Annotated in this window: 47 protein-coding genes and 3 pseudogenes (2 of these 50 running past the window's edge); 28 read left to right on the plus strand and 22 right to left on the minus strand. The window is 73.2% G+C overall.

The features are described 5' to 3' along the window. The 4 genes in view from ACIRO3_RS18825 to asnB are tightly spaced (each overlapping or abutting the next) and all read right to left on the minus strand, a layout consistent with a single transcriptional unit that may run on beyond the window. Positions 1-4,142, minus strand: partial view of an amino acid adenylation domain-containing protein gene (locus ACIRO3_RS18825; protein WP_404137904.1) — the 5' portion only. Its footprint begins 2,365 nt before the window's first position; 4,142 of the gene's 6,507 nt are visible here — the first part of the coding sequence; its start codon is at positions 4,140-4,142; its stop codon lies off the left edge, out of view. Beyond that, entirely contained in the window at positions 4,139-5,917 is a 1,779-nt protein-coding gene (locus tag ACIRO3_RS18830; RefSeq protein ID WP_404137907.1) for an AMP-binding protein, read from the minus strand. Before ACIRO3_RS18830 ends, ACIRO3_RS18825 begins: the two co-directional genes overlap by 4 nt. Next, positions 5,914-6,672, minus strand: coding sequence for an aspartate/glutamate racemase family protein (locus ACIRO3_RS18835; RefSeq protein ID WP_404137909.1), 759 nt, complete (start codon positions 6,670-6,672; stop codon positions 5,914-5,916). The genes ACIRO3_RS18830 and ACIRO3_RS18835 overlap by 4 nt, the downstream gene beginning before the upstream one ends. Beyond that, positions 6,669-8,552, minus strand: coding sequence for an asparagine synthase (glutamine-hydrolyzing) (gene asnB, locus ACIRO3_RS18840; protein WP_404137912.1), 1,884 nt, complete (start codon positions 8,550-8,552; stop codon positions 6,669-6,671). The genes ACIRO3_RS18835 and asnB overlap by 4 nt, the downstream gene beginning before the upstream one ends. Before the next feature lie 273 nt (positions 8,553-8,825). On the opposite strand from asnB, the gene ACIRO3_RS18845 reads away from it, so the two are divergent. Next, positions 8,826-9,632 (plus strand): thioesterase II family protein, encoded by an 807-nt coding sequence (locus ACIRO3_RS18845; RefSeq protein WP_404137915.1) that lies wholly within the window; start codon positions 8,826-8,828, stop codon positions 9,630-9,632. A 143-nt stretch (positions 9,633-9,775) separates the two neighbouring features. Here the strand turns inward: ACIRO3_RS18845 and ACIRO3_RS18850 are convergent, their stop codons facing one another. The 3 genes from ACIRO3_RS18850 to ACIRO3_RS18860 all read right to left on the minus strand — a co-directional run bounded on the left by ACIRO3_RS18850 (position 9,776) and on the right by ACIRO3_RS18860 (position 19,835). Continuing rightward, positions 9,776-17,140 carry an amino acid adenylation domain-containing protein gene (locus ACIRO3_RS18850; RefSeq protein ID WP_404137918.1) on the minus strand — a complete coding sequence of 2,455 codons (7,365 nt, stop codon included), beginning with the start codon at positions 17,138-17,140 and terminating at the stop codon, positions 9,776-9,778. Between the two features lie 72 nt (positions 17,141-17,212). Continuing rightward, positions 17,213-17,707, minus strand: a complete 495-nt coding sequence (locus tag ACIRO3_RS18855; RefSeq protein WP_366001416.1) for a GNAT family N-acetyltransferase — start codon at positions 17,705-17,707, stop codon at positions 17,213-17,215. Positions 17,708-17,762: 55 nt separating this feature from the next. Continuing rightward, entirely contained in the window at positions 17,763-19,835 is a 2,073-nt protein-coding gene (locus ACIRO3_RS18860; protein WP_404137921.1) for a M20/M25/M40 family metallo-hydrolase, read from the minus strand. 432 nt (positions 19,836-20,267) lie between these two features. Between ACIRO3_RS18860 and ACIRO3_RS18865 the strand changes: the two genes are divergently transcribed. The 3 genes from ACIRO3_RS18865 (at position 20,268) to ACIRO3_RS18875 (ending at position 22,311) form a co-directional block, all read left to right on the plus strand. Beyond that, the gene (locus ACIRO3_RS18865) at positions 20,268-21,179 is read left to right on the plus strand and encodes an ABC transporter ATP-binding protein (RefSeq protein ID WP_404137924.1); all 912 of its coding nucleotides are present in this window, start codon (positions 20,268-20,270) and stop codon (positions 21,177-21,179) included. Between the two features lie 48 nt (positions 21,180-21,227). After that, positions 21,228-22,061, plus strand: a complete 834-nt coding sequence (locus tag ACIRO3_RS18870; RefSeq protein ID WP_404137927.1) for an ABC transporter permease — start codon at positions 21,228-21,230, stop codon at positions 22,059-22,061. A gap of 79 nt (positions 22,062-22,140) precedes the next feature. Beyond that, the gene (locus ACIRO3_RS18875; protein WP_361780901.1) at positions 22,141-22,311 is read left to right on the plus strand and encodes an MbtH family protein; all 171 of its coding nucleotides are present in this window, start codon (positions 22,141-22,143) and stop codon (positions 22,309-22,311) included. Between the two features lie 110 nt (positions 22,312-22,421). Here ACIRO3_RS18875 and ACIRO3_RS18880 read toward each other — a convergent pair whose 3' ends face one another. Then, on the minus strand, positions 22,422-23,993 hold the full coding sequence (locus ACIRO3_RS18880; protein ID WP_404137930.1) for an amidohydrolase: 1,572 nt from the start codon (positions 23,991-23,993) through the stop codon (positions 22,422-22,424). A gap of 89 nt (positions 23,994-24,082) precedes the next feature. Then, positions 24,083-25,016: pseudogene (locus tag ACIRO3_RS18885) on the minus strand (SidA/IucD/PvdA family monooxygenase). A gap of 235 nt (positions 25,017-25,251) precedes the next feature. Between ACIRO3_RS18885 and ACIRO3_RS18890 the strand changes: the two are divergent. The 3 genes and pseudogenes from ACIRO3_RS18890 to ACIRO3_RS18900 form a co-directional block, all read left to right on the plus strand. Then, positions 25,252-25,395, plus strand: a pseudogene (locus tag ACIRO3_RS18890) (methionyl-tRNA formyltransferase); the annotation flags it as partial. 172 nt (positions 25,396-25,567) lie between these two features. Then, positions 25,568-26,680, plus strand: coding sequence for a MarR family transcriptional regulator (locus ACIRO3_RS18895; protein WP_404137933.1), 1,113 nt, complete (start codon positions 25,568-25,570; stop codon positions 26,678-26,680). Positions 26,681-26,838: 158 nt separating this feature from the next. Next, on the plus strand, positions 26,839-27,543 hold the full coding sequence (locus tag ACIRO3_RS18900; RefSeq protein WP_404137936.1) for a M24 family metallopeptidase: 705 nt from the start codon (positions 26,839-26,841) through the stop codon (positions 27,541-27,543). 80 nt (positions 27,544-27,623) lie between these two features. Here ACIRO3_RS18900 and ACIRO3_RS18905 read toward each other — a convergent pair whose 3' ends face one another. Both ACIRO3_RS18905 and ACIRO3_RS18910 read right to left on the minus strand, forming a co-directional pair. Further along, the gene (locus ACIRO3_RS18905; protein WP_404137938.1) at positions 27,624-27,950 is read right to left on the minus strand and encodes a putative quinol monooxygenase; all 327 of its coding nucleotides are present in this window, start codon (positions 27,948-27,950) and stop codon (positions 27,624-27,626) included. A 161-nt stretch (positions 27,951-28,111) separates the two neighbouring features. After that, the gene (locus ACIRO3_RS18910) at positions 28,112-28,852 is read right to left on the minus strand and encodes an IclR family transcriptional regulator (protein ID WP_404137941.1); all 741 of its coding nucleotides are present in this window, start codon (positions 28,850-28,852) and stop codon (positions 28,112-28,114) included. 230 nt (positions 28,853-29,082) lie between these two features. Here ACIRO3_RS18910 and ACIRO3_RS18915 point away from each other — a divergent pair, with 230 nt between their 5' ends. Continuing rightward, the gene (locus ACIRO3_RS18915; protein ID WP_404137944.1) at positions 29,083-31,185 is read left to right on the plus strand and encodes a SpoIIE family protein phosphatase; all 2,103 of its coding nucleotides are present in this window, start codon (positions 29,083-29,085) and stop codon (positions 31,183-31,185) included. A gap of 99 nt (positions 31,186-31,284) precedes the next feature. Further along, positions 31,285-31,644, plus strand: a complete 360-nt coding sequence (locus tag ACIRO3_RS18920; RefSeq protein WP_404137947.1) for a PRC-barrel domain-containing protein — start codon at positions 31,285-31,287, stop codon at positions 31,642-31,644. A 27-nt stretch (positions 31,645-31,671) separates the two neighbouring features. Here ACIRO3_RS18920 and ACIRO3_RS18925 read toward each other — a convergent pair whose 3' ends face one another. Together ACIRO3_RS18925 and ACIRO3_RS18930 are read right to left on the minus strand one after the other, a co-directional pair. Continuing rightward, positions 31,672-31,902: a DUF6296 family protein gene (locus ACIRO3_RS18925; protein ID WP_361780878.1), complete on the minus strand. Its 231-nt coding sequence runs from the start codon at positions 31,900-31,902 to the stop codon at positions 31,672-31,674. A gap of 172 nt (positions 31,903-32,074) precedes the next feature. After that, positions 32,075-32,479, minus strand: coding sequence for a DUF5997 family protein (locus ACIRO3_RS18930; protein ID WP_361780876.1), 405 nt, complete (start codon positions 32,477-32,479; stop codon positions 32,075-32,077). A 58-nt stretch (positions 32,480-32,537) separates the two neighbouring features. Between ACIRO3_RS18930 and ACIRO3_RS18935 the strand changes: the two genes are divergently transcribed. The 3 genes from ACIRO3_RS18935 to ACIRO3_RS18945 all read left to right on the plus strand — a co-directional run bounded on the left by ACIRO3_RS18935 (position 32,538) and on the right by ACIRO3_RS18945 (position 34,450). Next, positions 32,538-33,329: a LysR family substrate-binding domain-containing protein gene (locus ACIRO3_RS18935; RefSeq protein ID WP_404137952.1), complete on the plus strand. Its 792-nt coding sequence runs from the start codon at positions 32,538-32,540 to the stop codon at positions 33,327-33,329. A gap of 96 nt (positions 33,330-33,425) precedes the next feature. Beyond that, positions 33,426-33,641, plus strand: a complete 216-nt coding sequence (locus ACIRO3_RS18940) for a DUF6243 family protein (protein WP_361780872.1) — start codon at positions 33,426-33,428, stop codon at positions 33,639-33,641. 182 nt (positions 33,642-33,823) lie between these two features. Then, a complete protein-coding gene (locus ACIRO3_RS18945) occupies positions 33,824-34,450 on the plus strand; it encodes an alpha-ketoglutarate-dependent dioxygenase AlkB (protein WP_404137956.1) in 627 nt (208 codons plus the stop codon). A 48-nt stretch (positions 34,451-34,498) separates the two neighbouring features. Here the strand turns inward: ACIRO3_RS18945 and ACIRO3_RS18950 are convergent, their stop codons facing one another. Beyond that, positions 34,499-35,176, minus strand: coding sequence for a hypothetical protein (locus ACIRO3_RS18950; RefSeq protein WP_404137958.1), 678 nt, complete (start codon positions 35,174-35,176; stop codon positions 34,499-34,501). Positions 35,177-35,343: 167 nt separating this feature from the next. On the opposite strand from ACIRO3_RS18950, the gene ACIRO3_RS18955 reads away from it, so the two are divergent. Continuing rightward, on the plus strand, positions 35,344-36,303 hold the full coding sequence (locus ACIRO3_RS18955; protein WP_404137961.1) for a tellurite resistance/C4-dicarboxylate transporter family protein: 960 nt from the start codon (positions 35,344-35,346) through the stop codon (positions 36,301-36,303). Between the two features lie 64 nt (positions 36,304-36,367). Here ACIRO3_RS18955 and ACIRO3_RS18960 read toward each other — a convergent pair whose 3' ends face one another. After that, on the minus strand, positions 36,368-37,114 hold the full coding sequence (locus tag ACIRO3_RS18960) for a YoaK family protein (protein WP_404137964.1): 747 nt from the start codon (positions 37,112-37,114) through the stop codon (positions 36,368-36,370). Positions 37,115-37,268: 154 nt separating this feature from the next. On the opposite strand from ACIRO3_RS18960, the gene ACIRO3_RS18965 reads away from it, so the two are divergent. The 3 genes from ACIRO3_RS18965 (at position 37,269) to ACIRO3_RS18975 (ending at position 40,544) form a co-directional block, all read left to right on the plus strand. After that, positions 37,269-37,700, plus strand: a complete 432-nt coding sequence (locus tag ACIRO3_RS18965; protein WP_361780857.1) for a VOC family protein — start codon at positions 37,269-37,271, stop codon at positions 37,698-37,700. A gap of 120 nt (positions 37,701-37,820) precedes the next feature. Then, positions 37,821-40,139, plus strand: coding sequence for an AAA family ATPase (locus ACIRO3_RS18970; protein WP_404137967.1), 2,319 nt, complete (start codon positions 37,821-37,823; stop codon positions 40,137-40,139). Between the two features lie 42 nt (positions 40,140-40,181). Further along, positions 40,182-40,544: an NTP pyrophosphohydrolase gene (locus ACIRO3_RS18975; RefSeq protein ID WP_404138495.1), complete on the plus strand. Its 363-nt coding sequence runs from the start codon at positions 40,182-40,184 to the stop codon at positions 40,542-40,544. An 85-nt stretch (positions 40,545-40,629) separates the two neighbouring features. On the opposite strand, the gene ACIRO3_RS18980 is transcribed toward ACIRO3_RS18975, so the two are convergent. Further along, a complete protein-coding gene (locus ACIRO3_RS18980) occupies positions 40,630-41,142 on the minus strand; it encodes a hypothetical protein (RefSeq protein WP_404137970.1) in 513 nt (170 codons plus the stop codon). A 280-nt stretch (positions 41,143-41,422) separates the two neighbouring features. Between ACIRO3_RS18980 and ACIRO3_RS18985 the strand changes: the two genes are divergently transcribed. Then, positions 41,423-41,794 (plus strand): YbjQ family protein, encoded by a 372-nt coding sequence (locus ACIRO3_RS18985; RefSeq protein ID WP_267826701.1) that lies wholly within the window; start codon positions 41,423-41,425, stop codon positions 41,792-41,794. Between the two features lie 118 nt (positions 41,795-41,912). On the opposite strand, the pseudogene ACIRO3_RS18990 reads toward ACIRO3_RS18985, so the two are convergent. Next, positions 41,913-42,539, minus strand: a pseudogene (locus tag ACIRO3_RS18990) (AraC family ligand binding domain-containing protein); the annotation flags it as partial. Between the two features lie 497 nt (positions 42,540-43,036). Here ACIRO3_RS18990 and ACIRO3_RS18995 point away from each other — a divergent pair. From ACIRO3_RS18995 to ACIRO3_RS19010, 4 genes are all read left to right on the plus strand, one after another. Beyond that, positions 43,037-43,951, plus strand: coding sequence for a nitroreductase/quinone reductase family protein (locus tag ACIRO3_RS18995; RefSeq protein ID WP_404137974.1), 915 nt, complete (start codon positions 43,037-43,039; stop codon positions 43,949-43,951). A gap of 157 nt (positions 43,952-44,108) precedes the next feature. Then, entirely contained in the window at positions 44,109-44,606 is a 498-nt protein-coding gene (locus ACIRO3_RS19000; RefSeq protein WP_404137977.1) for an LAETG motif-containing sortase-dependent surface protein, read from the plus strand. A gap of 8 nt (positions 44,607-44,614) precedes the next feature. After that, positions 44,615-45,271 carry an RNA polymerase sigma factor gene (locus ACIRO3_RS19005; RefSeq protein WP_404137980.1) on the plus strand — a complete coding sequence of 219 codons (657 nt, stop codon included), beginning with the start codon at positions 44,615-44,617 and terminating at the stop codon, positions 45,269-45,271. After that, positions 45,268-45,834, plus strand: coding sequence for a hypothetical protein (locus ACIRO3_RS19010; protein ID WP_404137983.1), 567 nt, complete (start codon positions 45,268-45,270; stop codon positions 45,832-45,834). Before ACIRO3_RS19005 ends, ACIRO3_RS19010 begins: the two co-directional genes overlap by 4 nt. A gap of 107 nt (positions 45,835-45,941) precedes the next feature. On the opposite strand, the gene ACIRO3_RS19015 is transcribed toward ACIRO3_RS19010, so the two are convergent. Then, a complete protein-coding gene (locus ACIRO3_RS19015; protein ID WP_404137985.1) occupies positions 45,942-46,403 on the minus strand; it encodes a MarR family winged helix-turn-helix transcriptional regulator in 462 nt (153 codons plus the stop codon). Positions 46,404-46,563: 160 nt separating this feature from the next. Here ACIRO3_RS19015 and ACIRO3_RS19020 point away from each other — a divergent pair, with 160 nt between their 5' ends. The 4 genes from ACIRO3_RS19020 to ACIRO3_RS19035 all read left to right on the plus strand — a co-directional run bounded on the left by ACIRO3_RS19020 (position 46,564) and on the right by ACIRO3_RS19035 (position 50,538). Then, positions 46,564-47,778, plus strand: coding sequence for an MFS transporter (locus ACIRO3_RS19020; protein ID WP_404137988.1), 1,215 nt, complete (start codon positions 46,564-46,566; stop codon positions 47,776-47,778). 52 nt (positions 47,779-47,830) lie between these two features. Then, on the plus strand, positions 47,831-48,277 hold the full coding sequence (locus ACIRO3_RS19025) for a heme-binding protein (RefSeq protein ID WP_404137991.1): 447 nt from the start codon (positions 47,831-47,833) through the stop codon (positions 48,275-48,277). Positions 48,278-48,373: 96 nt separating this feature from the next. Continuing rightward, positions 48,374-50,008, plus strand: coding sequence for a glycoside hydrolase family 20 protein (locus tag ACIRO3_RS19030; protein WP_404137993.1), 1,635 nt, complete (start codon positions 48,374-48,376; stop codon positions 50,006-50,008). A gap of 110 nt (positions 50,009-50,118) precedes the next feature. After that, positions 50,119-50,538, plus strand: coding sequence for a GNAT family N-acetyltransferase (locus tag ACIRO3_RS19035; RefSeq protein ID WP_361775979.1), 420 nt, complete (start codon positions 50,119-50,121; stop codon positions 50,536-50,538). 16 nt (positions 50,539-50,554) lie between these two features. Here ACIRO3_RS19035 and ACIRO3_RS19040 read toward each other — a convergent pair whose 3' ends face one another. After that, complete coding sequence (locus ACIRO3_RS19040) at positions 50,555-50,899, minus strand: DUF3040 domain-containing protein (RefSeq protein WP_361775662.1); 345 nt, start codon at positions 50,897-50,899, stop codon at positions 50,555-50,557. 115 nt (positions 50,900-51,014) lie between these two features. Beyond that, complete coding sequence (locus tag ACIRO3_RS19045; protein ID WP_404137996.1) at positions 51,015-51,890, minus strand: endonuclease I family protein; 876 nt, start codon at positions 51,888-51,890, stop codon at positions 51,015-51,017. 205 nt (positions 51,891-52,095) lie between these two features. Here ACIRO3_RS19045 and ACIRO3_RS19050 point away from each other — a divergent pair, with 205 nt between their 5' ends. Continuing rightward, entirely contained in the window at positions 52,096-52,662 is a 567-nt protein-coding gene (locus tag ACIRO3_RS19050) for a DJ-1/PfpI family protein (RefSeq protein ID WP_361775668.1), read from the plus strand. Between the two features lie 109 nt (positions 52,663-52,771). On the opposite strand, the gene ACIRO3_RS19055 is transcribed toward ACIRO3_RS19050, so the two are convergent. Beyond that, positions 52,772-53,584 (minus strand): glutamate ABC transporter substrate-binding protein, encoded by an 813-nt coding sequence (locus ACIRO3_RS19055; protein WP_361775671.1) that lies wholly within the window; start codon positions 53,582-53,584, stop codon positions 52,772-52,774. A gap of 273 nt (positions 53,585-53,857) precedes the next feature. On the opposite strand from ACIRO3_RS19055, the gene ACIRO3_RS19060 reads away from it, so the two are divergent. Next, a complete protein-coding gene (locus ACIRO3_RS19060; RefSeq protein ID WP_404138001.1) occupies positions 53,858-54,928 on the plus strand; it encodes a hypothetical protein in 1,071 nt (356 codons plus the stop codon). Positions 54,929-55,085: 157 nt separating this feature from the next. After that, positions 55,086-55,628 (plus strand): TerD family protein, encoded by a 543-nt coding sequence (locus tag ACIRO3_RS19065; RefSeq protein ID WP_361775676.1) that lies wholly within the window; start codon positions 55,086-55,088, stop codon positions 55,626-55,628. Between the two features lie 150 nt (positions 55,629-55,778). On the opposite strand, the gene ACIRO3_RS19070 is transcribed toward ACIRO3_RS19065, so the two are convergent. After that, positions 55,779-56,085 carry the 3' portion of a TetR/AcrR family transcriptional regulator gene (locus tag ACIRO3_RS19070; protein WP_404138005.1) on the minus strand. Its footprint extends 326 nt past the window's final position, so only the last 307 of its 633 coding nucleotides appear in the window; the start codon falls outside the window, past its right edge; it ends in the stop codon at positions 55,779-55,781.

The raw sequence follows: 56,085 nt of genomic DNA on the forward strand, positions 1-56,085 counted from the left end.
TTGCCGACCAGACCCTCCAGCCCGGGCGCCTCGCGGTTGGCGACCGGCACGGCGACGACGACGTCGTCGGTCGCCGCGTAACGGCCCAGGAGATGGCCGAACACGGTGAGCAACACGGTGAACGGCGTGACCCGGAGCCGGGTGGCCGTCCGGCGCAGCCGCGCGGTGACCTCGGGGGACAGGACCACCGGCACGGTGCGCCCGGCCCCGGGGACGTCGGCGCGGGCCTGCGGATCGGTGGGCAGGGCGAGCACCCCGGAGTGGCCGGCGAGGCGTTCCCGCCAGTACGCCAGGTGTCCGGCGCGCACGGCGCGGCCCTCGGGTGCGGCGGCCGCGCCGGCGTGGCCGATGAACTCGGCGCTCGGCCGCGGCAGTCGCACGGCCCCGGCGGCGTGCACGCCGTACAGCGCGCCGAGTTCGCGGACGGCGACGGACACGGACCAGCCGTCGACCGCGATGTGGTGGGCGGTGCAGAGCAGTTCCGTGCGCCCGCCGCCCCGTACCAGGGTGACGCGCAGCAGCGGTCCCACCGCCAGGTCGAAGGGGCGGGCCGCCTCCGCGGCGGCGATCGCCTCCCACACGTCCTCGGCGTCGGCGCCGGGGGAGCCCGGCAGGTCGACGACGGCGAGCGCCACCGACTCGGCGGGCAGCCGGACCAGGACGGGGCCCTCGTCCTCCCATCCGACGCGCGCCGCGAGCACTTGATGGCGGGTCACCAGATCGCGCAAAGCGGCCGCCAGGGCGGCGGCGTCGACGTCGCCGTCCAGACGGACCGCGCCCGCCAGGTTGTAGGCCGCCGAGTCGGGCGCGAGCCGTTGGGCCAGCCACAGCTGCCGCTGCTGGTCCGTGAGGGGCACCGGATCGGCGGGTCCGAGCCCGGCGGCGGCGGCGAGGGCGGCGGGCACCGGATCGGCGTCCCGTCCGGTGGGCGCGGCGACGGCCGAGCGGGCCAGGGTGGCCGGGGTCGGGTCCGCGTAGAAGGCGGCCAGCGACGGGGCCCGACCGAACTCCGCGCGCACCAGGCCGATCAGCCGTCCGGCCGCGATCGAGTTGCCGCCCGCCGCGAGGAAGTCGTCGCCGGTGCCGACCGCGTCCGGGGCGAGCCCCAGCACCGCGGCCCAGTGCCGCACGACGGCGCGTTCGACGGCGGTGACCGGGGCGGTACGCCCCGGGCCGGACCGCAGGGTGCGCGCCGAGCGGGTCAGCGCGGGCCGGTCGATCTTGCCGCTGGTGTTCAACGGGAGTTCGGCGACCTCCTCGAAAACGGCCGGGACGGCGGCCGCGGGCAGTCGCTCGCGCAGCTGTCCGCGCAAGGACTCGGTGGACACCCCGCCGGCGCCCGCCGGAACCACGAACGCGACCAGGCGCGGGCCCGAGGCCCCCGTGCGGTCGATGACCACAGCGACCTGCCGTACGTCCGCGTGGGCGCCCAACAGGGCCTCGATCTCGCCGAGTTCGACGCGATGACCGAGGATCTTGACCTGCTGGTCCACCCGGCCCAGTACGACCAGGCGGCCGTCCGGCAGGTACCGGGCCAGGTCGCCGGTGCGATAGACGGTGCCGCCGGTCGCGGTGACCGGGTCCGGCACGAAGACGGTCGCGGTCAGCTCCGGCCGGTTCCAGTAGCCGGCCGTCACGCCCGCGCCGCCGATGACCAGTTCGCCGACGGCGCCGACCGGCACGGTGCGACCGGCTCCGTCCAGGACGTGGCAGACGGTGCGGGCGACCGGACGGCCCACGGTCACCGGCTCGCCGGGCAGGACGCGCCCGACGGTGGACCAGATCGTCGTCTCGGTGGGCCCGTACAGGTTCCACACCTGGGAGCAGCGCTCCAGGAGCCGCCCGGCCAGGGTCTCGTCGAGGGCCTCGCCGCCGCTGAGCGCCCGAAGGCCGCGCAGCCCCGGCCAGCCACCGTCCAACAGGCCCCGCCACAGCGACGGCGTGGCCTGCATCAGCGTGGCACCGGACTTCTCCAACAGCGTGCCCAGGGCCTCGGCGTCGCGGACCGTCTCACGCGGCGCGATCACCACCCGGGCGCCGGCGACCAGCGGGGCGAACAGTTCCAGGACGCTGATGTCGAAGGTGAGCGAGGTGACGGCGACGAGCACGTCACTCTCCTCGATGCCCGGCTCCCGCACGACGCTGTGCAGGAGGTTCGCCACGCAGCCGTGCGGCACCGCGACGCCCTTGGGCGTCCCGGTGGAACCGGAGGTGTACATCAGGTAGGCGAGGGCCTCGGGCGCCGGACCGTCGGGGAACGGCACCTCGCCGGCGGCGGGCGCGGGGCCGTCCAGCAGCTCCCGCGGGTCGAGACGGGGCGTCCCCTCGCCCGCGGCGCCCGAAAGCGCCGCGCCGAGCGGTTCGTCGGTGACCAACAGCCGCGCGCCGCTGTCCTTCAGCACGTGCGCCGCGCGCTCGTCCGGCATCGCCGCGTCGAGCGGCACCAGCACGGCGCCGGCCCGCCACAACCCCACGACGAGCGGTATGAGTTCGGCGCCGCGCCGGACCCGCAGGGCCACCCGGTCGCCCGGCCGCACCCCACACCGGCCGGCGAGCGCGGCGGCGACCCGGTCGGCCGCGCCGGCCACGTCGGCCCGGGTGAGGATCCCGTCGGCGGAGCCGACGGCGGGGGCGTCCCCGTCGCGCAGGGCGAGGACGCGCAGCGCCCCGGGGACGGCGCCCCAGGCAGGCGCCGCCGGGTCGCTGGTGTCGAAGTCCCGCACAATCCTGCGGGTCTCCCGCGGCGTCATGAGCGGCAGCTCGGCGATGGGCCGGCCCGGGTCGTCCGCGGCGGCGGCCAGCAGGCACGACAGCGCGTCGGCGAAGCCGGCGACGGTCTCCGGGGCGAGCAGTGCCGTGCGGAACTCCAGCGAGGCGTCCAGGTCGCCCGACGGCCGGGGCCGCAGGAACAACGACAGGTCGTACTTGGCGGTGCCGCTGTGCGAGGGCGCCGGAGTGGTCTCCACACCCGGCAGCCGCAGCGTCGTGGTGGGGCCGCTGTGGAAGGCGTACATCAACTGGAACAGCGGTGTACGACCCTGGCCGGACCCGGGGCCGAGATCCTCGACCACCAGGTCGAAGGGGGTGTCGCGGTGCCTGAGGTCCGCCTTGAGCGCCTGCCGGGTGCGGTGCAACGCCTCCCGGAAGGTGGGCGTCCCGCTCAGGTCCACCCGGTGCGCCATCACGTTGAGCAGTGGGCCGATCATGGCGCCGAGCGCGGGACGGTTGCGGGTGGCCACCGGCATGCCGACGACGAGGTCGTCCTGCCCCGCGTACCGCTGGAGGACGACGCAGTACGCCGTGAGCACGACGGCCGAGACGCTGGTGAGTTCGGCGCGGCCGAGAGCCGAGAGCCGTGCGACCAGTTCCGCGGGGACGGTGAACCCGTGCAGCGCGCCCGCCACCCGCGCGGCGGCCGGTGCCTCGGCGTCGGCGGCGACGCGCCGCCCGTCCGACGGCAGCCGCACCGGCTCGGGATCGCTGCCGAGCCGCTCGCGCCAGTGGTCCAGGCCGCGACCCGCGTCCGGGTCCGTGCGCTGCCAGGTCGCGTAGTCGCCGAAGTCGACGGCGGGCCGGGCGAGTTCATTGTCAAGGGAGTCCCGAGAGGCGTCCTGGCCGCCCGTCTCCACCACGTACCGGGCCGCCAGTTCCTCCAGGAAGACCCCGAACGCCCAGGCGTCCACCACGATGTGGTGGGCGGTGAACAGCAACAGGTGCTCCCGCTCGGCCAACCGGAAGAGGTGCGTGCGCATCAACGGCGGACGCCCGGACAGGTCGAACGGGACGGCTGCCGCGTGGGCGACGAGTTCGACCAGACGCCGCTCGCGGTCACCGCGCGGGTGCCCGGTCAGGTCCACGCGCCGCACGGTCGGACGCGCGAGGTCCTCGAAGCGCTGTACCGGCTCGCCGTCCTCGTCGGCGACGACGGCGCAGCGCATCACCTCGTGGCGGGCGGCGAGTTCGGCGAGGGCGCGTTCCAGCGCGTCGGCGTCCACCGGCCCGGTCAGCCGGAACGCCGCCGTCTCGTTGTGCAGGGCGGTACCCGGCAGCACCTGTTCGGCCCGCCAGATGGCCCGCTGGGCGTACGAGAGCGGCGCCGTGCGCCGGTCCGGGCGCGAGGGCAGGGGCGCGACGGGGCTCATCGGGTGCTCCTCGCCGTGTCGGAGTGTCCGTCGCGGGCGGTGGTGATCACGGCGGCGAGCCCGGCGACGGTGGGTCGCCTCACGAACGCGCCGACGGGGACGTCCACGGCGAAGCGGCTGCGCAGTCGGTCCAGCAGCCGGGCGATGGCCAGCGAATCGCCTCCGAGGAGGGTGAAGTCGTCGTGACGACCGATCCCGGGCAGGTGCAGCAACTCGCTCCAGACGGCCGCGATCTCGCTCTCCAGCCCGTCCAGGGGAGCCTGCCCGGCGTCCGCGGCGTAGGCGGCGGAAGGCAGCGGCAGGGCCCGGCGGTCGGTCTTGCCGTTGAGGGTGCGCGGCACCGAGGTGAGTCGTATGTACACGGAGGGCCGGCTTCCGGGGGCCAGACCGGCGGCGGTGTGGGCCCGCAGTTCCTCGTCCGTCACCCCGTCGGCGACGACGTACGCGCAGAGCACGGCCTCGGCACCCGGCTCCTCCACGGCGGCCGCGCAGGCGTCCCGCACCCGCGGGTGGCGCCGGAGCACGTCCTCGATCTCGCCGAGTTCGATGCGCACGCCGTTGACCTTCACCTGCTGGTCACGCCGGCCGAGCACCTCCAGGACGCCGTCCTCGCGCAGCCGACCCAGGTCGCCGGTGCGGAAGCGGTCGCCCTCGCGGAACCCGCCGGCGGAACCGTCGAGGTACCCGCCGAGCGGGAAGGGGGTACGCAGTTCCACCTCGCCGATGGCGCCCGTGACGGGCTTCCCGCCGAGCAGGACTCGGACCTCCACGCCGGGCATGGGACGGCCCACCGGTACGGTCTCGGCGACGGCGTCCTCGGCGGTCAGCCGGTGGAACACCTTGGTCATGGTGGTCTCGGACGGCCCGTACAGGTTGACGAGTTCCTTGGCGTCGCCGAACAGCCCGCGCCACCAGGCGACGTCCGCGGCCCGCACCGGCTCCCCGGCCAGCAGCACGGCCCGCAGCCCGGGCAGGGAACCCGCGGTGAGCCCGGCGGATCGCAGCGTGCGAAATACCGTCGGCACGCAGTGCAACACCTCCACGCCGCGCTCCTCCAACCACGCGGCGAGCGCGGATCCGACCGGCACCCCGCCGGATCCGGCCACCTCGACGCTCCCGCCCGCGCACAGCGGGAGCAGCGCGTCGCGCAGGAACGCGTCGAAGCCGGGCGAGGTGAGCAGGGAGATGCGGGTGCCGGGGCCGATCCGCAGCTCCTCGGCCTCCCAGTCCAGGAAGTGGGCGACGGCGGCCAGGCTGCCCCGGATGCCCTTGGGGCGCCCGGTGGTGCCCGAGGTGAAGTAGACGTACCCACCGTCGGGGACGTCGAGGGCGCGCCAGTCCTCGGCGCGCCACGCCGCCGCGGACCGCGCCCCGACGCGGACCTCCTCGGCGTCGATCCGCACGGCGTCGCCCGTGCCGCAGCCTTCGAGCGCGGCGCGCCCGGCGGCGTCGCACACGACGTGGTCCGGATCCAGGTCCTCCAGGATCGCCGTCCAGCGGGCGGCCGGCTGGCGCACGTCCACGGGGGCGAACGCCCTGCCGGCGGCGGCGCAGGCAAGGATGGTCGCCATCACGGCCACGGGGTCGGCGCAGGCCACCAGCACCGGCCCGCGGCGCGCCGGCTCGTCGCCGTCCGCGAGGGCGGCCCGCAGACCGGTCGCGAACTCGGCGAGCTCCCGACGGCTCCAGACGCGGTCGGGGGTGGTGACCGCCGGGGCCCGGCCGTCGTCCTCCACCTGTCCGGCCCAGCGGTCCAGGATCTTCGTGTGGCTCACAGCTCTCCGTTCGTGATCCGTCGCGCCACGACCGACAGGGGGTCGATGGCAGGGAATTCGTCCGCTCGACCCGACTCCTCGATCGCCCGGGTGACCAGGTGGAGTTCGGTGCACGCCGCGACGTACGCGTGCACGCCGTAGCGCGACAGGGTGGCGCGCAGGAAGTCCACCGACGCGGCCGGGTCGTCGCCGCGCTTGATCCGGTACACCTCCCGGTGGAGGGCCTCCTGGTCGGCCGGATCCAGCAGCACCAGTCGGTGCGCCGACTCGGCCGCGCGCGGGCCGGAGGTGAGGATGCCCGCCTGGGCGGTCCCTCGGGTGCAGAGCAGCAGGTGCGGCTGGTCCGTGCGGGCCAGTTCCTCGTGGATGACCTCGACCAACGAGATGCACCGCTTGGCCAGTTCGGGCGGCAGGTGGTCCAGTACGTGATGGGCGGTCACACAGGCGATGACCACGCGCTCGGCCCCGGCGGAGACCAGTGCGCGCACCGCCGTCTCCACGGAGCGCAGCAGCGTTCCCAGTTCACCCCGACCGATCGCCTCGGTGCGGTCGACCACCGCCGGGTCCGACCAGAGCAGGATGCGGGGCGTGTCCTGTTCGGCCTGCCCGGCGCAGGACCGGTAGACGGTCCGCAGCAGTTCCGTGGAGGCCAGCGGCCCCATGCCGCCGACCACGCCGACGAGGGGGTGGGCGGGGCCGTTCGCAGCGGGGGAGGGCGGACAGCCACCCTCGTCGTCGGAGGTGGAGCGGGTCATCCGAGACACGGCAGATCGAACTCCTCGACGAAAAGCGCGAACGTCGCGATGAGCATCAGGTAGTCGGTGTCGAGGTGCGCGTGGACCTGACCGCCCTGGTCGCGCTGTCGGCGTACGAGCGCGGCGACCGTGTCCGGGTTGAAGTACCCCTGCTTGCGGACGACCGCCGGCGACAGCAGCTCCTCGAACCAGTCGGCCTCGCCGCCGAGCAGGTGGCTGCTGGTCTGGCCGCGGAAGCCGAACTTGGGGCGCGCCAGGACCTCGTCGGGAACGCGTCCCTCGGCCACCCGGCGCAGTACGGCCTTCTCCCGACCGCGGGCGACCAGCAACTCGGGAGGCAGCGCGGTGGCCTGGTCGACCACGGCGCGACCCAGGAACGGGAAGCGCAGCTCCACGCTGTTCGCGAGGGACATCCGGTCACCGTGGTCGCCCAGCAGGTGATCGGCGAGCCGCAGGTGGAAGTCCAGGTACGACCGCTGGTGCAGGGGGTGGCGCCCTCTCAACTTTTCCGGCTCGACCAGGCGTTGCGTCGTGACGGAGAAGCCGTCGAAGGCGTCGGCGAGATCGTCGGCGTACAGGTCACGGCGGAACTCGTGGGCGGGCAGCTGGTCCTGCTCGTACCCGATGTCGAGTCCCCACATCCGATGTCGGATCTCCCGCTCCAACTCGGCGTCCAGGCCGCTGAGGCGACTGCCGCCCAGACCCGCCGCGTCGAAGCGGTATCCGGGGTAGCCGCCGAAGAGTTCGTCGGCGCCCTCGCCGGTCAGGACGGCGACGGTGCCGTCGTCCCGCACGGCCGCCGAGAGCAGCATGGAACTGACGTTGTACGACTCGCGGACCGGTGTCTCGCTGTGCCGGACCATGTCGGTGAACCGCCGGGCCAGGTCCGTGTGTCGGATCGGCACCTCGTGGTGATCGGTGCCCAGGCGGGCGGCGACGAGCCGCTGGTGGGGGCTCTCGTCGAAGTCGTGGTCGGGGAAGACCGCGGAGTAGCTCGGCCACCGGTGCCCGGGCCGCGCGGCGGCCGCGAAGGCGCCGATGAGGCTGGAGTCCAGGCCGCCGCTCAGGTACAGCCCGACCGGGACGTCGGCCGCGAGCCGGGTTCCGACGGACTCCGTCAGGAGCGCTTCCAGGTTCCGGGCGCAGTCGTCCAGTCGCCGGTCGAGGGCGTCGGTCGGGACGGGCTCCAGATCGGCGGCCTGCGGGAAGTCCAGGTCCCAGTAGCGCTCCACGGTCACGCCGGAGGAATCGGCGACGAGCCGCTCACCGGGGCGCAGGGCGTGGACGCCCTCGAACATCGTCCGCGGGCTCACCAGGCCGGGCAGGGTCATGACCTGGTCCAGGCCGCGCAGATCCACCTCGGGACGCACGGCGGGATGGCGCAGAATCGCCTTGATTTCCGAGCCGAAGACGAGAAGGCCGTCCACGACCGTGTAGAAGAGCGGCACGATGCCGGCGTGGTCGCGCGCCAACAACAGCCGTCCGGCGTCCGCGTCGTGGAGCGCGAAGGCGAACTGCCCGTCGAGGTGCGCGGTCAGGTCGTCCCCGTACTCGCGGTACAGGTGGACCAGGACCTCGGTGTCGCACTCGGAGCGGAAGCGGTGCCCGCGGGCGTGCAGCGAAGAGCGCAGAGCGCGGTGATTGTAGATTTCGCCATTGCAGACGGAAACGATTCTCCCGTCCTCCGATGAATGTGGCTGATTCCCCCGTTCGAGGTCGTTCAGCGCCAGCCTGCGAAAGCCGAGAGCAATTCCGTCACGGACATGAAATCCGGAATCATCCGGACCGCGGTGGGTCAGGCACGCGGCCATGTCGCCAACGATTTGCCCGCTGGCCGCTTTCGCCCGATCCAGGCAAAATATACCCGCGATTCCACACACTTCGATAGTCCCCGTTCACACCTGCCCGGTCGACAAAACGGCAGGTCAAGCTGTTTCGCAAGATGAGCGTGGTTCATGAATGAAAGTTCACGAAACCTTATTCCCCGACCCGCACGCTACCAGGGTGACACCGTCCTTCCGCAAGACCATCAGGCATCTTCTTCGTGCATTGTGAGAACGCACTCACTGGCCCGCCCACCCATCCGGCAATAAGCTCGCAAGGCGGGCTGCCAAGCCTGTTGACATCACCCCGAACATGAAGGACGGTGCGCCGTGATCGGCCATCTGAACGCCCCCAGGTCCGAGCGGAGCCGATGGACGCCATGGGATTCCGCGCCAGAGCCGGACGCCGCCGCCGGGCCGGTCCGGGTCTACTGCCTGCCGCACGCGGGAGGCTCGGCCGGCTCCTACCTGCCCTGGGCGCGTGGTCGACACCAGCCGGGCCTGAGGTTCGTTCCGGTGGAACTTCCCGGCCGCGGCACCCGACTCGCCGAAGAGCCGTTGCGCTCCATGGAACGGGTGGTCGAAGGACTCCTCGACGTCCTCGCCCACCGGCCGGCGGACGAGCGGTTCATGCTCTTCGGCCACAGCATGGGTTCGCAGATCGCCTACGAGACGGCCCGCCGGCTCGCCGCCGAGGAACTGCCCATGCCGGTGTCCGTGATCGTCTCCGGCGGCAGGCCCCCGGGCGCGCCGGCCGTGGCGACGCTCCACGACCTGACCGACGACCGGCTGATGAAGGGAATCGTCGAACTCGGCGGCACACCGGCCGAGGTGCTGGAACATCAGGACCTGGTGGACCTGCTGCTGCCGGTGATCCGCGCCGATCTGACGCTGCTCGCCGACTACACGGCGCGGGTGCGCCCCACCGTTCTGCCCTGCCCGGTCGTCGCGCTGGGCGGGGCGCAGGACAAGCTGGCCGGCCCGGAGTGGATCAGTGGCTGGCGTTCGACGACGGCCGCGCGCTTCCGTCAGCGGATCCTCCCCGGGGACCACTTCTTCCTGCACACGCACCGCGCCGAGGTGATGGCCGAACTGGCCGCCGAGGCGGTCGACGAGGGGGCACCCGGCCAGGGCTGACCGTCGGCCACCGGTCGCATTCCGGCCACCGGCCGTCCGGGCCCGTCCGAGGGGCCCGGACGGCCGGCCCGCGACGCGGCGGCCCTCGCGGACCGCCGCGCACGGCGCGTGCCCCGCGAGGAACGCCCCGCCCGACGTCGCGCTCATCGGTCCGCCCGCCGCTCCAGCGCGGCGGCGAGCACCCGCCCGATCTCGTCGATCGGTCCGGGATCGGCCAACTCCAGGTGCCGGGCGTCGATCGGATGGTCCTCGATGCGTCCCACGACGTGGTTCACCCAACTCTGCGGACCGGACACGGGCCGCCCCGCTCCCGCCCCGGGACCGTCGTACGCGAACTCGGCGGTGGCGGTGAAGGTCAACAGACCGCCGTCGAGCACCCGCGGGAACCAGCGGGCCATCAGCTCGCCGTGGTAGCGGCACGTGTCCAGCATCACCGCCAACTGGGCCGCGTCGCGCGGCGCCGACGCGCCCAACGCGGGCGCCAGCAGCCGCAGCAGCTCCTCCGCGTCCGGTGTCCAGCTCCCGTCGGCCGCCGCCTCCATGCGCTCCCGGGGGGCGCGCACCGCGTCGAGGAGCCGGAGCAGGACCTCGCCCTCGGTGACCGTTCCCTGCCGGACGTCGGCCGCCGTGGGGGCCGTACTGTCCATCAGCGCGACCAGGTCGACCGTCTCGCCGCTCTCCTTCAGCTGTACCGCGATCTCGTGCGCGAGCACCCCGCCGAACGACCACCCCAGGAGCCGGTACGGGCCGTGCGGCCGCACCTCGCGGATGCGCCGCGCGTACTCCGCCGCGAGCGCGCCCATGTCGGCCGGACGTTCCCGCCCGCCCGCCGGGCCGATGCCCTGCAACGCGTACACGGGCTGCTCGGGACCGAGAGCGCGCAGCAGCCCCGCGTACCCGAACCCGTCGCCGACCACCGGGTGCACGCAGAACAGCGGGGGCCGCGATCCCTGCGCCCGCAGTGCCAGCAGCGGCTCCCACGCGGGGAGCGCCACCTGCGGATCGGCCGGCGGCGGGCCGGCCGGCGCCGTCCCCGGGTCGATCGCGGACGCGGTGGGCGCCGGGCCGGAGGCGACGCCGGTCGTCCCCGACAGCCTCTCGGCGATCAACCGGGGGGTGGGGCAGTCGAACAGGGCCCGGATCGGCAGGTCCACGCCCAGCTCCGCCCGGATCCCCTCGGCCAGCCGGACCATCAGCAGCGAGTGACCGCCCAACAGGAAGAAGTCGTCTTCCGGCCGGACCACGGGCACGTCCAGCAGATCCGCGAAGAGCGTGGTGAGGGTCTTCTCCAGGGGTGTCCGCGGCTCCTGGGCGGCCGAGTCCCCGACGGCCGCCGCCGGATCGGGCAGCGCCGCCCGGTCCAGCTTGCCGTTGGCCGTCACCGGGATCGCGTCGAGCGCCACGTATGCCGTCGCCACCATGTGCTCGGGCAGCCGGCCCCGCAGGTGCGCGCGCAACTCCTCCGCCCCGGGCGCCGCGCCGCCGGCGGCGGGCACCAGGTAGGCGACGATGCGGGACGCGGCGCGCGGGTCCTCGCGTACGACCACGGCGCAGGAGCCGACCGCCGGGTGCTCGCGGAGCACGGCCTCGATCTCCCCCAACTCGATGCGGAAGCCCCGGACCTTGACCTGTCCGTCGACCCGGCCCAGGTACTCGATGACACCGTCGGCCCGCAGCCGGGCGAGGTCGCCGGTGCGGTACATCCGGGTGCCGGGGGCCCCGTGGGGGTCCGCGACGAAGCGCTCGGCGGTCAACGCCGGCCGGTCCAGGTAGCCGCGGGCCAGTTGGACGCCCGCCAGGTAGAGGTCGCCCGTGACCCCGGGCGGCACCGGTTGGAGTTCGGCGTCCAGGACGTAGACGCGGGTGTTCCACACCGGCCGTCCGATCGGCACCGGCCTGGTCGGATCGTCGTCCGGGCCGCAGGCCCACGCGGTCACCTCGATGGACGCCTCGGTCGGGCCGTACAGGTCCACCAGCTGCACGTCGGGCAACACCTCCCGGAACCGGCGGGCGGTCGCGGAGCCCAGCGCCTCGCCACTGGCGACGACCAGGCGCAGCGACCGGCAGCGACCGGCGTCGGGGTCCTGGAGGAAGGCGTCGAGCATGGAGGGCACGAACTGCGCCACGGTGATCCGCTCCTCGCGGATCAGCCGGGCCAGGTAGGAAGGGTCACGGTGCCCCTCGGGCTTGGCGACCACCAGCGTGGCGCCCGTGGTCAGCGGCCAGAAGAACTCCCACACCGACACGTCGAAGCTGGACGGGGTCTTCTGCAACACCCGGTCCGAGGAGGTCAGTCGGTACTCGGCCTGACCCCAGCGCAGCCGGTTGGCGACGCCCTCGTGCGGGACGACGACCCCCTTGGGGCGCCCGGTGGAGCCGGAGGTGTAGATCACGTACGCGGGATCGGCGGGGGAGGGTCCGGTCGGTTCGCGGCGGGGGGATCCGTCGCCGACCGGTTCGTCCGTCGCCCCGACCCACGGGTCCACCACGGTGAGGCCCTCGGGCACCGTCAGGGCGCCGGCGGTCCGCTCCGTCGCGACGAGCGCGGCCGGGCGGGCGTCGGCGAGCATGAACGCCAGCCGCTCCGCCGGGTAGTCCGGATCGAGCGGCACGTGCGCGCCGCCCGCCCGGTGGACGGCGCACAGCGCGGCGACCAGTTCGACCGAGCGGGGCAACGCGACCGCGACCCGGCTCCCGGGGCCGACCCCGGCGCCCGTCAGGCGCCGGGCGAGCGCGTCCACGCGGGTGTCCAGTTCGGCGTAGCTCACCGCGGCGCCCTCGAAGACCACGGCGGTGGCCTCGGGCGTCCGGGCGATCTGCTCGGCGACCGCGTGGGCGAGGGTGGTCGGCGGCAGGTCCCGCCGGGTGTCGTTCCACTCCTCCAGGATCCGGGTCCGCTCGTCGTCGGAGAGCAGCCCGACCCGGCTCAGCGGAAGATCCGGATCGCGGGCGACGGCGGTGAGCAACCGCGCGAGCCGGTCGGCGAGAGAGGCGGCGGTGGACTCGTCGAAGAGGTCGGCCCGGTACTCGACGGAACCGACCAGGGCTCCCGCCGCGCCGTCCGTCACCGGCTCCGCGCCCAGCGTGAACGTCAGGTCGAACTTGGCCGGCGCCAGGCCCACTTGGATGCCCCGCGTCGTGACGCCGGGAATGTCGAGGGACGTCTCCACCGCCTGGTTCATCACCAGGGCGACCTGGAAGAGCGGGTGACGGCCGGGAGAGCGCGCCGGGTTGACGAGGTCCACCAGCCGTTCGAAGGGCAGGTCCTGGTGCGCGTACGCGGCGAGGTCGGTCTCCCTGACGCGCCGCAGCAACTCCCGGAACGTCGGGTTGCCCTCCGTGTCGGTCCGAAGGACCAGGGTGTTGACGAAGAATCCGACGAGCTCACCCAGGCCCTCGTCGAGGCGCCCGGCCACCGGCGTGCCCAGCGGAATGTCGGTACCGGCCCCCAGACGGGTCAACAGGGCCGCGAGGCCCGCCTGGACGGCCATGAACAGACTCGCGCCCTCGCCGCCCGCGAGCTCGACCAGGGCGCGGTGCACCGAGGCGTCGACCCGCAGGGGGACGACCCCGCCCGCGTGTCCCGTCGCGGCGGTGCGACGCCGGTCCACGGGCAGCGCGATCTCCTCCGGCAGCCCCCGCAGGGCCTCGCTCCAGTGGGCCCACTGTTCGGCGGCCAGCGAACCGGGCTCCCGGTCGTCGCCGAGCAGGGCGTGCTGCCAGAGGGTGTAGTCGGCGTACTGCACCGCCGGCGCGCCGCGCTCGGGCTCCCGCCCGGCCAGCCGAGCCCGGTACGCGGAACCCAGATCGCGGGCGAGGGGGCCCAGGGACCAGGCGTCGCAGGCGATGTGATGGATCGTCAACAGCAGTACGTGCCGCTCGGGAGCGATCCTGAACACCCGCGCCCGGAGGGGCGGTCGCCGGGCCAGGTCGAAGGGCTCCGAGGCGGCGGCCGCCAGCGCCGCGTCCAGCGCGGGACCGTCGGCGTCCTGCGGGTCCAGCGGCAACACGTCGAGCAGCGCCGGCAGCCGCCGCGGGTCGAGGACCAGTTGCCGGGGCGCACCGCCGTCGTCGGGGAAGACCGTGCGCAACGCCTCGTGCCGCTCGACGACGTCGCCGAGGGCGGCGGCCAGGGCCCCGATGTCGATCGGCCCGTCGAGCCGCAGGGGCAGCGGGATGTGGTAGGCCGGGCTCTCCCGGTCCAGGCGCTGGAGGAACCAGAGCCGGCGCTGGGCGTACGACAGGGGGATCCGGTCGGGGCGCTCGGCCGGCAGCAGGGCGGGACGGCGGCGCCGGTCGCCCGCCGCCCCGTCGGCCCGCACGAGCCGGGCCAGCCCGGCGGGGGTGCGGGCCTCGAACACGGACCGGACCGTGAGGTCCGCGCCGGTCGCCGCGCGGACGCGACTGATCAGCCGCATCGCGAGCAGCGAGTGGCCGCCCAGGGTGAAGAAGTCCTGGTCGGGACCGACCTCGGGTACCCGCAGCACCTCGGCGAACAGCGCGCACAGGGCGGTCTCCTCGGGGCCCTCGGGCGCACGGCCCGGGCCCTCGGTGACCCGTACGTCCGGTTCGGGCAGCGCCGAACGGTCCAGCTTGCCACTGCTGGTGAGCGGCAGCGCGTCGAGATGGGAGTAGGCCGCGGGAATCATGTACTCGGGCAGCCGCCGCGCGAGGTGCGCGCGCAGCTCCGCCGGGTCGGGGGCGGAGCCCGGCGCGAGCGCGAGGTAGCCGGCCAGGAACCGGTCGTCGGGGGAATCGCCCCGGACCACGACGGCGGCCTGGACGACGCCCGGGTACTGCTCCAGGACCGCCTCGATCTCGCCCGGCTCGATCCGGAAGCCGCGGACCTTCACCTGCTCGTCCGCGCGACCGAGGTACTCCACCTGACCGTCGCGGCGCAACCGCGCCAGGTCCCCGGTGCGGTACATCCGCGAACCGGGCGGACCGTACGGGTCGGCCACGAACCGTTCCGCGGTGAGCGCGGGCCGGCCGAGGTAGCCGCGGGCCACCTGGACCCCGGCGAGGTACAACTCGCCGCGGACCCCGACGGGGGCCGGCCGCAGCGACCCGTCCAGCACGTAGGCGCGCACGCCGTCGATGGGCCGGCCGATGACCGGGGTGACGCTGTCGCCCAGCGCGCAGGCCAGCGCGTCGACGGTGGTCTCCGTCGGCCCGTAGTAGTTGTGCGCGGCCAGGTCCGGAACGGCGGCCAGCCGGGTCCACAGGTCGGGCCCCACGGCCTCGCCGCCGAGCATCAGCACCTCGGGCCGGTGCGCCCCCTCGTCCAGCAGCCCGGCGGCGATCAGCGGCGCCAGGTAGGTGGGGGTGAGGTCGAGGAAGACCACCCGCTCACGCCGCACGTACGCCACCAGCGCCCGCGGGTCGAGCCGGACGTCGTCGGAGAGCAGGTGCAGCCGGTGCCCCTCCAGCATCCAGAACAGTGGGTCCCACGAGGTGTCGAAGGTCTGGGAGGCCACCAGGGCGACGTCCTGGCCGGCCTCGGTCACGGGGCGCACCAGACGGGCCCGGTGGTGGCGCATCAGGTTGGTCAGGGACCGGTGCTCGACGACGACGCCCTTGGGGGCGCCGGTCGAGCCCGAGGTGTGGATGACGTACGCGGCGTCGCCGGGGCCCGTGGGTCCGGTGCGGTCGGCGTCCGTCAGGTCGTGCGACGGGTGGGAGGCGACCGCCGCCACCACCCCGGGGTCGCCGATCACGCAGGCCGCCGGATGCTCGAACGGCGTTTCGGCGCCGGCCCCGGACACGATCACGCACACGGGTCGGACGGTGTCGAGGAGCCCGGCGAGCCGTTCCCGCGGCGTGTCCACGGCGACGGGCACGTAGGCGGCCCCGGACTTCAGGATGGCGAGGAGGCTCACGAGCAGGTCGGCGTCCCGGGACGCCATGAGCATCACGTACCGCTCGGGTCCGGCTCCGCGCCGCACGAGCTCCCGGGCCAGCCGGTTCGCCCGCGCGTTGACCTCGCCGAAGCTCAGCCGGGTCGCGCCGGCGACCACGGCGATCCGGTCGGGGTCGGCCGCCGCGCGTTCCTCGAAGGCGCGGTGGAACGTGATGTCCGAGGGCGCCCCCGCACCCGAGGGCAGCGCGGGACCGTTGCGGGCGGCGGTCAGAACGGCCCGGTCCTCGGGGGTCAACAGGTCGATGGAGCCGATCCGCCGGTCGGGGTCGGCGACGACCGCCTCCAGCAGCAGGGTGAGCCGGCTCATCAACGCCTCGGCGCCGGCCAGATCGAAGAGGTCGCTGCTGTACTCGACGAAACAGGTCAGCCCGCCCGGCCCCCCGTCGTCGTCGCGCCGTTCCATGACGTTGAACGACAGGTCGAAGCGGGCGCCGCCCGGGTCCGCCTCCACGAACTCGATCTCCACCCCGGGGAAGGTGAGTTCGGCCTTGGGCAGGTTCTGGAAGGCGAGCATCACCTGGAACAGCGGATGCCAGCCCAGTGAACGCCGCGGGTTGAGCGCGGTGATCAACCGTTCGATGGGCATCTCCTGGTGCGAGAAGCCCTGGAGGTCGACCCGCCGGACCCGCTTGAGCAGCTCCCGGAAGGTCGGATCGCCCGAGGTGTCCACGCGCAGCACGAGCGGGTTCACGAAGTACCCGACGACGTCGTCGTAACGCTCGTCCATCCGCCCGGCGGTGGGGCTCGCGATCGGGATGTCCGTCCCGGAGCCGGAACGGGTCAGTACGGTCGCGAGCGCGGCCTGGACCACCATGAACAGGCTCACCCGACAGGCGCGGGTCAGCGCGGTCAGCCCACGGTGCAGTTCGGCGGAGAACTCCCAGGGGAAGTAGTCGCCCTCGAAGGTCTTGACCGCCGGCCGCGGGTGATCGGTGGGCAGTTCGAGGCAGTCGGGTATGCCGTCCAGGGCCTTGCTCCAGTAGCCGAGCCGACCACTGATCCCGCTGTCGGGGTCCTCCAGATCGCCGAGCGACTCGCGCTGCTCCAGCGCGTACTCGGCGTAACTCGCCTGCAGAGGTGCCCAGATGGGCTCCCTGCCCTGGGTCCGGGCCAGATAGGCGGCGCTCAGGTCCCGGGCCAGCGGAGCCATGGACCAGCCGTCACCGGCGATGTGGTGCTGGACCATCAGCACCACGTGCTCCCGGGGTCCGAGCACGAAGACGTGCAGGCGCAGCAGCGGGTCCGCCGTCAGGTCGAACAGGACCCGGCAGGCGGCGGCGATCAACTCCGGCAGCTCCTCCTCGGTCGCCGCCGCCACGGTGAGCGGCGTGGCGACGTCCGCCGGATCCAGCACGCGCTGGTACGGGGTCCCGTCCCGCTCGGGGAAGACCGTGCGCAGTGCGGCATGGCGTGCGATCACGTCGTCCAACGCCGCCCGGAGGGCGTCGACGTCGACGATTCCGGTGAGCCGCATGGCCACCGGCATGTGGTACGACGCGTCGCCGTCCTGCAGTCGGTCGTTGAACCAGAGGGCCAACTGTGCGTACGACAGCGGAATCTCCGTCGACCGGTCGGCTTCACCCTGCACGTGTCTTCCTTCTTCCCCGTGTGGACCTGTGGTCCGAATCGCGACAACCAGCCGTCAAATGCCGGGGGGTGGTCAGTCCCCGGCGGTCCAGCGGTACGTCGCGTCCGGCTCCTTCTCCTCGTTGCGGCTGCCGTCGTTGAAGTCCACGGCGACGAAACCGTGGTGCTCGTAGAAGGCGCGGGCGCCGGTGTTGCGCTGGAACACGTGCAGCGTGAGCTGTTCGGGGCTCGCCCCGCGGACCAGCTCCAGCAGCCGCGAGCCGATGCCGCGCCGCAGCGCGTCGGGCCTCAGGTAGAGGTGATCGAGCTCGCTCCCGTCGAGCGAGGCGAAGCCCAGCAGTTCGCCCCGCTCGTCCTCGGCCACCCACACCGTGCTGTCGGGCAGGACCACGTGCGTGATCCAGGCGAGGGTGTCCTCGTCGCTGTGCACCCGGGGGAGGTAGGGCATCGCGGCGGCGCGCGACGCCAGGAAGACCCCCGTGACGGCCTGCGCGTCTGCGGCCGTGGCGCCGCGCAGACGCACCGTGCCCCGGTCGGGTCCCTGCTCGGCGGGCTCGTTCGCTGCCATCCGGAATCTCCAAGCTGTCGATGCGTCGTGCCCGCCGGACGGACACGATCCGTGGTCAGAACGTGTAGGTGCGGCTCGCGAGGGACAGACCCGCCTCGTCGGCGAAGTACGCCCGGTCGCCGGGGAGGGGTCGGTCCAGGGCGGCGGCGGGCAGCCCCGCCTCCTCGGTCATGGCGAGCAGCCGTACCGGAGCGTCGCCGCGCACGGTCAGGGTGAGCGTGAACCCCTCCGCCGGCGGAGCGGCGTGGACGAAGCCCCACTTCCAGGGGGTCGCGGTGTACCCGCGGTTCTCTCCGCCCGGCAACTCGCCCGAACCGCCCGGGGCTCCGGCCAGGCTCGCCTTGACGACCTCGGTGGAGGTGGTGTCCACGTAGAGGGCGGTCAGTACGGAGCGGCCCCGCTCGGCGGAGACGGCCAGGGTCAGCCGGCGCCCGCCCGACACGCGTTCGTCGGCGACCGCGCGCACCACCGGCTCCGCGACGGTCACGGCCGGCGCGTCGCCGACGAGATGGCCGCCGGGCGGCGCCGGCAGGGCCGGGATGCTGTTCTCCAGGTCCGACGTGCGTTCGCCGTCGGTGTAGTGGGCCACCCAGGAGTCCGGGTCGGCGTTCTCCGACACCCAGTGGGCGCGGGAGCGGTCCAGGTCCCGGACGTACATCAGGCTCACGGGCAGGGGATGACCGCGGTCCGTGCCGTCGACCACCGCGCCGACGCCCACCAGCGAGACCCCCGACACGGCCAGGGCGAGACCGATGGCGAGCCCGGTGCGCGGCCGACCGGCGAGGTGGGCCGCCGGCAGCAGCGACAACGCCGCGACCAGCACCACGAAGAGCAAGGGAATCGCCGCCGCCGCGAGTTGCACCGCGGGGAACAGCAGGACGACCAGCGGGACGATCAGGACCGCCGCCGGGAACCCGGGCAGGGCGAGGACCGCGGGCCGCCAGGGCGAGTCCTCGGCGAGCCGCGGGGTCAGGGCCAGCGCGCCCGCGCCCGCGAGCGCGGTCCAGGTGAACAGGTAAGACGCCCCGGGCAGCACCAGGGCGGTGGCCAGGGCGAGGGCCACCAGCCAGGCCAGCACGGCCGCCAGGGACTCCACCGGTGTCGTACGGGTGCGGGTCCACCGCGACCAGCACCAAGCGACCCCGATCACGAGCAACACCAGGCCCGCGACGATGAGTTCGGGCCGGTACGGATCGCCGTGGGTGAAGCGGGCGTAGGCGGGCTTGACCAGCAGGAGCAGCTGCCAGGAGGCCCAGCCGACCGCCCCCGCCGCCACCAGGACCAGCGGGAACGCGGCGGCGGCCAGCGTCGCCTTCCGCACCCGCAGCGCCCGCCGCCGGCGCGCGTACCAGGCGCCCGCGACGGCGGCGAGGAGGGCCGCTCCCGCCAGGGGCAGGACGGCGCCGGCAGGGTAACGCACCAGCACCGGACCCACGTTGAACCACGTCGAGTCCGAGGCGCCGGCGACCCGCTCCAGGTCCGCGCCCGCGAGGTCCCGGGTGGCGGAGAGCACGGTGGAGCCGAGGTCCTGGAGACTGCCCGAGTCGACGTGCTCGATGTCGTCCTCGGTGGAGTGGTAGCGGGAACTGCCGCCGATCACGGCGAAGTTCAGCCCGGTCAGGCCGGCGTCGCGGAAGTGGGTGAAGTCGGTTTCGTTGGGGAGCAGTCGGTAGACCTCGTCCGCGAGGGACGTGGCGACCGGCGGACGGTCACCCAAAGCGCCGACGACGCCCGAGCTGCGGTCACCGGTCTGGAACATGACGGCCGGCCCGGTGGTGCCGCGGGCATCGAGGTTGATCACGACGTCCCGTCGCGGGTCGAGGGCCGGCGTGTTGCGCACGTACGCCCTCGCGCCGAGCTGCCCGATCTCCTCCGCGTCGGTGAAGAGCAGGACGACGTCGTTGCGCGGTCGCTCCCCGGACCTCAGGATCCGGGCGATCTCCAACACCGCACCCACGCCGAGACCGTCGTCGGAGGCGCCGGGACCGGACGAGGTCGAGTCGGTGTGGGCGACGAGCAGGACCCTTCCGGTCGAGGACCGCCCGGGAACGGTCGCCGTGATGTTGTGGACCCGCCCCGCCAAGTGCGAGGCGGCGGAACCGGGCAGCACCTCGGTCGCCTCCTGCACCGATGGATTCAGGCCAAGTTTCCGCAACTCATTCTCCACGTACGAGCGCACCCGGTCCGCGGCCGCCGATCCGGACGGATGGGGCGCGGTCGCGATGTGTTCGATGTGTTCTTTCGCCCGCCCGGCGGAAAAGGAAGTCGGTGACTCATCTTTGCCTACCGGTAGGGAAGTTGACTGCACCGCGAATCCGCAGAAGGCCGCGATCAGAGCGAGCAGCGCGACCGCCGACAGCGCAGGCATGCGCGTTCTCATTCGTGTCCCCCGGCACTTGGCGAACCACCAGGCGGGTTCGTTCACCGAAGCAACGTAACAGCACCGGGCAATCGTTGATAGATCTTGCCGGGGTCGGTCCCATGGTGTTTGGATGGGCAGCCGCAGGACGGCCATGACCAGTTGCCCCGCGATGTCACCGGCTACGAGGGGGATCCCAGGGTGAACGTCCCCGCTGTCCGCATGAGCGGCGCGGTCAAGAACTACGGATCGGCCACGGCCGTCGACGGATTGGACCTGGAGGTGCCGGCCGGGATGTTCCTCGGCCTGCTCGGTCCCAACGGCGCGGGCAAGTCCACCACCATGCGGATGCTCACCGGGCAGAGCAGGGCGGACAGCGGCACCGTCGAGGTCTTCGGACACAGACTGCCCGAACAGTCCCGTCGCGTCCGATCCCTGATCGGCGTCGTCCCGCAGCACGACAACCTGGACTCCGAGCTGTCGGTCCGACAGAACCTCGACGTCTTCGCCCGGCTCGGGGCCGTGCCCGCGCGCGAATGCCGCGCCCGGGTGGACCGGGCGCTGGCCGACGCACGCCTGACCGACCGGGCCGGTCACCGCGTCGACGCCCTCTCCGGCGGCATGCGCAGACGACTGCTCCTGGCCCGGGGGACCCTGCTGTCCCCGCGCCTGCTGCTGCTCGACGAACCCACCGTCGGCCTCGATCCGCAGATCCGCCAGGACCTCTGGGACGTGATCGAGGAACTGCGGGCGGGCGGCACCACCGTGGTGATGTCCACCCACTACATCGAGGAGGCCGAACGCCTCGCCGACCGTGTGGCCGTGGTGTTCGGCGGCAGGCTGATCGCCCAGGGCGCCCCCGCGGAGCTGCTGCGCGCGCACGCCGGGACGCAGGCCGCCGAGTACCGGGGCGAGGCGGCGCGACGCGCGCGCGTGGAGCGGGTCGCGACCGAGGCGGGCCTGCCCAGCCGACGTACCGGACTCTCCGTCTCCGTGCTGCGCGCCGAGACCATGACCGCTTCGACGCACGAACTCCTGGGCGCGCCCGACGTCCTGCGCCCCACCACGCTGGAGGACGTCTTCGTCGTTCTGACCGGGGCGCTCTTCAACTGATTCGCACCGCCCCGCGACGGCTCCGCCGTTCCAGAAAGGACCCTTCCCATGACGAGGGCAGCTCCCGCACGCCCCGCGCGGACGCGGGTACGCGGTCCGCAGGACCCGAGCGAGGCGACCCCGGTGCTCTGGCCCACCCTGCGGGCCGTCTGGTTGCGGGAACTCCTGCTCTTCCGCCGCTACTGGCCGGCCGTGACCTTCGGTTCACTGGTGGAGCCGCTGGTGTACATGGCGGGATTCGGGCTCGGGTTCAGTCGGTTGATCAGCACGGCGGAGGGGCGACCCTACATCCAGTTCATCGGCACCGGCATGGTGGTCACGTCGGTCCTCTTCGCCTCGGCGTTCGCCGGGATGTTCGAGACCTTCAACCGCCGGTGCTACCAGAAGCTCTACGACGACATGCTCAGCCGGCCGGTCGACGTCTGGGAACTGATCACGGCCGAGGCCTCCTGGATCGCCGTGAAATCGTCGATATACAGCTCCGCCCCGCTGCTGATCACCCTGGCCGCGGGCCTGCCGGCCACCCCCGGACTGCTGCTGGTGCCCTTCATCGCGCTCTTCTCCGGGTTCGGCTTCGCCCTGTGCGGCATGTGGGTCTCCTGCCTGGTGCCCGCGATCGACTGGCTGCGGCTGGTGGTCTCGGGCGTCCTGACACCGATGGTCATGGCGGCCGGGGTGTTCTTCCCGCTGGACGGGCTGCCCGGTTGGATCCAAGGCATCGCAACCGTGAATCCGATCTACCACTGTATGGAATTGGTACGTCACTCGGCGTTCGGGACGCTGGGAATGGTCGACGTCACCCACGCGCTCGTTCTGATCGGATTCACCGCCCTCAGTTGGTTCCTGGCATTGCGCGGCATGACCCGCCGCCTCATCGACTGATTTCCGATGCCGGAAGTACATGTTTGAACATACATGTATCGGTATATTCTTCCATCTGCTCGACTGAAAGGGGGTCGTCATGACCAATCCGTTCGACGATCCGGACCGTCTCTTCCGGGTGCTGCGCAACGCCGGTGGTGAACATTCGCTCTGGCCGGACGGCATCGACGTTCCCGACGGCTGGCTGGTCGTCCACGGCGAGGCCTCGCGCGTCGACTGCCAGTCCTGGATCGAGGCCAACTGGCGCTGAACCGCCGACCGGTACCGACTCCGGACCGCGTCCCTCACGGGGCGGCGGGGCGCGCGTGAGTGCGACGCCGCACGGCGGTCGGGTCGAGCCGGTCCGGCAGTGGTGCGCGGTCAGCCCCGGCCCGCGGTGGACACGCCGTCCACGTACGTGTCGATGACCTCGATGCCGCCGATGCGCGAGGGCTCCACCCGTGTGGGATCGTCGGCGAGCACCACCAGGTCGGCGAGCTTCCCCGGGGCCAGACTGCCCGCGCGGTCCTCCCGGCGACAGGCGTGGGCGCCGCCGACGGTGTACGCGTACAGGGCCTCCTCGACGGTGATCGCCTCCAGCGGGCCGATCGCCCGCCCCGACAGCGAGGCCCGCTCGACCATGAACTGGACGGCCCGCAACGGGGAACCGTCCGTCACCGGCCGGTCGGAGCTGCCCACCAGGGCGACTCCGTGGTCGAGGAATCCGCGCCCCCGGTACATCCACGGGGCCCGCTCCGGCCCCATGACGGCCGCGTAGTCGTCCCCGAAGTACCGCAGGAAGTTCGGCTGGACCACCGCGCTGAGACCCAGGGCCGCGAACCGCGGCAACTGGTCCGGGCGGATCAGCCCGGCGTGCTCGATCCGGTGTCGTGCGTCCGCTCGGGGGCGCAGGCGCTGGGCCCGCTCCAGCGCGTCCAGGGCGAGGTCGGCGGCGCGGTCGCCGATGGCGTGCACCGCGAGCTGCCATCCGGCGAGGTGTCCGTCCACGATCAGGTCCGTGATCGCCTCGGGGGAGTCCTGGAGTTCGCCGGCGCCGTCCGTGCCGACGTACGGACTGGTCAGCGCGGCCGTACGGGCCATCATGCCGCCGTCGGTGTAGATCTTGAGCGCGCCGACGGACAGCCAGTCGTCCCCGAACCCGGTCCGCAGCCCGAGGTCGAGGGCGCGCGGGAAGCCGTCGTCCGCGTGGGCCGCGACGGGGCGCAGGGTGTCCCCGGCCGCCATCAACTGGACCCGCAGCGGAAGCCGGCCCCGGTCGCGCAGCCACTGGTAGGCGCCGGCCTCGACGGGGCTGTGGCCGAGGAGTCCGCCGCCGATCCCGGCCTCCGCGCAGGAGGTGATGCCCTCGCGCAGGCACTCCCGGCCCGCCCGCTCGATGGCGTCCGCCAACTCTGCCTGGGAGTAGGGCAGTCGAAGCCTCCGGGCGGCGGTCATGGCGCCCTCGGCGAGGAAGCCCCCGCCCGCGGCGGCCGAGGCCGGCAGCAGGTCCAGCACCGCGCTGTCGACCACGCAGCCGTGTCCGGAGTCGTGCAGCATGAACACCTTGCGCCCGGCACTGACCTTGTCCAGTTCGAGGGCCGTGAGGTGCCTTCCGAGGGCCCGTTGGTCGTATCCGGCGATGTCCACCCAGGCCCCAGGGGGTTTGTCCGCGACGGCCCGCGCCACCACCGCCAACACGTCCTCGACCCGCCGGCACGGGGCCACGCTCGGCGTGGCCGCCTTCAGGCCGGCCCAGGCCAGGTGGACGTGGCTGTCGACGAACCCCGGCAGCACGGTGGCGCCCTGGAGGTCGACCACCTCACGGGCGGGCAGCCCCGTCACCGCCTCGTCGAGGCCGACGATCCGCCCGCGCCAGATCCCGATGTCGTGGGCGACGGGGTGCGCCGGGTCCATGGTGACGACGTGTGCGTTGGTCAGCCGCGTACTGAGCATGGGCATCGGTCCTCGGGGAGTGCGGCCACCGCTTCCAGTCAGGGGGTGGCGGGCCCTGTCACCGTGTCGACACCACGTCGACGGCGCTTCTACAGCGCGGAGCCGATCTCCTCGCCGGCGTGGCGAAGTCCGCCGCCGGCGTGCTCCGGGGCGCGGTCCACGATGGACCGCAGGATGTCTGCGACCCGGACCGCCGTGTTCGACAGCAGGGAGGAGGTGATGCCGTGGGTGTGCTCGGTGCCGCCCTGGAGGTAGATGCCGCAGCGCAGTTCGGGAGCGGTCGTCGGGCGGTAGTCCCGCTCGACCCTGACCCGGCCCCGCTCGTCCAGTCGGCAGTATCGGCCCACCTCGCCGAGGAGACCGAGCGCGTCGGCCGAGCGGTAGCCGGTGGCGTAGACCAGCACGTCGGCGTCCAGCCGGGTCCGTTCCCCGGTCACCAGCGATTCGACCGTGGTGAGGACCTTGTGCGGGGTTTCGACCACGTCGGTGAGACGGGAGACCTTCAGGAAGCGCAACCGCTCGGTGCCCAGGTCCTTCTCCCGGTACTGCTGCCGGTAGAGGTCGTCGCAGATCGCAGGTGTGCCAGACGCGGTCCGTGCGCTCGACGCCCTCGGGAATCCGCGGTCGCAGCCCGGTGCCGATCAGGAGGTTGCGGGCGCGGTGGACCACCGGTCGCGCACCGGAGCGCGCGGCGACGTCCACGTACCGCACCACGCCGTCGACCACGACGGGGCGCACGGCGATGACCTCGTGGCACAGGAAGCTGAACTCGCTCGTCGGATTGCGCAGCATCACCAGGTCCTTGAGGAAGGAGACCTGCGTGGTGGCGTCGTCGATCAGCACGCCGCGGTGCCGGCCGAAACGGGGCTGCCGCTCGAATAAGTGGGCCATGACCGCCCCTTCCCGGCCGACGCCCGCGTTGTGCTCGCTCAGTGCGATGGCCATGGCCACATTGGACGGTCCGAAACCGATACCCATCAGATCGTGGATCAATGGCGCATCGTCGGGAAGAGCCTGTGACATGTCACTCCCATCGGGGGTGGCCGCTTGCCGGTGCGAGGGGGAGCGCGGAAGCGAGGCGTGCCGAGTGCGACTGTCCGAGAACTTAGGTAAAGCTACCTGGCCCCCCACCCCTGTCGATGGGACGACAGATGCCTTCCGGGCGATTTTTCGGTCCAACGCGCCCAGGATGTGCGGGCGTTGTATGGTTAGGTAAGCCTTGCTTTACTGATCGGTATCCACTGGGCCGGATCCACTGGGCCGGAGCTTCCACCGCGAGGGCGAGGGCGACTGGGTCAACCACGGGCCGGCCGTCACCCGGGTCGGCACGCGGGACGGCCGGGAACCGCCCGCGACGGAGTACCGCACCCCCATGGGTGGATACCTGATCAACAGGCCCTGACGGGCCGCCGCACGCCGAAGTCGCCACCGATCGACCGGCCCGCGCCCCCGCCGTGACGTCGGGACGCCGGCCCGACCCTCGCCGCCGCGCGGTCATCGGATCCGTGCGGCGGCGACGTCATTGCGGTGGCGGCGCACGCGGCAACGAACGAACGGGGAATGAGGGGAAGCTGATGGAGCGACACACGGCCACCGCTGCGAACGGGGGCCCCGCCGGGCCCCCGTTCGTCATCATCGGGGTGGGGAACACGCAAGCCGACTGGGCGCGGGTGCTCGGCGCCCTCACCAACGCGGACCCGGCCGGCGGTACCCGGTCGACTCCGGGGGCCGCCGCACCGGGGCCCACGCGGGACGGACCGGCGTCGGAGCCGGACCCGCGGCCCGCCGCCGGCGACCCCGGCCACCGCGGCGGATCGGCCGCGGTGCCGGAGCCCAAGAGCGCGACACCGCCCAGCGTCCTCGACCTGAACGCCTACCTCGTCTACGCGATCGGCAAGACCGCCCGGCGCAGACTGACGGCCAAACTCACCGAACACGGCCTGCGGCTGTGGCACCTGACCGTGCTGGCGCTGCTGTCCGACCTCGGCCCGCAGTCCAAGGGCACCCTCGCGACACGCCTCGACATGAACGCGAGCGACCTCGTCAAGATCGTGAACGACCTGAGCCGCGCCGGCCACGTCGACTGCACCCGCGACACCGAGGACCGCCGCCGGGTCGTCGTGGGCCTCACGGAGGAGGGCCGCACCGCACTGAGCCGGCTCAACGCGGACATAGCATCCGCCGACGAGGAGTTCCTTGAACCCCTCAGCGCCTCCGAACGCGCCCAACTCGGCGCCCTGCTGCGCCGCGTTCACCGGCACTTCGACACCACCGCGTCCCACACCGTCCACGAGGAGGCCGGGGGCCCGGCGGGGCCCCCGGCCGGGCCGCATCCGGCCGGCGTCCGACCCGTCGAGGCCCTGCGCATCGACTGGAACCGGTCCGCCGAGGAGATCGGCGATCTCGTCCGGTCCCGGTCCCGTTCCTCCACGGCCGCGTACACCCACCACGGCGGGCGCCGCCTGGAGATCCTGTCCGCCGCCGTCACACCGGACCGGTACGACGGCGCGCCCGGCCGCGTGGTGCGCTCGACCTCCGACGGCCCGGTGATCGTGGCCGGTTCGGACGGCGGGTCCGCGCCGGGACGGGGGCTGGCGGTGCGGCGGGTCCGGACCGAGGACGGCACCGAGATGTCGGCGAGCGAGTACTTCGATCCGATGCCGGGTGGGCTGACGACCGAGAGCTGAGCCGGACCGGACCGGACCCGCGGGCCCCCCGGTTCCACATCTCGACACGCGGGCGCACCGGTGTGCCTCCACCGGGATGATGGCCGAGGCTCCGGGTCGTTGTGGGAGTGTGCGGGCGGTCCCGATTCGGATTCGGGAAACGGAAGAGGAACAGCACCATGGAGGTACCTGACCGGATGGACGAGCAACTGCGGGCACTGGGCCTGGTGGAGGCGCAACGCAAGGCGGTGGCCCTGTTCGCGGAGGTCGAGGCGCGGGGCCTGGTCGTGCCCGGCGCGGGCGAACGGGAGGTCAGCGACGGCATCCGGGACCTGGCCAACGAGATGTTCGGCACCACCAAGCACTGGCACAAGCGGATCGTCCGCTCCGGCCCGCACACGATGTTTCCCTACCGGGAGAACCCGCCCGACCGGATCATCGGGGAGGACGACATCGCCTTCGCGGACTTCGGCCCGATCTTCGAGGAGTACGAGGCCGACTTCGGCCGTACCTTCGTCTTCGGCGACGACCCGACCAAGCACCGCCTCCGCGACGACCTCGCCCGGGTGTTCGCGGAGGGCCGGCGGGCCTTCCGCGCGGATCCCCACATCACCGGCAAGCAGTTGTACGCGGAGGTGGAGCGGTCGGCGGCCGAGGCCGGCTGGACACTCGGCGGCTGGCACGCGGGACACCTGGTGGGGGAGTTCCCGCACGAGCTGATCGACGGCGCCAAGGTGGAGTCGTACGTCACCCCGGACAACGACCACCCGATGCGCCGCACCGACCGGGCCGGATGGCGCTGCCACTGGATCCTGGAGGTCCACCTGGTGCACGAGCCGGGCGGCTTCGGAGGCTTTTACGAACAGCTCCTCGACTTGGCGTAGGCCCCCGCGCTCCGCGCGGCGGTCGCGCTCGCACCGCCGGGCGGGACCGGGCGGGACCGGGCGCCCCCCCCGGCGGGTCCTCAGGGACGCGGGGAGAGTTCGGCCATGGCGCTCCAGCCCCGGCCGGGCACCTCGACGTTGATGATCTCCGGGGTCGAGGCGATGGCGCCGGCCAGCGTCTCCATCCCGGCCTTGAAGTGCTCCGACGCCACGTGCGCGGCGCCCGCCTCGGCGTCGGCGAAGGCCTCCAGCAGGGTGTACTTGTTCGGGTCGTCGACGCTGCGCGACCAGTCGTAGAACAGGTTGCCCGGCTCCGCGCGGGTGGCCCGGGTGAAGTCGTCGACGAGCGTGAGCCAGTTGTCGCCGTGTTCCGGACGGACGTCGAACCTGACGGCTATGAAGATCATGCGCACCAGCCTGACACCCGATTCCCGCCGCCGCACGCCGGACCGGTCCGCTTTCCGAGCCTGTCGGAAACCCGGCGGAAAGCGGCGCCCCGAGGGCCCCCGGAGCATGCGAGACGACCGAGGCCCAAGGGCGAGACCGGCCGGGTTCCCGACAGGCGACCTCAGAGCAGGCCCGCCGCACGGGCGAGCGCGCCCCGGACCTCGTCGGGGCGCCGGCGGTACTCCCGGGTCGGCAGCGACACCGACAGCGCGTGCACCGCGTCGTCACCCCGCGGCCGCTCCGCCGGCAGCGCGACGGCCACGCAGGTGTAGGCCAGGTCGGCCTCTCCCACCGAGACGGCGTAACCCTGCCCGCGCACCCGGGACAGCTCCGCCTCCAGCGACTGCGCGCTGGTGATGGTGGCCGGGGTCAGGCGCGCCATGCCGTGCTCCGACAGGTAGCGCCGGAGCAGCGGCCGGGGGATCTCGGCGAGCAGCGCCTTGCCGTGCGCGGTGGCGTGCGCACGGGTCTCCCGCCCGGGCGCGAAGGGGTTCGCGGTGTCCGCCACGGGAGCCGTCGTGTCGACCACCGTGATCAGCCCGCCGCGGTACGCGGTGTAGTACGCCTCGGCGCCCGTGGCCCGGCGCAGCCGCGCCAGCACGTCGGTGACGCCCGGCGCCGGGTCCAGGTGCCGCAGGAAGCTGCGGTGCAGCCGGGGGATGAGCGGCCCCAGCGCGTACCCGCGCGCCGTCCGCACGAGGTGGCCGCGCTCCGTGAGCGGGGCCAGCAGGTGATAGACGGTCGACAGGGAGCAGCCCGTCCGCCGGGCCAGCGCCTTGGCGCTGACCGGCCCGTCCGCGTCGGCCACCGCGTCGAGGAGGGCCAGCGCCCGGTCGACGGACTGCGGACCGTGGTGCGGCATGGCGGGTTCCCCGGGGGCGAGCGGCGACGTACGGGACCTCCCGACCCTACGCCGGCGCCACCGCGCCCCCGGCTCCGGCGGTCCGTCGGACGAGCGGCCACCGGATCGGCGGACTTGCGGCTGCCGGTTCCGCGCGGTGGAGGGAGGATGGAACCCACCCGGCACGCGTGCGCGGGAAGGGAGCGGGCAGAACCACTGGCCTCCGGGCGTGATGGGAAGGAGCGGCCGGCATGAGCAGTGCTGATGCCGTTCCCCCCGGCTCCGATGCCGTTCCCCCCGGCTCCGACGCGCCCGGCGGCGAGTTCTTCGCGGAACCGGGCGGGCTCCTGGACGACCTGGGTGTCGCGGCGGTCCTGCTCGACGACCTCGGGCGGATCGCGCTGTGGAGCCCGCAGGCCGAGGAACTGTTCGGCTACACCGCCCAGGAGGCCCTGGGCCGCTTCGCCGCGCAGCTGCTCGTCGGCGAGGATCAGCGCGACCACGTGGTGGCCCTGTTCGCCGCGGTGATGGCGGGTGGCGGGCCCTGGGCCGGTGTGTTCCCGGTGTCGCACAAGGACGGCAGCACCCGGTTGGCGGAGTTCCGCAACATGCGGTTGGAGGACGCCCGGGGCAAGACCTACGCCCTGGGCATCGCCTCCGACCGGACCGTGCTGCGGCGCGTCGAGCGCAGTCTGGCCCTGTCCCTGGGGCTGGTCGAGCAGTCCCCGATAGGACTGGCGGTCATGGACACGGACCTGCGCTACGTCCTGGTCAACCCGGCCCTCGCCCGCATCAACGGGATGCCGGCCGAAGCACACCTCGGCCGGTACCTCCACGAGGCCCTCCCGCTCCTGGACTCGGGCCCCCTGGAGGCGGCCATGCGCGAGGTCCTCGCCGACGGCGTCCCGCAACTGAACCGGCTCACCACCGGCCACACCCCCGCCGACCCCGACGACGAGCGCGCCTGGTCCATCTCGCTCTACCGACTGGGCGACTCGGTGGGACGGGCGATCGGGGTCGCCGCCTCCGTCGTGGACGTCACCGAACAGCACCGGACCTCCCGCGCCGTCGCCCTGGCCCGGCAACGGCTCGCCCTGATCGCCGACGCGTCCGTACGCATCGGCACCACCCTCGACCTCGACGTGACCGCCCGCGAACTGGGAGACATCGCCGTCCCGGAGCTCGCCGACCTCGCCACGGTCGACGTCCTCGACAGCATCCTCTGGAGCGACAACCCGCCCGAGGACCCGGGCGCCGACACCGTGCAGTTCCGCGCCCTCGCCGTCACCGCGGCCCGTCCCGGCCCGGCCACCCTGGCCGTCGACCCGGTCGGCGAACTCGCCCGCTACGACGCCACCCGCCTGGTCACCCGGTGCGTGCTCACCGGCCGGCCCATCCTCGTGCGCCGGGTCACCGATCGGGAGATGGCCGGGATCGCCCGGAACCCCGAGGCCGCGACCCTGCTCGTCGAGGCCGGACTCCACTCCTATCTCGCGGTGCCCCTGACCGCCCGCGGGGAGGTCATCGGCGTCCTCGGCCTCCAGCGGACGAGCAACCCGATGGCCTTCGACCACGACGACGTCCTGCTCGCCGGCGAGCTGGCCGCGCGGGCCGCCGTGTGCATCGACAACGCCCGCTGGTACCAGCGCCAGCGCCGGGCCGCCCTCACCCTCCAGCGCCACCTGCTGCCCCAGGAACCCACCGTGACCCCGGGCCTGGAGATCGCCTACCGGTACCAGCCCGCGGCGGCCGTCGGCGAGGTCGGCGGAGACTGGTTCGACGTCATCCCGTTGCCCGACGACAAGACGGCGCTCGTGGTCGGGGACGTGATGGGCAGCGGAATCAACGCGGCCGCGACCATGGGGCAACTGCGCACCGCGGCCCGGACGCTCGCCGAGCTGGATCTCGATCCCGCCGCCGTGCTGACCAGGCTCGACCACACCACGACCGGCCTCGGACACACCATGGCCACCTGCGTCTTCGCCGTCTACGACCCGCACGCCGACCGGTGCCGGATCGCGACCGCGGGCCACCTGCCGCCCGTACTGGTCCGCCCCGGCCGGGAACCCGAACTGCTCGACCTGCCCACCGGGGCGCCGCTGGGCGTCGGCGGCGTGACCTTCGAGGCCACCACGTTCGAACTGGGCGTCGGCGACGAACTGGTCCTCTACACCGACGGGCTGGTCGAAACCCGCGACGAGGACATCGACGTGCGCCTGCGGGCCCTCACGGACCTCCTCGCCCACCCGGGGCGCACCCTCGAAGAGACCTGCGACGTGCTCCTGGGCGCCCTGCGCCACCCCGACGACCGCGACGACGTCGCCCTGCTCATCGCCCGCACCCGCCCCCGCTGAGCCCGGCGCGCCCGCCCCCGTCGCCCGCCGCTTGATTCACGCGGGACCGGGCAGGAGCCAGGCCGAAGGACCGAAACCGACAGCGGAGGAGTGGATTCCATGTCCGGCGACGTATGGGGATACCGCGAGACGTCGGGACGGCTGCGGGACCTCGACCTCACGGGGTACAAGGTCGAGGCCGCCGACGGCCACATCGGCAAGGTCGACAAGCACTCCGACGCGGTGGGCGCGTCCTACATCGTCGTCGACACCGGCCACTGGATCTTCGGCAAGGAGGTCCTGCTGCCCGCCGGCACGATCACGCGGATCGACCAGGAGGACCGGACGATCCACGTGGACCGCACCAAGGCGCAGATCAAGGACGCGCCCGAGTTCGTCAGCGCCAGACACCTCACCGACGCGGAGTACCACCGCCAGGTCGGCGCCTACTACACCGGCGGCCCCGAACACCGCGCCTGACCCGCCGGCGCGGTGTACCCCGCCGCTTCACGGTCGGCGGGCCACCACGGGGTACGTGGGGTCCTGCTGACCGCCCGAGGCCAGCATCCTGACCTCACCCTGGTCGCTGATCTCCGCGCGGATGATCCCGGTCTCGTCGGCGTACACGGGATGACCGCCCGGTCCCGCCTGCGAGGTGCGCGAGACGAGGACCTTGTCCTGCCCCCGCTCCCCGTCGCCGTCGCTCCGGAACACCAGCTCATACCGGTCCTCGTCCACCGCGCCTCCCGTTCCGTGCCTCCGTCGGCCGTCCCTCCCATGGGAAGGCCTCACCCGGGGGCGCGTCCAACGCACTGCGGCGATTGGCCCAGAGCGACGCCTGCCCCGGAGACGCGAAACAGCCCCGGACTCGGGTCCGGGGCTGTTTCGCGGCGGTGCGGCGTGGTGGGGCTCAGCCCTCCTGCTGCTCCTGCTGCGCCTGCTTCTGCGCGTTCTTCTCCTTGATGCGGACCGTTTCCTTGCGGACCTCGGCCTGCGTGGCGCGCTCCTTCTCCAGCCACTCGGGGGCCTCGTTCTTCAGCGCCTCGATCTGCTCGGTGGTGAGGGGCTCGGTGACCCCGCCCCGCGCCAGACCGGCGATGGAGACGCCCAGCTTGGCCGCGACCACCGGCCGGGGGTGCGGGCCGTTGCGGCGCAGCTCCTGGAGCCACTCGGGCGGATCGCTCTGCAGGGCACCCAACTCGCTGCGCGAAACGACACCCTCCTGGAACTCGGCGGGGGTGGCTTCGAGGTACACACCCAGCTTCTTCGCCGCGGTCGCGGGCTTCATGGTCTGGGCGGTCTTGTGCGACGTCATGGAGTCAAGAGTATCGAGCGTGTGCACCACCTCTGACCACGGCCGGTAACCTGGCCCGGTGACAGGCTCGGAAGTACCTCCCTCGTTCCGGCTCGCCTACGTTCCGGGGGTGACACCCACCAAGTGGGTGCGGATCTGGAACGAACGGCTGCCCGGCATCCCGCTGACCCTCGTCGCGGTCGCCCCCGCCGACGCCCCCGACGCCCTGCGCGCCGGCGAGGCGGACGCCGGATTCGTGCGGCTGCCGATCGACCGCACCGACCTCAGCGCCATCCCGCTGTACACCGAGACCACGGTCGTCGTGATCCCCAAGGACCACCTGGTGGCGGCGGTCGAGGAGGTGTCCACCGCGGACCTGGCCGACGAGATCGTGCTGCACCCCCTCGACGACACCCTCGACTGGGAGGCCCTGCCGGGGCGGCCCGCGATCGAGCGTCCCGCCACGACGGAGGACGCCATCGAGCTGGTGGCCGCGGGCATCGGCGTGCTGGCCGTACCGCAGTCCCTCGCCCGCCTGTACCACCGCAAGGACCTCACCTACCGGCCGCTGACGGGCGCCCCCGAGTCGCGCGTGGCGCTGTCCTGGCCCGAGGAGGAGACCACCGACCTGGTGGAGGAGTTCATCGGCATCGTCCGCGGGCGTACCGTGAACAGTTCCCGCGGGCGCTCCCTGGCCGCTCCCGCGCCCGCGCCCGCGCAGCCGAAGGGCAAGCGTCCGGCGCCCGGCGGGACGGGACGCAAGCCCACCGGCGGCAAGAACCCGCGGGGAGGCGCCGGCGCCCCCAAGGGCGGCAAGGGCGGCAACCCGGGCAAGGGTGGCGGCAAGCGCGGCAAGCCACGAGGGCGCTGAAGGGCGTCCGTCACCGCGGGGCGCGAGAGATGATCTCTCGCCGTCAGTGTGCTCGCGGAATCCGTAGACCACTTCACATCATTACCGGGAGAACCCGTGACCGTGAGCAAGAACATCAACAACCCCGTGGGCCAGGGCGGCGGCCAGCGCAAGAGGCTGTCCCGCGCCGAACGGCAGAACAACGGTCCGCACCGCAACCGCGACCGCCAGGGGGCGGCCGACCAGAAGGCGGATCTGGTGCGCAAGATGCGCGAGAAGGCCGGCGCGGCCGAGGGCGCCGGGCAGACGGGTGACGACACCGCACAGAGCTGAGACACCGCCGCCGCAGGGCGGCGCCGCACGGGGCAGGGCCCGGACCGCGACGCGCGGTCCGGGCCCTGTCGCCGTGCCGGGGCCCGTCCGGCACCCCCACCTCGCCGGACCGCGCCGCCGGGAGGGTCCGCCGCGCGTGGATAATCGAGCAGGTGTTCGGTTGTGGGGGTACGCTGGGAACCATGCACGCGCTCCAGGGCTCCCTCTTCGACCAGGCCGACGACATCCGGCTCGGCCCGCTCGCGGGACTGCGCCGCACGGAACTGGGCGCAGGCGCCTGGGTCGATCACCTGCCCGGCTGGCTGTCCGGCTCCGACGCGCTGTTCGAGCGACTGGCCGCCGACGTCCCCTGGCGGGCGGAGCGGCGCCGGATGTACGAGCGGGACGTGGACGTACCCCGCCTGCTCGCCTTCTACCAGGCCGACGACGCTCTCCCGCACCCCGCGCTCACCGACGCCCGCACCGCGCTGACCGGCCACTACGCCGCCGAACTGGGCGAACCGTTCGTGACGGCCGGGCTGTGCCTCTACCGCGACGGCAGGGACAGCGTCGCCTGGCACGGCGATCGGAGCGGCCGTTCCGCCACCGAGGACACCATGGTCGCCATCGTCTCCGTGGGAGACCCGCGCGACCTGGCGTTCCGCCCGCGCGACGGCGGCCCGACCCTGCTGCGGCTGCCACTGGGGCACGGTGACCTGGTGGTCATGGGCGGCTCCTGCCAGCGGACCATGGAGCACGCGGTGCCCAAGTCGACCCGCGCCGTCGGCCCCCGCGTCAGCGTGCAGTTCCGTACCCGCGGCGTCATGTGACCCCGGGCCCCGCCGACCGCCGGGCCCCGCTCCGGCCACCCGACCGGCTCAGGCGCGCGGCCACTCGTACGTGGTGATCAGCCGCTCCAGCACCGGCGAGTACCCCGTCCCGAGCAACAGACAGGCCTCCAACCCGGCGGCGAACGAGGAACGGGGCAGGCCCGTGACCCGGTCCAGCCGCGCCTTCGTGCTGATGCCGAGCAGGCCGCCGTCGAGGACGTGGTGCCAGACCTCGGCGTACGGATCCGCCGGCACCACGATCGACACCGACGACCTGGTCGGGGCCGCCCGCGGGATCCGGAAGTCCAGCCGCAGCTTCACCACGGGCCGTACCCCGCCGAAGCCGGACCACGCGCAACCGACCTCCAGCCCCCTGCTCGTCTCCACCGCCCCCCGCGCGTCGAGGAGCGCGAACGCCTCGCGCAGCTCCGGCGCCGGCCCGTAGGTCCGCTCGTCTTCGTGGACGGTGATCACGAACAACGAGGGCAGCGTGTCCGCGTCCGCCGCGCCGCCCACCGGAAGGATCACGCAGGCGCCCGCCGCCGGCACCGTCCCGGTGAGGAACTCCTGCCGCTGCCGCTCCTCGTCGTGCGGGGCGAACGTCGGCGTGCGGATCGCCCGCCGCCGCGAGGGCGGTCCGTACGACCCCCCGTGTCCACCCGCCGACGCGGGAGGTCGGACCTCGTGCCCCGTGTGCTGTGCCCGCTGCCGTTCCTCACGTTCCATGGCCGGCCCCCAAGGTTGTGGTCCCCCCAGACTGGCAGCCCGCCCGCCCCCGGGTACGGGACTCCGCCGCATTCCCCGGACCGGGACGCGCCGGCGCCGCCTCCCGCGGGCGGGCGAACGGGGGGACCGGGCTGGCGGGCCGCCGCCGGCGGGTGTCCGCTGGAGGGGTGAGCCTCCTTCCCGGGCGCCTCGTGCGCGGAGACCGCTGGTGGACCGGACTCCCGCCCGCCGCCGGCTCCGCCGTCATGGCCGCCGGGATCCTCTCCATCGGACTGGAACTGATCGGCCACGACGTCCTGTCGCTGGCCGCGCTCGCCGTCGCCGGGGCGCTGTGGTTCGTCCTGGCCGCCGACTTCGCCCTCCGCCTGGTCGCCGATCGAGGCCGTTTCCGGTCCGAGTCCTCCACCCCGTCCGCCCTGACGGCCGTCGCCGCCACCACCGTGCTCGGTACCCGGCTCGCGCAGTCCGGCCGCCAAGACGTGGCCGCCGCCCTGCTCACCCTCGCCGCGGCGCTCTGGCCCCTGCTGCTGTACCACGTGCTGCGGCACGGGAGGCGGCGGATGCCGGGAGCGGTCTTCCTCGTCTGCGTCGCCACCCAGGGACTGGCCGTCCTCGCGGCGACGCTGTGCGTCACCCTCCACCTGGACTGGCTCGGTCGGGCGGGCCTCGGCTGCTTCTGCCTGGGGGTGCTGCTGTACGCCCTGGCCCTGTACCGCTTCGACCTCCACGAGGTGACCGGCGGGGCCGGGGACCACTGGGTGGCGGGCGGGGCGCTGTCCATCACCGCCCTCGCGGGCGCCAAGCTCACCGCCGCGCCGCTGTGGACCGGTGCGGCGCACACCGGGCTGCGCACGGCCACCCTCGTGGCCCTCGGCCTCTCGCTGGCCTGGTACGTCGTCCTGCTCACCGCGGAGCTGCGCCGCCCGCGGCCCCGTTACGACATCCGGCGCTGGTCCACGGTCTTCCCCCTCGGCATGACGGCCACCGCCTGCCTGTCGGCCGCCGACCCGACGGGCGTGGCCTGGCTGCGACCGCTGGGGGAGGTCCTGCTGTGGGTCGCCGTGGCCGCCTGCGCGCTGACCTGTGTGGCGTTCGCCCTGGACCGGCGTACCGCCCGCGCACGCTGAGGACCACGTCCGGGCCCCGGGCGACGACCGGTATCCGGGGCCACGGGGCCACGGGGTCGTGGGGCTACGGGCCGGCGGGCTCCGGAGCGGGTCCCGCGCCGCGCAGACCCAGCGCGGCCACCCACGCCAGCAGCACGAGCGCCGCCAGCAGCGCCCAGCGCGAGCCGTGGTGCAGCGTCAGCAGCCCGCCGCACAGTGCCCCGCAGAGCAACGCCAGCACCGAGACCACCCGCCGTACCGACGCGGGTCCCCAGGGGTCGACCGCCAGCCCGGTCAGGGTGCGGGTGACCACGGTGGTGGTGAGGTCCGGGACGGCGAGCCGGTGGACGACGGCGTTCTGCAGGCCCATGCCGAGCGCGAGCAGCCCGACCAGGAGCAGCTGCCCGCCGGCCGTCACCGACACGGCGAGCGCCCCCGCCACCAGCACCGCCTGTGCCGCCACCAGCGGCCCGAACAGCCCTTTGCCACCCCCGGCCCCGGACCGGCGCAACCGTCCGGCGGCCCACGCCCCCAGCAGGAACGCGGCGAGGGCAAGGACCGACGCCGCACCGGACAGCTCCCGGTCCCCGGCCAGGGCGAAACCGAGCAGCGCCACGTTCCCCGTCATGTTGGCGACGAACACGTGGTCCAGACCGAGGTAGCTCACGGCGTCCACCAGACCGCTCACGAAGGTCAGCACCACCAGCAGCGGCGGCACCACCCCGTGCGGCCCGGCCGACGCGCGGCCACCGTCCCCCGCCGGCGGGAACAGGCGGTCGGCGAAGGCCCGCAGGATCCCGCCCCGGTCGTTCCCCGCGTGGTCGGATCCCATCCGGTGCCCCCATGAGGCGCAGTGGCCGATGGCGTCCGGCGGACGAAGCCCGAACACGTGCCGGAAACGGTACCGATCGCCGTCGCGTCGAAGCCGAAACGACGCGGACCGCGTTCCTGTGGCGAGCCGGGGCGCCGCTCAGTAGGGTCCCTGCATGGCCTACACGTTCCAGGTGACCGTCGACTCGACCGACCCGCACCCGCTCGCCGACTGGTGGGCCGACGCCCTCGGATGGGAAGTGGAGCCGAGCGACGAGGCGTTCATCCGCAGCATGATCGAGGCCGGACAGGCGACCGACGACGACACCACCACCCACCGCGGCGTCCTCGTCTGGAAGGCCGGGGCGGGCATCCGGCACCCGGACGGGCTGGAGGTCGCGCCCCGGATCCTCTTCCAGCTCGTACCCGAGGCCAAGACGGTCAAGAACCGCGTCCACTTGGACCTGCGCACCGGTCCCGACCACGAGGCCGTGGTCGAGCGTCTCGTCGCCAAGGGCGCCAAGCGCCTCCACGAAGGCCGCCAGGGACCGAGCGTCTGGACCACCCTCCTCGACCCGCAGGGGAACGAGCTCTGCGTCTCGCGCTAGCGCGCGGAACCCGCGCACCACCGAGGAATCCCTGATCAGCCCGGGTGCCCGGCCATAATTGACTATCGGCGCACGTCTCCCGCACGAGAGAATGCGGCATCTCGAACCGGGAGGAACCCCATGAGCCAGGACCACCTGACTCTTCACGCACTGCTGCCCGCCCAGGATCTCGCGGCGGCCATCGACGCCGGGTACGTGACCCGCAAGTCGCACCCCGAACTGCCGCTGTCCATCTACACGTACACGCGCACCGCGCAGTACGAGCAGGTCTGGAACCAGGTCACCAGGCGTTGCCGCGGTCTCGTCGCCGACGAGGCCACCGGGCGGATCGTCGCCCTGCCGCTGCCGAAGTTCTTCAACGTCGGCGAGCACGAGTCCGGCCAACCGTACGCCCCCGCGCTGCCCGACGAGCCGTTCGAGGTCTACGACAAGGTCGACGGCAGCCTCGCCGTGGTCTTCCACTACGCCGACCGCTGGCGGGTCGCGTCCAAGGGTTCCTTCATCAGCGCCCAGGCGACCTGGGCGCAGCGCCGGCTCGACGGCCTGGACACCTCGACGCTCGTACCGGGCGTGACCTACCTCGCCGAGATCCTGTACCCGCAGAACCGGATCGTCGTCGACTACGGCGAGCGCCGCGACCTCGTGCTCCTCGCCGCGTTCGGCGCGGACGGCGCCGAGGTGCCCCTCGCCGAGGCCGCCGCGCACTGGGAGGCCGTCGGCGCCGTGGTCAAGGCGTGGCCCGCCATGCCCCTCGCCGAACTCGTCGCGCTGACCGAGGCCAACACCCTGCTCGGAGGTGGCACGTCCACCGGCACCGACGCCGAGGGGTACGTACTGCGCTTCGCGTCGGGCGTCCGGGCCAAGGCCAAGATCGCCGAGTACGTGCGCCTGCACAGGGTGCTCACCGGCGTCAACGAGCGCGACATCTGGCGCGGCCACGGCGTCCAGCGCTTCGCCGGCCTGCCCGCGAAGGAGCTGGCCCAGGGCCTGCAGTGCACCGTCGCGGACCTCCGGTCCTGGGGCGGGAAGCCGCTCGACGCGCTGTTGGCCCAGGTCCCCGACGAGTTCGACGCCTGGGTCCGCAAGGTCATCGACCGGCTGGAGGCGGCCGCCGCGGAGCGCGAGCGCACCATCGACGAGGCCTTCGCCGGCCTCGCCCACCTGGCCGCCGACCGGGGGGCCTTCGCGCGCGCCGCGAAGCAGCTGCCCGCCGGCATCCTGCGCGCCACCATGTTCCTGCGGCTCGACGGCAAGTCGACCGAACTGGTCACCTGGCGTTCGCTGCGACCGGAGCTCTCCGTCCCCTTCCTGACGGACGAGGAGAACGCGCCCCGGCCCGGCGACGGCGCGAGGACCGTGCCCGCGCAGGCCGGATCGACCACGGCGCGCAGGCCGGTCACCCCGGCCACCGCGGCCGCAGCGCACCCCGTCGCCCCCTCGTCGGCCGTCGCGACGCCGGCCCGCGAGCCCGGCGTGGCGGCGGCGGTCGAACCCCCGGAGGCCGACGCGCCGCCCGTGCGCCGCCTGCCGGTGGTCCACGTCATGACGGGTCTGCCCGCCTCCGGCAAGACCACGGCCGCGCGAGCCCTCCAGGCGGAATCCGGAGGCCGGATGCGGCGCGTCAACCTCGACGACCTCCGAGGCATGCTCGACGGACACGACCACGGGCGCGGCCACTCGTACAAGCACGAACAGACGGTCCTGGAGATCCAGGACGCGGCACTGCTCGCGGCGGTCGAGGGGGGCTTCGACGTGGTCGTGGACAACACCCACCTCACCCCGCACATCCCCAAGCGGCTCAAGGCGGCCGTCGGGGGCCGTGCCACCTTCGTCGTGCACGACTTCACCGACGTGCCGCTGGAGGAGTGCCTGCGCCGGGACGCCGCGCGCGAACGACAGGTCGGCGAGGAGATCATCCGGATCCTGGCCGACAAGCACGCGAAGTCCCGCAAGGGCGGCTGGAAGCTCACCGCCGAGTGGCTGAACGACCAGCCCGCCGTCGAGCCGTACGTGGCCGACCCGGCGCTGCCCTCCGCGGTCATGTGCGACATAGACGGGACGCTCGCCCTGATCGGCGATCGGGGACCGTACGACTTCACGCGCTGCGAACTCGACCGGCTCAACGAGTCCGTGCGGGGCGCGCTCGACGCCTTCCGCCGGGCCGACGGAGACGTCATCGTGCTGTTGTCCGGACGCGGCGAGGAACACCGCCCGCAGACGGAGTCCTGGCTGCGACGACACCAGGTGCCGTACGACGAGCTGTGGATGCGCGCGGCCGGCGACGTCCGCCGCGACGACGTCGTGAAGGCCGAGCTGTTCGACGCGCACGTGCGCCACCGCTACGCGGTACGCCTCTCGCTCGACGACCGGGATCGGGTGGTCGCGGTCTGGCGCCGGATGGGCCTGCCCACCTGGCAGGTCAACTACGGCGATTTCTAGTGCTGTGAACCTTTCAGGTCACAGCACCAGCGGAGGGCCGCCATCGTGACCGGAACCGGAATCGTGTTGATCGTCGACGGCGCGAACGTCGTCGGGTCCGTCCCGGACGGCTGGTGGCGCGACCGCCGGGGCGCCGCCGAGCGGCTGCGGGACCGGCTCGCGGAGCGGGACGCCGACGAGGAGATCATCCTGGTCGTCGAAGGCGCCGCCCGGGGCGTCGAGTCCGTGCCCGGCGTACGCGTGGACCGCGCGCCCGGGAGCGGCGACGACCGGATCGTGGAACTCGTCGCGGCGCACGCGGGGCGCGAGTGCGTCGTGGTCACGGCCGACCGGGAACTGCGCTCGCGCGTCGAGGCGTACGGCGCGCGCTGCGCGGGACCGCGCAGCGTGCGTCCGGGGGACTGAGCGGGACCGCCCGTACGACGGCCGAGGGTCCGGCCCCCGTGAGCGGGGGCCGGACCCTCGGCCGTCAGGACGTGGACGCCGCGGATCAGTTGCGGCACCACTTCACGGGGGAGAGGTTGTCGACGTAACGGGCGGAGACCCAACGGTCCTTGCGGTCCTTGTGGTTCATCCGCTTGGTGCGGTCCTCGTCCTCGTTCATGCCGTCGTCCCTGCCGTCGTTGTCGTTGTCACGGTCCCGGTCGGCCAGCAGGAACCAGATGTTGTTGCCGTCGACCCGCTCGCCGCGGGTCTTGCACTCCAGGGCGAGCTTCTGGTGCGGCTGGACCTTGCCCAGGACGTACGCGCGGGTGCTCGGCTTGCTGCGGACCTTCAGCGGGCCGCGCGAGACGACCTTGCCCCAGACGTGGCGCGGCCGGTCGTAGTCACCCTCTTCGTAGTCACCGTCGTCGTAGTCGTCGTCACCGTCGAGAACGACCTTCTCGTGTCCCGACACGTCGTCCATCGGGCCCTCGTCGGCGATGGCGGTGCCCGCGCCGACCAGGCCGAGCACCAGGCCTCCGGTGGCGAGAGCGAGGATGGTCCTGGTGGGCTTCAGCATGAGCCGGCTCCTCTGCAAAGACATCCGCCCGACCGCGACGGGCGGGCCGGGCGGCAACCTGGCGGTTGCCACGGACGACTATGACGATCCGGCGCCCCCGGGCCCCGGCGGCGCACCGCCGTTTCGCCCGAAATGCCCAATGCCCCATGCCCAGTGCGACGCCCCGGCCCCGGCGCTGTGCCCGCCGGGCCCGCCGCGCCAACGCCCCCGCAACCCCTCCACGCGGCGCAGGCCGGTCGCCGGGATGCGCGGCGCCGTTCGCGGATCCAGAGTGGGACGCATGGGAATCGAAGACTACGGTGGCGGCCCCGGCGCGGAACAGACCGGTGTCATGGTGGTGACGACCAACGACGTGCCCGGCTACCGGGTGGAGCGGGTCATCGGCGAGGTCTTCGGCCTCACCGTGCGCTCCCGTCACCTGGGCAGTCAGATCGGCGCGGGCCTGAAGTCCATGATCGGGGGCGAGCTGAAGGGGCTGACCAAGACGCTGGTGGAGACCCGCAACCAGGCCATGGAGCGGCTCATCGAACAGGCGAAGGCGCGAGGCGGCAACGCCGTCCTGATGATGAGGTTCGACGTGACGGAGGCCGCCGACGTCGGCACCGAGGTGTGCGCGTACGGCACGGCCGTCGTCCTGGTGCCCGCCGGCTGAACCGGCGGCGCACGTAAGTCCAGGACGGGGCTCCGCTTTGTCCATGGCCTGTCCCGCCCGGGTCCGCAAGCTGTCAGGACAGTGAGCGGACCGCAGGGCTCCGGAGCCGTGCGGTCTTCCGCGAGGAAGCGCCGGTGCCTCGCCGCACCGCCCCGCGCAGCTCCGGCAGCGTGATCCCGAGCCGCGCCGCGTGCTGCGCCACCGAGATCGGCAACAGGGCGTCCCGGGCCGGCGTGTCCATCACCGCGTCCCCGTGCCGCGACACCTCGGCCCGGGCGTGGCGCAGGGCCACCAGCAGGGCGTGCACCCCGGCGGCGGCCTCCACCTCCAGCAACGGGCCGCCCTGCCGGGCCGCCCGGGCGATCCCGTCGACCACGTGCCGCACCCCGGCCGTGCCGCTCAGCGGCACGATCGGCCGGTCGGGGGTGACGTAGCCCAGGTCCGTGTACACCTGCACGCCGCGACCGGCGAAGTCCACGAAGCACTCGTCCCAGCCGCCGTCCCCCGGATCGGGGCCGTAGTGGTGCTCGACCCCCGGAATCAACCACAGCAGGGCCGGCGCGGTCACCGGCTGCGGCGGCCGGCCCCCATGGCCGAACCAGCCCCGGCCGCGACTGACCACCACCGCCACGTGGTGGTCCAGCACCCGCGGGCCCACGACGGGCAGCGCCCCCTCCTGCACCCCCACGCCGAGGCAGACGAGGCCCAGCCGGCGGTGATTGGCGGTCGGCGAGAGGTAACGCATCCAACTGCCGTACGGGGGACCGTGGTGCGGGGCATCGCCGTACGGGGTCGTCGACATCTGCGGATTGTGATCCACCGGGCCGGACGCCTCAAGCCCGTACGCCCCTCACGGAGCGGCCGGCCCGTGCTCGGCCGGCCCGGGCGCCCCGTCTCCCCGGTCCCCGGCGGCGATCTCCGGCGACGATCTCCGGCGTTGACAGACCCGCGCCGCGTGCGTGTAATGGGGACCGGTGTCGCGTGACGCCGGCCAAGAGCAGTGGGCCGGCCGGCAGTCGGGCGAACACCCTTCACTCAGGGGACACTCCATGAGTTCGCACTCCGCGCTCCGCGACTGACGCCGAGCAGCCCGAGGCGGTCGTCGCTTCCCGCGTCACGTCTCGCGATCCGCTCCACGTGGCCTCCCGCCACCCCCCCCTCACGCCGCACGCGCCGCGCACCGGACACGTTCCTCCCGCGCCGCCGCCGCGCCTCCACCACGTTCCGGAGACACACATCCGCATGCCCACACCGTTCAACCGATCCGTCATCGAGGAGTTCCGCGCCCACCAGGGCAAGGTAGGCGGCCCCTTCGAAGGGGCGGACCTGCTGCTGTTGACCACCACCGGCGCCCGGACCGGGACCGAGCGGACCACCCCGCTCGGATACGTCCGCCACGAGGACGCCCTGCTGCTCGTCGCCTCCGACCTGGGCGGTCCGCGCCACCCCGACTGGTACCACAACCTGCTCGCCCGTCCCGTGGTCCGCGTGGAGCTCGGGACCGAGAGCTTCGAGGCCCTCGCCGTCCCCGCCGAAGAGCCCCGGCGCACCGAGCTGTTCGCGCACCTGGCGGACGTGTCCCCCGGATACGCCGACTACCAGGCCCGCACCACCCGGATCCTGCCGGTCGTGGAACTGCGGCGGGCCGACCCCGACGGCTGGGAGGCACCCCGCGAGATCGCGACCCTGGCGGACAAACTGCTGGAGACGCACACCTGGCTGCGGGCCCAACTCCGGCACGTCGGCGCCGAGGTCGAGGCCCATTTCGCCGCACGGGCCGCGCACCCGGGCCCCGGGGGTCCGCCGCCCCCGTCGCTCGGGCTCCAGATCCGACAGCGGTGCCTGGCTTTCTGCCAGTCCCTGGAGTTCCACCACACCACCGAGGACGCGCACCTGTTCCCGGGGATGGCCGCCCACCACCCCGACCTGTCCGACGTGTTCGACCGGCTCCGCGAGGAGCACCGTACGGTCGCACGTCTCCAGGGCTCGTTGGCCGCCCTGTTGGGCGGACTCGCCGTCGCCGAACCGGAGCGGTTCCGCGGCGAGCTGCGGCGGATGTCGGACGCGCTGAACGCGCACCTCGACCACGAGGAGGGGGTGTTGCTGCCGCTCCTGGCCGACGTTCCGTGGCCTCCGGGACCGCCCGGGGGAGCCTGACGGCGGGCCCCGGCACCGGCGGTCGGAGAACACCTCGGGGACACGCGGAAAAGTTTTTCGGAAACGGCGGCAACCTCCGGGACGGTCGCGCGTCGTGCGGGGGTGAAGGGCGTGGTTCCACGTCCTCGTCCCGACCGCACGACCGTGGAGTACCACCGTGAAGAACCTCAAGCGCGTCACCCTGTCCGCCCGCCGGGCGGCGACCGTCACCGCGGTCGCCGCCGGGGTTGCCGTCGCCCTGGGCGGCCCGGCCTTCGCCGCGCAGGGCGGGTCGACCGCCGCCCCGGCGCCCTCCGTCAGCGCGGTACCGTCCGCGTCGCCCACCGCCGGGGCCGGCGCCCGACCCACCGCCCGGCCCAGCACGCCCCCGAGCGCGACGCCGGCCGTCCCGGGTGCCACGTCGCCCTCGGTCATGCCCTCCGCTCCGTCGAGCGCCGAGCCGAGCTCCCGCCCGACCAGCCCGGGCGGGACCGCGCCCACCGCGACGCCGAGCGCCGCCCCGGCCGCCCCGAGGCCCTCGACCTCGCCCGCCGGGGCCGAACTCGCGCATACTGGCTCCTCTTCGACCACCATGGCCCTGGGCGCCGGGGCCGTCGGCCTCATGGCCGCCGGGGGCGGCGCCCTGTACGCCGTGCGGCGCCGCGCCGCCAACTAAGGACCCTCGTGCACCACCTCGCACCAACCGTCGGCCCCCTCACGCCCGGCTTCGGCCGGGCGTGGCGGGGCCTGTGGGCGTTGTTGCTCCGCCGCGACCGGCCCGTCCCCGCGGCGGCCGAGCGCGGGTACGCGTACCCCGACGCCAGGGAGACCACCGGGTACGGCGACGCCCCGCCCCCGCCCACCGTCAGCGAGCTGTACCACGCGCACCGGCTGCGCATGGTCCGTCTCGCGGTGCTCCTCGTCGACGACCTGGCCACCGCCGAGGACGTGGTGCAGGACGCGTTCACCGCTCTCTACCGGCGGCACGGGGAGGAGATCAAGGAGGTGGACAACGCCCTCGGTTACCTGCGCACCGCCGTCGTGAACACCTCCCGCTCCGTGCTGCGCCGCCGGCGCACCGCCCGCGCCTGGATCCCTCCCGTGACCGCCGACATGCCGTCCGCCGAGACCGCCGTGGTCCTCGACGAGGCGCACCGCGAGGTACTGGCCGCACTCGGACGGCTGACCCCGCGCCGACGGCAGGTCCTGGTCCTGCGCTACTGGGCGGACCTCAGCGAGGCGGAGATCGCCACCACCCTCGGGATCAGCCGGGGCGCAGTGAAATCGAACGCGAGCCGCGCCCTGGACGCGCTGGAACGGATTCTGGAGGGACGGGTATGACGCACGACGCCGACGAACGCCGGGTCGAGCGGCGGCTGCGGCAGGCCCTGGCCGCGCGGGCCGACGAGGTGACCGTCGTCGCCCTCCGCCCCGCCGAACCCCCGGGCCCCCACCTGCGACGGCTCGCGCCGACCGCGGTGTGGCTGCGCCGGCTGTCCTGGTCCGGCGCCGGCCTGGTGGCCGCTGCCGCCGCGGTGACCGCCTACGCCCTGCTCGCCCCGGACGCGGCTCCGCCCCGCCCGGTCCCGCCGGCGGCGCCGCCCGAGTTCACCCCGTCCCCGTCCCCGTCGCCGTCCCGGTCGCAGCCGTCGCCCAGCCAGGCCCCGCCCCGGACGCCCGGGCCGACGGGACGCACCGAGCAGCCCTCGGTCTCGCGGCCCCCGTCCCCCGGGGCGACCCGGTCGGGAGCTCCCAGGGCGACACCGAGCGGCCCGACAGGCTCCGCGGTGCCCCCGTCCCGGTCGGCCTCGGCGCCCCCGCACACCCCGTCCCCGTCCGCCCCTCCCACGTCCGCCCCCTCACGCTCGGCCGGCCCCGACGGGGTTGGCCGGCCGGCCGCTTGAGGACCTCGCCGGCGCCGCGGCGCCCGGAACCGCGGCCTTGAACGACGAGACCCGGGAGAGACGGCCCATGCCGTCTCTCCCGGGTCTCGTCGTTCAGTTGCCCGGCGTCACGCGGAGACCGTGCGGATGTTCTCCACCGCCGCGACCAGCGGGGCGAGTTCGGGGTTGCGCGCGGCCTCGTCGAGGGCCTCGCGCAGGGCGATGTCGTTCGTCGGTCGGGCCGCGGTCAGCAGGCTCAGGCCGGCCTCGCTCACATCGGTGTAGATGCCCCGGCGGTCGGTGTCGCAGATGTAGCGGTTGAGCAGCCCGCGGTCCTCCAGCCGACTGACCAGCCGGGTCGTCGCGCTCTGGCTGAGCACCACCGAGTCGGCGACCTGGTGCATCCGCAGGTGTCCGCCCGGGCCGCTGTGCTGGCGACTGAGCACGTCCAGCAGCGAGTACTCCCGCACGCTCAGTTCGTGACCCGCCTGGAGGGCCCGCTCGATGTGGGCCTCGATCCGGCCGTGGAGGAGGGAGAGGGCGCACCAGCCCTGGGAGAGGGCGGTGAGTGCGCTGTCCGTGGCGGTCATGCGGGCTCCTCCTTCGAAGCGTGTGCGTCCAGGATAGGCCACAGCCGCAATAGCCCGCGCTTGCAAATATCCCGCGTCTGCAATTAATGTAGACGCACGTAAGCCGCGACAGCAAGTGAAGCGGCAGTACAGGCAACCCCCCCCTGAAGGGCACCCCCTCATGCCTCTCGCACTCCTGGCACTGGCCATCGGCGCCTTCGGGATCGGCACCACCGAATTCGTGATCATGGGCCTGCTCCCCGAGGTCGCCGGCGACTACGGCGTCTCGATCCCCACCGCGGGCTTCCTGGTCACCGGCTACGCGCTCGGTGTCGTCCTCGGCGCCCCGCTGATGACCATCCTCGGCACCCGCATCCCCCGCAAGCGCATGCTGATGTGGCTCATGGGCCTGTTCGTCGTCGGCAACGTCGTCTCCGCCCTCGCCCCGAGCTTCGGCGTCATGCTCACCGGCCGCGTCGTCGCCTCCCTCGCCCACGGCGCCTTCTTCGGCATCGGCTCCGTGGTCGCCGCCGGCCTCGTCGCCCCGGAGAAGAAGGCCGGCGCGATCGCCATGATGTTCACCGGCCTCACCGTCGCCAACGTGATCGGCGTACCGCTCGGCACCCTCGTCGGCCAGACCCTCGGCTGGCGCGTCACCTTCCTGATCGTCGCCGGCCTCGGCGTGCTCGGCCTGCTCGGCATCGCCAAACTGGTCCCCGAACTGCCCCGCCCCGAGGGCGTCCGGATCCGCCACGAGCTGGCCGCCTTCCGCAACGTCCAGGTGCTCCTGGCGATGGCGATGACCGTGCTCGGCTTCGGCGGGGTCTTCGCCGCCATCACCTACATCACCCCGATGATGACCAACGTCGCCGGATTCGCCGACACCTCCGTGACCTGGCTGCTCGTCCTCTTCGGCCTCGGCATGGTCGCGGGCAACCTCATCGGCGGAAAGTTCGCCGACCGGGCCCTCATGCCGATGCTGTACGTGTCCCTGGGCGCGCTGGCCGTGGTCCTGGCCGTGTTCACCGTCACCGCGCACAACAGGTTCGCAGCCGCCGTCACCATCGCCTTGATCGGCGCCCTCGGCTTCGCCACCGTGCCCCCGCTGCAAAAGCGGGTCCTCGACCAGGCCGCAGGCGCCCCCACCCTGGCCTCCGCCGTCAACATCGGCGCCTTCAACCTCGGCAACGCCCTCGCCGCCTGGCTCGGCGGCCTCGTTCTCGCCGCCGGACTCGGCTGGACCGCCCCGAACTGGGTGGGCGCCGCCCTGGCCGGCTCCGCACTCGTCCTCGCCCTCGTCTCCGGCGCGCTGGAGCGGCGTACGACCACCCGCGCGGCCGGCAGCCGCGTCGTCGCCGCCGCGACCCCCGAGGCGCCCGTTCCCGCACATCACTGACCGCGCCCCCTCCCCCCGACAGACCTGATTTCGATACCCCAGGAGCACCCTCATGTCCGGCACCACCACCGCCACCCGCACCGCCGTCGCCCCCCTGACCACCGAGGACGCCGAACTGCTGCTCGGCGCCGCCCGCGCCGCGGCCGAGGAGGCCGGGGTCACCGTCAGCGTCACCGTCCTCGACGCGGGCGGCCACCTGCTGGCCTTCCGCCGCGACGACCGGGCCGTCCTGATCTCCGGCGAGACCAGCACCCGCAAGGCGTACACCGCCCTCCAACTGAACGCCCCGACCGCCGACCTCGTCGGGGCCGTCCAGCCCGGCGCCCCCTTCCACACCCTGCCGACCGCGTTGGACCGGCCGCTGCTGTTCATCGCGGGAGGCCTGCCGGTCCACCGCGACGGCCGGCTCATCGGCGCCATCGGCGTCGGCGGCGGCGCCCCCGAGCAGGACCACGGCTTCGCCACCGCCGCGCTGGAGACCCTCGCCGCGCTGGTCTGACCCCTCCCGGGTCGCGAGCCCGCGTCCCCCGTGCCAGGTTGGGTACGGGGGACACGAGCGCATGACCCGGCAAGCGCACGACGCGGCAATCCACTGATGCGGCAATCGACGAAGCACACGAGAGGTCAGGCCATCGCGACGGCAACGGTCGCCGCCGTGGTCGCCCTGGTCCTGCCCGGCTGCTCGGCCGGCTCGGGCAGTGCCCGCGGCGCCGAGACCCCCGCGGTCACCGGCACGACCCCGGTCGCCCCGCCCCCGTCCGCGCCGCCCGCCCCCGAGCAGACCCCCACGCCGACGTACCCGCTGTCCACGGCGCCCCGCACGGTCCCCGCCGTACGGGAGCACGCGCCGGCCCGCGGCCCCGGCTGGAAGCCCGCGCCGGCCGCCCGGGTCGTCGTACCGCCCGCCGACGCGGCGGCCCTGTCCGACGAGGGCCGGCTGCTCGCGGGCGAGCTGAAGATGGGTTTCGCGCAGACCGAGGACGCGCGCCCCGGCGACGTGGAACTCGCGCTGGGCGCGAAGAACTCCGGAACGCCCGAGTCGTACACCCTCACCGTCGGAGATGGCCGGGTCCGCATCACGGGACCCGACGAGGCCGGTGTCTTCTACGGCACCCGGACGCTCAAACAGGAGATACGCACGGCCGGCAAGGCTCCCGAGGGCACGGTGCGCGACGCCCCCGCCAAGCCGCAGCGCGGACTCAACCTCGACATCGCGCGCAAGAACTTCACCCCCGACTGGATCGAGGACCGGCTGCGCGAGATGGGCGACCTCAAGCTCAACCAGCTCGGTCTGCACTTCTCCGACGACCAGGCCTTCCGGATCGAGTCCACCTCCCACCCGGAGATCGTCTCCACCCCGCACCTCACGAAGGCGGACGTACGCCGGATCACCGCGCTCGCCGCCCGCCTGCACATCACCGTCGTCCCCGAGATCGACTCGCCCGGACACCTGGGCGCGGTGCTGCGCGCCCACCCGGACCTCCAACTGCGCGACGTGCGCGGTCGCCCGGTCAAAGGCGCCGTGGACATATCGAATCCGGCGTCGGCGAAGCTCGTGGACGAGCTCCTGCGCGAGTACATCCCCCTCTTCCCCGGCGGCGCCTGGCACCTGGGCGCCGACGAGTACCAGGCCCTCGTGGTCAAGGACCCGCAGGCCTCCTTCCCGCAGCTCGCGGCCGCCGCCCGGCAGCGGTACGGGCCGTCCGCGCGGGTGCAGGACCTGGCCGCGGGCTGGCTCAACGACCGGGCCGCCGTCGTACGCCCCTCGGGGAAGACGCTCAAGGCCTGGAACGACGGCTTCTTCGCCGGGGGAGTGGTCCCGGCCGCCAAGGACCTCCAGGTCGAGTACTGGACGGGCAAAGAGCTCGGCGCCCGGCCCCCGCTGGACCACCTCCGCGAGGGCCGCAAGGTCGTCAACCTCAACGACGAGTACCTGTACTACGTCCTGGGCGAGCCGAACGACTTCGTCTATCCCACCGGCCGGCGGATCTACGAGCAGTGGACCCCGCTGGTCCTGCGCGGCACGACACCGGTCCCCGCCTCGTACGACGACCAGATCCTCGGCGGCCGGCTCGCCGTGTGGGCCGACCTCGCCGGCTCCCAGACCCAGGCGCAGGTGGCCGAGGGCATCCGGCTCCCGCTGGCGGCCGTGTCGCAGAAGCTCTGGGACTCCAGGACCCCGAGCCTCGACTGGGCCGCCTTCCGCTCGCTCGCCGACGGGCTGCGCTGAAACCGTTGGCCAACACCGGTCCACGTTGATTGGATCGGACCATGAGCGACCTGAACGACGTGAGTGACCTGAGCGACCTCAACGACAAGCCGCGGACCAAGGACCACGCGATGGCGAACGGCTTCGAGATATCCACCGACCCGGCCCGACTCGACGCCGCGCTGATCCACCGCTGGCTGTCCGAGGACTCCTACTGGGCCCTGGGGCGCAGCCGCGAGAAGCAGGACGCGGCCATCGCGGGCTCGCTCAACTTCGGTCTGTACGACACCGCCTCGAACGCCCAGCTCGGCTATGCCCGCGTGGTCACCGACCGAGCCACCTTCGGCTGGCTGTGCGACGTCTACATCGCCCCGGACGCCCGGGGCAGGGGCCTGGGCACGGCCCTGGCCGCAGCGGTCAGGGACCACCTGGAGCCGTACGGCCTGCGGCGCGTGCTGCTGGCCACGGCCGACGCGCACGCGGTCTACGCGAAGGTCGGCTTCGCGCCCCTGGACCACCCGGAGAAGTGGATGGCGTCCGGCAACCAGTGAAACCGCCCCCGACCGGTCAGTGAACCGGCCCCGAACGGCTCTGCGGGTCCTGGGGCTCCCGGCGGGGCGTACGGTCGCGCAGTTGCCACCGCCGTCGGGCCCATTGGCCGATCAGCGGCAGCGACATGCACACGGTGAGTATCCAGGAGGCCGCGAACGACCAGATCAGCGGCTGCGCCACGGTGATGGCGGCCGCGACGAGGAGCGCCACGGTCAGCGCGCCCAGGCCGCAGGCCGCCACGATCCGTTGCCGCCGGCTCGCGGAACGCAGTCGGCGGTTCAGCGAGCGGTCACCCTTGAGTTGCGCCTCGATCTCCGAGAGTGCGCGCTGTTCGTGATCGGAAAGTCCGGCTCCACCCATGACGACGTACCTCCGTCGGCTGCCGCCGTCGGGCGCGGAACGCAGCCTGTGGCCTGCGAATACCCGGCCTGACGCGCGTCAACCCCCGGAGGACGTCATGGTTGCCCGGGCTCGGTCACCAGATGGAGGCGACCCACTCCGGGTGGTCGATGAACGGGTTCCGGTTGTGCTGGTACGTGTCGAAGATGACTTGGTTGCGGCGCTGCTCGAAGGCGTCCGGCGGGTCCTGCAGACTCCACTGCTTGAGCACGCTGATCCTGCCCATCGCCGGGGCGGAGCCGTTGTTGACCTTGTCGTTGAGTTCGAGGTTCGCGAAGCCGTCCTCGCCGTCGTAGCGCACGGCCATGTAGAGCAGCATCCGGGCCACATCGCCCTTGACCGCGTCGCGCGGCTCGAAGGAGTCGGAGTCGGTGAAGCTGCCGGAGGCCTCGGAGACCGGGCTGCCGCCCTTGTCGAAGTCCTTGTTGCCCCGGGTGCTGTTGACCGTCACGTCCTCGGGGCGCAGGTGGTGCAGGTCCGTGCCGGGACCGGTCGCGGTGCCGAAGTCGCCGTGGCTCTTGGCCCAGACGTGCTCGCGGTTCCAGTCGTTGGCCCCGCCCCCGTTGGAGGTCTTGGACTGCGAGCGGCCCGAGTACACCAGGATGACGTTGTTCGGGTTGGCGGGGTCCTGGTCGGTGACCTTCAGGGCGTTCCACACCCCGTCGTACGACACCTTGGTCTGGGTCTTGATGATGCCGTGGAGCGCGGACTTCAGCGCGGCGCCGGTCTTGCCCTGGGCCGCGCTGTAGTAGTCGGCGTAGTCGGCGTAGTCGGCGTACTGGGTGTACTGGGTGGATTGGGTGTGGTCCGCGGCGGCGCCGGCCGGGGCGGCCGCGGCGGCGTGGGGAGCCGCCGCCGTCCGCTGCGAGCCCGCCGAGGCGGTGGCGGGTATGAGGACCAGCGAGGCGGCCGCGAGGCCGGCCGCACAGGGGGCGAAACGGGAGAATCTCATGACGTGGGGGATGCCTCTCCATCACGCACCGTCCCCGCCAAGGCGGTTGGCGGGGTGTCAGGTGGCAGAGCGAGGCTGACATTGTCATGCGCCCAACAGGTAAAAAGCATGTGTCCGGCGTGCGGATCCTGTGTTTGTCGGCAGCGGGGCAAGGGCACGGTAGCGAGGGCCCGAATCGTGCGAAATCCCCTACCGGGAGCAGCCCATGCCAACGAAGATCCTCATCGTCACCGGCGACGCGGCGGAGTCGCTGGAGGTCCTCTATCCCTACCAGCGCCTGCGCGAGGAAGGGTACGAGGTCCACATCGCCGCCCCGACGGTCAAGAAACTCCGGTTCGTGGTGCACGACTTCGAGGACGGGTTCGACACCTACACCGAGAAGCCCGGCTACACCTGGCCCGCCGACATCGCCTTCGCCGACGTGGTGACGGAGGACTACGAGGCCGTCGTCGTCCCGGGCGGGAGGGCGCCCGAGTACCTGCGCAACGACCCCGAGGTGCGACGGATCCTGGCCGCCTTCGCCGAGGCCGACAAGCCGATCGCGCAGATCTGCCACGGCCCGCTGATCACCGCGGCGGCCGGGACGCTGGAGGGCCGTCGGGTCACCGCCTACCCGGCCCTGGAGCTCGACATGAAGGCCGCGGGCGCGCGGTTCGAGGACTCCGAGGCGGTGGTGGACGGGACCCTGGTGTCGGCCCGCGCCTGGCCGGACCACTCGGCCTGGATGAGGGAGTTCCTGACCGTGCTGCGCGGCAAGGCCCCGGTGCTCTGACGCGCGGGAGCGCCGACCCCCAGCGGGCCGCGGGGGAGGGGCCGGCGGTGAACGGCCGCGTGTGATCGACGCCGCCGGCTCCGGGGTCCCGCCCCGGAGCCGACGCTCGTCAGTTGCCCGAGGTGACCCGCGGAGCGGGCTCGTTCTTGTAGTTCGCCGGGCCGAAGTTCTTCTTCACGGCCGCGTCCCAGGAGCCGTCCGAGACCATCTTCGTCAGCGCGCTGTTGATCTTGCGCTGGAGGTCCGCGTTGCCCTTCTTGATGCCGATGCCGTAGTTCTCGTTGCTGAGGTTCAACCCGATCAGCTTGAACTTGCCCGTGTACTCCTTCCGGGCCGCGTAGCCGGCCAGGATGGAGTTGTCGGTGGTCATCGCGTCGGCCTCGCGTGCCTGAAGGGCCACGACGCACTCCGAGTAGCTGCCGAGCTCCAGCAGGCTCGCCTTCGGGGCGAGGTTCTTCTTGATGTTCTCGGCGGAGGTCGAGCCGGTGACCGAGCAGAGCTTCTTGGAGTTGAGGTCCTCGGCCTTGGTGATGCTGTTGTCGTCGGCCCGGACCATCAGGTCCTGGTGCGCGATGAAGTACGGGCCGGCGAAGTCGACCTTCTCCTTGCGCTTGTCGCTGATCGAGTAGCTCGCGGCGACGAACTGGACCTCGTTGTACTGGATCAGCAGTTCCCGGTCGGAGCTGAAGACCTGCTTGAACTCGATCTCGCTCGGCTTGTAGCCGAGTTCCTTCGCGATGTACGTGGCGACGTCGACGTCGAAACCGGTGAAGGTTCCGTCGGGCTCGCGCATCCCGATCCCGGGCTGGTCGAACTTGATCCCGATGCCGATGGGCTCCTTGGGGTCGTCACCGCCACACCCGGAGGCGGTGACGGCGAGGGCGATCACTGCGGCGACCGCACCGGCCTTGGGAACCTTCATGCTGCACTCTTTCCTCGGGAACGCGGATCACGCGGGAACGGGGGCGAACGGTGTCGTGCGGAGTACCGGGTCGGTACGGGGTGGCGCGGGGAGCGGATCCGGTGAGGGTCCGGGCACGCGCGGAACCGCAGGGTCGTCGCGCACGTGTAGGAGGAAGCTAGGAAGGTGACGGGCACACCGTCACTACATCTGAGGAAAACTTGAGGGTAACAATCCGGTTCGGCCGAAGATTTACCGGTCGATCCGGGGCGTAGCCGGACAAGGGGGATCGGCGTGGCGAACGGTTCGGTACGGATCAACGGGAACGCGCTGCAGCTCGGCGACGGCGCGCAGGTCAGGTTCATCCGCACGCTGCGCCTCCCGGAGTCGGGTACGCACGCGCTCCCACCGGGCCTGGGGGAGTTCCCGTTGCGACGGGTCGAGGACCACCCGGACACGGTGCCGGCCGAGTGGCTCGCCAAGGGCGGGGTGATGCTGCCGGTCCACCTGCGCGAGGCGATGTGGCTGAGCTTCGCGGGGACGCGGGAGCCCGCGGCGCTCCAGGTCGGCGTGGGCAAGGTCTGCGCCGTCTCGGGCGAGCGGTGGACGGGGCGGATCGCCCGACGCCCGCAGAACTACGTGGTGCTCCCGCGTCAACCGTGGCTGGACGGGATCAACTCGGGCAAGGGGACGGTGCGTCAGTTCGTCGCCGTTCCGCTCGGCCTCGGGGCCACGGTGGAGGGACAGGTCACCGGCGAGGAGACCACGGGAGGCGTGCAGCTCCAGGCGTTCCCGCTCGGCCCCGAACCGCTGCGGCGTTGGCGCGAGGAGGAGCGGGCCCGGCTGACCCCGCCGCCGATGCCGCCGTCGGCCCCGATGCCGGCCGCGTTCGGAGGGTACGGGGGCGCGCCCGGCGCACCGGCGGCCCCGGGGGGCGCGCCCATGGCCGCCCGCGCCGCCGCCCCGGCGCGGTCGGCTCCCGCGATGGGCCTCGGGGTGGGCGGTTCCATGCGTCAGGAGGTGTACGAGGACACGCGGCCCCTGTCGGACTGGGCCGAGGAGCCGGCCGCGCGCGTCTTCGTCCACCTGGTGACCCCGCCCGAGTGGCGGCGCATCACGGGCGAGCCCGCCCCGCCCTCGCCGGTCGACCGGGCCGCCTACACCAGGGCCGGGCTGCCGTGGTTCGACTACTACGACGAGAGCGGTACCGACCTGCCCGCGACCGACACCCTCGGCGCGGTCAAGCCGGTCGGCGACTGGATCGGCGACGACCACACCCCGTGGGTCCCCCCGACCCCGTCCCAGACCCATCCGCTGGGCAACGCACCCCGCCCGGGCAAGCCCGTACAGGACGGGGACTGGTAGCGGACCCGTGCGGGCGGCCGGGGCGGGCCGCCCGCCCCGGCCGCCCGGGCAAACCGCCGCGAGGCCCGACTGGCCTGGAACGTGCGGTCGTCGACGCGGTGATCGCGGACGCGTGACAGCATGGCCGGGCCATACCGGTGCGCGGAGGGGGAGTTCGATGAGCGGAATTCGCAAGAGCCTGGCCAAGGTGCAGATCGGGTTGCGGTGGGACCCCAGCCCGGCCGGCACGCCCGCGCACGACCTCGACATACTGGCCGCGGTGTACGCGGCGGCGGCCCCGCACGGCGATCCCGTCTACCTCGTGCACTTCGGCAGTCGCGCGCCCGACGGCACCGTCACCCTCGACCGGGACAGCGACACCGGGCAGGGCTTCGGCTTCGACGAGGTGATGACCATCGAACTGGACCGGATGTCGACCGAGTTGGTCCGGGTGGTGGTGGGGGTGGTGATCCAGGACCCCGGCCCCGAGGGCGCCCGCACGAAGACCTTCGCCTCCGTGGCCGGTACCGGACTGCGGATCCGCGAGGGCTACACCGACCTCGCCGAGACCGACTTCGAGAGTGTCGCCCGGGCCACCGCGGCCACGGTCGCGGAGTTCGTCCGGGACGCCTCGGGCGGCTGGTCGCTGGACGCGGAGCCGGTCGGATTCGACACCGAACCACAGGAGTTCACCCGACTCATGGGCGCCGCCCGGTCCTGAGACCTGACGTGAGTCGGCCGCTCAGATCGGGCGGCGCCCACTCGTCGTGCGAGTGGGCGCCGCCCGGTCCGGCCGGCGCGCTGCCGCCGTCCCCACGTGGCAGCGCGGGCGGGTCGCCGTCCGGTCATCGGGAACGGCGGCCCACCTGTCTCAGGGGGTGGTGCCGGGTGCGGTCGCCGCGTCGGCGGGGGTGAGGCCGAGCGCGGGCAGCAGGGCCGCGTCGACGAACCGCACCAGATAGTCCGCGTCGGCGTACCGCCCCTCCAGCACCGGCCGGATCCGCAGGACGCCCATCAGCTGCGCCGGCAGGAACTCGACCGCCGGATGGTGCGCGGCGACCTCGCCCCGCGCCACCGCCCGCTCCACCATGGCGTCGAACGCCGCGAGCTCGGGCTCCACCAACGCCTCGCGCAGGGCGGCCTGGAGTTCCTCGTCACCGAGCACGGCGTGGCCGAGT

Source organism: Streptomyces sp. NPDC102278 (assembly GCF_044766345.1).
Taxonomy (GTDB): domain Bacteria; phylum Actinomycetota; class Actinomycetes; order Streptomycetales; family Streptomycetaceae; genus Streptomyces.

What these genes read in the sequence shown, in the direction of transcription:
- ACIRO3_RS18835 (WP_404137909.1), bottom strand. Translation starts at nt 6,672, where the DNA reads ATGACCCGCTCCACCTCCGACGACGAGGGTGGCTGTCCGCCCTCCCCC.
- ACIRO3_RS18855 (WP_366001416.1), bottom strand. Translation starts at nt 17,707, where the DNA reads ATGGCAGCGAACGAGCCCGCCGAGCAGGGACCCGACCGGGGCACGGTG.
- ACIRO3_RS18870 (WP_404137927.1), top strand. Translation starts at nt 21,228, where the DNA reads ATGACGAGGGCAGCTCCCGCACGCCCCGCGCGGACGCGGGTACGCGGT.
- ACIRO3_RS18875 (WP_361780901.1), top strand. Translation starts at nt 22,141, where the DNA reads ATGACCAATCCGTTCGACGATCCGGACCGTCTCTTCCGGGTGCTGCGC.
- ACIRO3_RS18880 (WP_404137930.1), bottom strand. Translation starts at nt 23,993, where the DNA reads ATGCTCAGTACGCGGCTGACCAACGCACACGTCGTCACCATGGACCCG.
- ACIRO3_RS18895 (WP_404137933.1), top strand. Translation starts at nt 25,568, where the DNA reads ATGGAGCGACACACGGCCACCGCTGCGAACGGGGGCCCCGCCGGGCCC.
- ACIRO3_RS18900 (WP_404137936.1), top strand. Translation starts at nt 26,839, where the DNA reads ATGGAGGTACCTGACCGGATGGACGAGCAACTGCGGGCACTGGGCCTG.
- ACIRO3_RS18905 (WP_404137938.1), bottom strand. Translation starts at nt 27,950, where the DNA reads ATGATCTTCATAGCCGTCAGGTTCGACGTCCGTCCGGAACACGGCGAC.
- ACIRO3_RS18910 (WP_404137941.1), bottom strand. Translation starts at nt 28,852, where the DNA reads ATGCCGCACCACGGTCCGCAGTCCGTCGACCGGGCGCTGGCCCTCCTC.
- ACIRO3_RS18915 (WP_404137944.1), top strand. Translation starts at nt 29,083, where the DNA reads ATGAGCAGTGCTGATGCCGTTCCCCCCGGCTCCGATGCCGTTCCCCCC.
- ACIRO3_RS18920 (WP_404137947.1), top strand. Translation starts at nt 31,285, where the DNA reads ATGTCCGGCGACGTATGGGGATACCGCGAGACGTCGGGACGGCTGCGG.
- ACIRO3_RS18930 (WP_361780876.1), bottom strand. Translation starts at nt 32,479, where the DNA reads ATGACGTCGCACAAGACCGCCCAGACCATGAAGCCCGCGACCGCGGCG.
- ACIRO3_RS18945 (WP_404137956.1), top strand. Translation starts at nt 33,824, where the DNA reads ATGCACGCGCTCCAGGGCTCCCTCTTCGACCAGGCCGACGACATCCGG.
- ACIRO3_RS18950 (WP_404137958.1), bottom strand. Translation starts at nt 35,176, where the DNA reads ATGGAACGTGAGGAACGGCAGCGGGCACAGCACACGGGGCACGAGGTC.
- ACIRO3_RS18960 (WP_404137964.1), bottom strand. Translation starts at nt 37,114, where the DNA reads ATGGGATCCGACCACGCGGGGAACGACCGGGGCGGGATCCTGCGGGCC.
- ACIRO3_RS18965 (WP_361780857.1), top strand. Translation starts at nt 37,269, where the DNA reads ATGGCCTACACGTTCCAGGTGACCGTCGACTCGACCGACCCGCACCCG.
- ACIRO3_RS18970 (WP_404137967.1), top strand. Translation starts at nt 37,821, where the DNA reads ATGAGCCAGGACCACCTGACTCTTCACGCACTGCTGCCCGCCCAGGAT.
- ACIRO3_RS18980 (WP_404137970.1), bottom strand. Translation starts at nt 41,142, where the DNA reads ATGCTGAAGCCCACCAGGACCATCCTCGCTCTCGCCACCGGAGGCCTG.
- ACIRO3_RS18985 (WP_267826701.1), top strand. Translation starts at nt 41,423, where the DNA reads ATGGGAATCGAAGACTACGGTGGCGGCCCCGGCGCGGAACAGACCGGT.
- ACIRO3_RS18995 (WP_404137974.1), top strand. Translation starts at nt 43,037, where the DNA reads ATGCCCACACCGTTCAACCGATCCGTCATCGAGGAGTTCCGCGCCCAC.
- ACIRO3_RS19010 (WP_404137983.1), top strand. Translation starts at nt 45,268, where the DNA reads ATGACGCACGACGCCGACGAACGCCGGGTCGAGCGGCGGCTGCGGCAG.
- ACIRO3_RS19015 (WP_404137985.1), bottom strand. Translation starts at nt 46,403, where the DNA reads ATGACCGCCACGGACAGCGCACTCACCGCCCTCTCCCAGGGCTGGTGC.
- ACIRO3_RS19020 (WP_404137988.1), top strand. Translation starts at nt 46,564, where the DNA reads ATGCCTCTCGCACTCCTGGCACTGGCCATCGGCGCCTTCGGGATCGGC.
- ACIRO3_RS19025 (WP_404137991.1), top strand. Translation starts at nt 47,831, where the DNA reads ATGTCCGGCACCACCACCGCCACCCGCACCGCCGTCGCCCCCCTGACC.
- ACIRO3_RS19030 (WP_404137993.1), top strand. Translation starts at nt 48,374, where the DNA reads ATGCGGCAATCGACGAAGCACACGAGAGGTCAGGCCATCGCGACGGCA.
- ACIRO3_RS19035 (WP_361775979.1), top strand. Translation starts at nt 50,119, where the DNA reads ATGGCGAACGGCTTCGAGATATCCACCGACCCGGCCCGACTCGACGCC.
- ACIRO3_RS19040 (WP_361775662.1), bottom strand. Translation starts at nt 50,899, where the DNA reads ATGGGTGGAGCCGGACTTTCCGATCACGAACAGCGCGCACTCTCGGAG.
- ACIRO3_RS19045 (WP_404137996.1), bottom strand. Translation starts at nt 51,890, where the DNA reads ATGAGATTCTCCCGTTTCGCCCCCTGTGCGGCCGGCCTCGCGGCCGCC.
- ACIRO3_RS19050 (WP_361775668.1), top strand. Translation starts at nt 52,096, where the DNA reads ATGCCAACGAAGATCCTCATCGTCACCGGCGACGCGGCGGAGTCGCTG.
- ACIRO3_RS19055 (WP_361775671.1), bottom strand. Translation starts at nt 53,584, where the DNA reads ATGAAGGTTCCCAAGGCCGGTGCGGTCGCCGCAGTGATCGCCCTCGCC.
- ACIRO3_RS19065 (WP_361775676.1), top strand. Translation starts at nt 55,086, where the DNA reads ATGAGCGGAATTCGCAAGAGCCTGGCCAAGGTGCAGATCGGGTTGCGG.